At 48.2% G+C, this 49,516-nt stretch carries 42 protein-coding genes; 21 read left to right on the top strand and 21 right to left on the bottom strand.

Features of this window, described 5'->3' with window-relative positions:
- The first annotated feature begins 163 nt into the window (after window positions 1–163).
- Window positions 164–529, top strand: coding sequence for a hypothetical protein (locus ICN30_RS10035; protein WP_216275355.1), 366 nt, complete (start codon window positions 164–166; stop codon window positions 527–529).
- On the opposite strand, the gene dut is transcribed toward ICN30_RS10035, so the two are convergent.
- The 5 genes from dut to ICN30_RS10010 are packed head-to-tail and all read right to left on the bottom strand — an operon-like array spanning window position 530 to window position 6,579.
- Window positions 530–979, bottom strand: a complete 450-nt coding sequence (gene dut, locus ICN30_RS10030; protein ID WP_216275352.1) for a dUTP diphosphatase — start codon at window positions 977–979, stop codon at window positions 530–532.
- Window positions 980–1,029: 50 nt separating this feature from the next.
- On the bottom strand, window positions 1,030–2,241 hold the full coding sequence (coaBC, locus tag ICN30_RS10025; protein ID WP_216275350.1) for a bifunctional phosphopantothenoylcysteine decarboxylase/phosphopantothenate--cysteine ligase CoaBC: 1,212 nt from the start codon (window positions 2,239–2,241) through the stop codon (window positions 1,030–1,032).
- 9 nt (window positions 2,242–2,250) lie between these two features.
- Entirely contained in the window at window positions 2,251–2,745 is a 495-nt protein-coding gene (gene lspA, locus ICN30_RS10020) for a signal peptidase II (RefSeq protein ID WP_216275348.1), read from the bottom strand.
- 29 nt (window positions 2,746–2,774) lie between these two features.
- The gene (gene ileS, locus ICN30_RS10015) at window positions 2,775–5,654 is read right to left on the bottom strand and encodes an isoleucine--tRNA ligase (RefSeq protein ID WP_370626641.1); all 2,880 of its coding nucleotides are present in this window, start codon (window positions 5,652–5,654) and stop codon (window positions 2,775–2,777) included.
- On the bottom strand, window positions 5,629–6,579 hold the full coding sequence (locus ICN30_RS10010) for a bifunctional riboflavin kinase/FAD synthetase (protein WP_216275345.1): 951 nt from the start codon (window positions 6,577–6,579) through the stop codon (window positions 5,629–5,631). The genes ileS and ICN30_RS10010 overlap by 26 nt, the downstream gene beginning before the upstream one ends.
- 51 nt (window positions 6,580–6,630) lie before the next feature.
- On the opposite strand from ICN30_RS10010, the gene purN reads away from it, so the two are divergent.
- The 3 genes from purN to ICN30_RS09995 are packed head-to-tail and all read left to right on the top strand — an operon-like array spanning window position 6,631 to window position 10,068.
- Complete coding sequence (purN, locus tag ICN30_RS10005; protein ID WP_216225314.1) at window positions 6,631–7,260, top strand: phosphoribosylglycinamide formyltransferase; 630 nt, start codon at window positions 6,631–6,633, stop codon at window positions 7,258–7,260.
- Window positions 7,257–8,846 carry an RsmB/NOP family class I SAM-dependent RNA methyltransferase gene (locus ICN30_RS10000; protein WP_216275343.1) on the top strand — a complete coding sequence of 530 codons (1,590 nt, stop codon included), beginning with the start codon at window positions 7,257–7,259 and terminating at the stop codon, window positions 8,844–8,846. The genes purN and ICN30_RS10000 overlap by 4 nt, the downstream gene beginning before the upstream one ends.
- 28 nt (window positions 8,847–8,874) lie before the next feature.
- Window positions 8,875–10,068, top strand: a complete 1,194-nt coding sequence (locus ICN30_RS09995) for an acyl-CoA desaturase (protein ID WP_216275340.1) — start codon at window positions 8,875–8,877, stop codon at window positions 10,066–10,068.
- 78 nt (window positions 10,069–10,146) lie between these two features.
- Here the strand turns inward: ICN30_RS09995 and rpmG are convergent, their stop codons facing one another.
- The 3 genes from rpmG to radC all read right to left on the bottom strand — a co-directional run bounded on the left by rpmG (window position 10,147) and on the right by radC (window position 11,399).
- Window positions 10,147–10,314, bottom strand: coding sequence for a 50S ribosomal protein L33 (gene rpmG / locus ICN30_RS09990; RefSeq protein WP_015421876.1), 168 nt, complete (start codon window positions 10,312–10,314; stop codon window positions 10,147–10,149).
- A gap of 11 nt (window positions 10,315–10,325) precedes the next feature.
- Complete coding sequence (rpmB, locus tag ICN30_RS09985; protein ID WP_011903570.1) at window positions 10,326–10,559, bottom strand: 50S ribosomal protein L28; 234 nt, start codon at window positions 10,557–10,559, stop codon at window positions 10,326–10,328.
- Window positions 10,560–10,703: 144 nt separating this feature from the next.
- Entirely contained in the window at window positions 10,704–11,399 is a 696-nt protein-coding gene (radC, locus tag ICN30_RS09980; protein ID WP_370626638.1) for a DNA repair protein RadC, read from the bottom strand.
- Window positions 11,400–11,429: 30 nt separating this feature from the next.
- On the opposite strand from radC, the gene ICN30_RS09975 reads away from it, so the two are divergent.
- Both ICN30_RS09975 and ispH read left to right on the top strand, forming a co-directional pair.
- Window positions 11,430–11,876 (top strand): peptidylprolyl isomerase, encoded by a 447-nt coding sequence (locus tag ICN30_RS09975; RefSeq protein ID WP_041484945.1) that lies wholly within the window; start codon window positions 11,430–11,432, stop codon window positions 11,874–11,876.
- A gap of 3 nt (window positions 11,877–11,879) precedes the next feature.
- Window positions 11,880–12,821, top strand: coding sequence for a 4-hydroxy-3-methylbut-2-enyl diphosphate reductase (gene ispH / locus ICN30_RS09970; protein WP_216275338.1), 942 nt, complete (start codon window positions 11,880–11,882; stop codon window positions 12,819–12,821).
- Window positions 12,822–12,875: 54 nt separating this feature from the next.
- Here ispH and ICN30_RS09965 read toward each other — a convergent pair whose 3' ends face one another.
- Window positions 12,876–14,069 (bottom strand): acetylornithine transaminase, encoded by a 1,194-nt coding sequence (locus tag ICN30_RS09965; protein ID WP_216275336.1) that lies wholly within the window; start codon window positions 14,067–14,069, stop codon window positions 12,876–12,878.
- 51 nt (window positions 14,070–14,120) lie between these two features.
- The gene (locus ICN30_RS09960; protein WP_216275333.1) at window positions 14,121–15,161 is read right to left on the bottom strand and encodes a 2Fe-2S iron-sulfur cluster-binding protein; all 1,041 of its coding nucleotides are present in this window, start codon (window positions 15,159–15,161) and stop codon (window positions 14,121–14,123) included.
- 36 nt (window positions 15,162–15,197) lie between these two features.
- On the opposite strand from ICN30_RS09960, the gene ICN30_RS09955 reads away from it, so the two are divergent.
- Entirely contained in the window at window positions 15,198–16,085 is an 888-nt protein-coding gene (locus ICN30_RS09955; RefSeq protein WP_216275331.1) for an SDR family oxidoreductase, read from the top strand.
- Here the strand turns inward: ICN30_RS09955 and ICN30_RS09950 are convergent.
- The 3 genes from ICN30_RS09950 to ICN30_RS09940 all read right to left on the bottom strand — a co-directional run bounded on the left by ICN30_RS09950 (window position 16,066) and on the right by ICN30_RS09940 (window position 19,906).
- Window positions 16,066–17,838 carry a glutamine--tRNA ligase/YqeY domain fusion protein gene (locus ICN30_RS09950; protein ID WP_216275328.1) on the bottom strand — a complete coding sequence of 591 codons (1,773 nt, stop codon included), beginning with the start codon at window positions 17,836–17,838 and terminating at the stop codon, window positions 16,066–16,068. The genes ICN30_RS09955 and ICN30_RS09950 overlap by 20 nt on opposite strands.
- Window positions 17,839–17,922: 84 nt before the next feature.
- The gene (locus ICN30_RS09945; protein ID WP_216275326.1) at window positions 17,923–19,425 is read right to left on the bottom strand and encodes a tripartite tricarboxylate transporter permease; all 1,503 of its coding nucleotides are present in this window, start codon (window positions 19,423–19,425) and stop codon (window positions 17,923–17,925) included.
- Between the two features lie 19 nt (window positions 19,426–19,444).
- The gene (locus tag ICN30_RS09940) at window positions 19,445–19,906 is read right to left on the bottom strand and encodes a tripartite tricarboxylate transporter TctB family protein (protein ID WP_216275324.1); all 462 of its coding nucleotides are present in this window, start codon (window positions 19,904–19,906) and stop codon (window positions 19,445–19,447) included.
- A gap of 123 nt (window positions 19,907–20,029) precedes the next feature.
- Between ICN30_RS09940 and alaS the strand changes: the two genes are divergently transcribed.
- The gene (gene alaS, locus ICN30_RS09935; RefSeq protein WP_216275322.1) at window positions 20,030–22,654 is read left to right on the top strand and encodes an alanine--tRNA ligase; all 2,625 of its coding nucleotides are present in this window, start codon (window positions 20,030–20,032) and stop codon (window positions 22,652–22,654) included.
- An 8-nt stretch (window positions 22,655–22,662) separates the two neighbouring features.
- Window positions 22,663–22,890: a sulfurtransferase TusA family protein gene (locus tag ICN30_RS09930; protein ID WP_114692512.1), complete on the top strand. Its 228-nt coding sequence runs from the start codon at window positions 22,663–22,665 to the stop codon at window positions 22,888–22,890.
- A gap of 97 nt (window positions 22,891–22,987) precedes the next feature.
- Here the strand turns inward: ICN30_RS09930 and galU are convergent, their stop codons facing one another.
- Entirely contained in the window at window positions 22,988–23,872 is an 885-nt protein-coding gene (gene galU, locus ICN30_RS09925) for a UTP--glucose-1-phosphate uridylyltransferase GalU (RefSeq protein WP_216275320.1), read from the bottom strand.
- Between the two features lie 27 nt (window positions 23,873–23,899).
- Window positions 23,900–26,791 (bottom strand): valine--tRNA ligase, encoded by a 2,892-nt coding sequence (locus tag ICN30_RS09920; protein ID WP_216275318.1) that lies wholly within the window; start codon window positions 26,789–26,791, stop codon window positions 23,900–23,902.
- A 24-nt stretch (window positions 26,792–26,815) separates the two neighbouring features.
- Here ICN30_RS09920 and ICN30_RS09915 point away from each other — a divergent pair, with 24 nt between their 5' ends.
- Window positions 26,816–29,203 (top strand): UvrD-helicase domain-containing protein, encoded by a 2,388-nt coding sequence (locus ICN30_RS09915; protein ID WP_216275316.1) that lies wholly within the window; start codon window positions 26,816–26,818, stop codon window positions 29,201–29,203.
- Here ICN30_RS09915 and ICN30_RS09910 read toward each other — a convergent pair.
- Genes ICN30_RS09910 through ICN30_RS09900 form a run of 3 tightly spaced genes read right to left on the bottom strand, consistent with a single transcriptional unit; the run spans window position 29,200 to window position 31,373 of the window.
- Window positions 29,200–29,982 (bottom strand): BPSS1780 family membrane protein, encoded by a 783-nt coding sequence (locus ICN30_RS09910; protein ID WP_216275314.1) that lies wholly within the window; start codon window positions 29,980–29,982, stop codon window positions 29,200–29,202. The genes ICN30_RS09915 and ICN30_RS09910 overlap by 4 nt on opposite strands.
- Window positions 29,979–30,956: a homoserine kinase gene (locus ICN30_RS09905; protein WP_216275311.1), complete on the bottom strand. Its 978-nt coding sequence runs from the start codon at window positions 30,954–30,956 to the stop codon at window positions 29,979–29,981. The genes ICN30_RS09910 and ICN30_RS09905 overlap by 4 nt, the downstream gene beginning before the upstream one ends.
- A gap of 9 nt (window positions 30,957–30,965) precedes the next feature.
- Entirely contained in the window at window positions 30,966–31,373 is a 408-nt protein-coding gene (locus ICN30_RS09900; protein WP_255533212.1) for a hypothetical protein, read from the bottom strand.
- An 81-nt stretch (window positions 31,374–31,454) separates the two neighbouring features.
- Between ICN30_RS09900 and polA the strand changes: the two genes are divergently transcribed.
- Genes polA through ICN30_RS09885 form a run of 3 tightly spaced genes read left to right on the top strand, consistent with a single transcriptional unit; the run spans window position 31,455 to window position 35,974 of the window.
- Window positions 31,455–34,283: a DNA polymerase I gene (gene polA, locus ICN30_RS09895; RefSeq protein ID WP_216275309.1), complete on the top strand. Its 2,829-nt coding sequence runs from the start codon at window positions 31,455–31,457 to the stop codon at window positions 34,281–34,283.
- Between the two features lie 15 nt (window positions 34,284–34,298).
- Window positions 34,299–35,195 (top strand): dienelactone hydrolase family protein, encoded by an 897-nt coding sequence (locus tag ICN30_RS09890; RefSeq protein WP_370626634.1) that lies wholly within the window; start codon window positions 34,299–34,301, stop codon window positions 35,193–35,195.
- A 5-nt stretch (window positions 35,196–35,200) separates the two neighbouring features.
- On the top strand, window positions 35,201–35,974 hold the full coding sequence (locus ICN30_RS09885; RefSeq protein ID WP_216275307.1) for a ZIP family metal transporter: 774 nt from the start codon (window positions 35,201–35,203) through the stop codon (window positions 35,972–35,974).
- Here ICN30_RS09885 and ICN30_RS09880 read toward each other — a convergent pair.
- Complete coding sequence (locus tag ICN30_RS09880) at window positions 35,971–36,801, bottom strand: sulfurtransferase (RefSeq protein ID WP_216275305.1); 831 nt, start codon at window positions 36,799–36,801, stop codon at window positions 35,971–35,973. The two genes, ICN30_RS09885 and ICN30_RS09880, sit on opposite strands and share 4 nt — an antisense overlap.
- Window positions 36,802–36,837: 36 nt before the next feature.
- Window positions 36,838–37,944 (bottom strand): aromatic ring-hydroxylating dioxygenase subunit alpha, encoded by a 1,107-nt coding sequence (locus ICN30_RS09875; protein WP_216179758.1) that lies wholly within the window; start codon window positions 37,942–37,944, stop codon window positions 36,838–36,840.
- Window positions 37,945–38,106: 162 nt separating this feature from the next.
- Between ICN30_RS09875 and xseB the strand changes: the two genes are divergently transcribed.
- From xseB to folE2, 4 genes are read left to right on the top strand one after another with little or no spacing between them, the layout of a single operon-like run.
- Window positions 38,107–38,340: an exodeoxyribonuclease VII small subunit gene (gene xseB / locus ICN30_RS09870; RefSeq protein WP_015421852.1), complete on the top strand. Its 234-nt coding sequence runs from the start codon at window positions 38,107–38,109 to the stop codon at window positions 38,338–38,340.
- Between the two features lie 22 nt (window positions 38,341–38,362).
- Window positions 38,363–39,256 carry a polyprenyl synthetase family protein gene (locus tag ICN30_RS09865; RefSeq protein WP_216275303.1) on the top strand — a complete coding sequence of 298 codons (894 nt, stop codon included), beginning with the start codon at window positions 38,363–38,365 and terminating at the stop codon, window positions 39,254–39,256.
- 16 nt (window positions 39,257–39,272) lie between these two features.
- Entirely contained in the window at window positions 39,273–41,177 is a 1,905-nt protein-coding gene (gene dxs / locus ICN30_RS09860) for a 1-deoxy-D-xylulose-5-phosphate synthase (protein ID WP_216275301.1), read from the top strand.
- Window positions 41,178–41,202: 25 nt separating this feature from the next.
- Window positions 41,203–42,030 (top strand): GTP cyclohydrolase FolE2, encoded by an 828-nt coding sequence (gene folE2, locus ICN30_RS09855; RefSeq protein ID WP_216275299.1) that lies wholly within the window; start codon window positions 41,203–41,205, stop codon window positions 42,028–42,030.
- 22 nt (window positions 42,031–42,052) lie between these two features.
- Here the strand turns inward: folE2 and tsaD are convergent, their stop codons facing one another.
- A complete protein-coding gene (gene tsaD / locus ICN30_RS09850; RefSeq protein ID WP_216275297.1) occupies window positions 42,053–43,126 on the bottom strand; it encodes a tRNA (adenosine(37)-N6)-threonylcarbamoyltransferase complex transferase subunit TsaD in 1,074 nt (357 codons plus the stop codon).
- A 77-nt stretch (window positions 43,127–43,203) separates the two neighbouring features.
- On the opposite strand from tsaD, the gene rpsU reads away from it, so the two are divergent.
- The 4 genes from rpsU to rpoD all read left to right on the top strand — a co-directional run bounded on the left by rpsU (window position 43,204) and on the right by rpoD (window position 48,742).
- Window positions 43,204–43,416, top strand: coding sequence for a 30S ribosomal protein S21 (gene rpsU / locus ICN30_RS09845; RefSeq protein WP_011903537.1), 213 nt, complete (start codon window positions 43,204–43,206; stop codon window positions 43,414–43,416).
- 119 nt (window positions 43,417–43,535) lie between these two features.
- On the top strand, window positions 43,536–43,982 hold the full coding sequence (locus tag ICN30_RS09840; protein WP_216275294.1) for a GatB/YqeY domain-containing protein: 447 nt from the start codon (window positions 43,536–43,538) through the stop codon (window positions 43,980–43,982).
- 27 nt (window positions 43,983–44,009) lie between these two features.
- Complete coding sequence (gene dnaG / locus ICN30_RS09835; RefSeq protein ID WP_216275292.1) at window positions 44,010–45,959, top strand: DNA primase; 1,950 nt, start codon at window positions 44,010–44,012, stop codon at window positions 45,957–45,959.
- Window positions 45,960–46,183: 224 nt separating this feature from the next.
- Complete coding sequence (gene rpoD, locus ICN30_RS09830; protein WP_216275290.1) at window positions 46,184–48,742, top strand: RNA polymerase sigma factor RpoD; 2,559 nt, start codon at window positions 46,184–46,186, stop codon at window positions 48,740–48,742.
- Window positions 48,743–49,516 lie beyond the last annotated feature (774 nt).

Below are 49,516 nucleotides of genomic sequence, written 5' to 3'. Positions count from 1 at the left end.
CAATTGTTTTAGACCGCATTCATCGCTGGGGGATCTCCCACCAGCGATGTTTGCAAAGTCATTTTGTAGTTCAACCACACCGCCCGATTTTCTGGCTCAGAGCTGACCGGTTTGTGGGAGGAGGTCAGCATTTTCTCCGGCGAACCATCCTACTGCTCCATTTATGGGGTCTACCTCCATTGGGGGATCCGCAGTACTCTTTGGCTTTAGTGCCGGCTCATCCTGGGAGGCAACGGAATGCATGACTTTTGAGGCGGCAAGATCATTTGATCAGGCGGGTATGCATGAAGATGCTTTAGCGATTAAATGCACTAGCAAGTATTCTGCGGCAGCACCTAGTTGCATTAGGTTGCGCCAACAATATGAGAAGGAGTTACAAAAATCTCAATCTGCTCAATATGAAAAACCTCAGCAGCTTGTGTCGGCCAACCTATTGGGCGCCTATACGGAGACTATCGATCCAGTTACCGGGTATAAAACGATCATTGATACTCGAGGAACGCTTCCGCGCCCTATTGTCACGCGATGATTAGGCTCTACCAGTACTTCCAAACCCACCAGCTCCGCGACTACTCTCGGTGAATTCGTCAACCACCTTGAGTTCTACCTGTTGGACTGGCATGACTACTAGCTGAGCTAGACGTTCCATTGGTTCGAGTTTGAATGCTGTAGATCCGCGATTCCAAGTGCTGACCATCAGTTGGCCTTGGTAGTCGGAGTCAATTAATCCCACTAGATTTCCGAGGACGATTCCATGTTTATGGCCTAGGCCAGAACGTGGGAGTATGAATGCTGCATAGCGTGGGTCTTCCACATAAATCGCTAAACCTGTTGGCACGAGCACGGTTTGGCCGGGAGCAATTTCAATAGCATCATCAATGCAGGCGCGCAGATCTAATCCTGCGCTACCAGGTGTTCCATATGCGGGTAATTGGTCGCGCATACGCTCATCGAGAATTTTGACTTGAAGTTGTTGCATGGAATTTCCTAAAGCGGGATAAAAATAATTGGAATAAATGTTGGGTGAGACTAGATTTTTTTGGCGATCAGCTGAATTAGTTGACGTGCGAGCTGCAGCTTTTCAGCTTTGGCAATTTTCTTGCTACCACCCTCATCAATGATGAGGAGTTGGTTGAGATCGCTGCCAAAAGTATCTGGGCCAATATTGCCAACCACCATCGGGATGCCTTTGCGCTTACGTTTCTCTTCGGCATGCTTTTGGAGGTCAATGGATTCAGCTGCAAAGCCCACGCAATAAGGGTGTGCCTTGCCACCTTTGGTTTTGACCGTTTTAGCGACATCAGCAAGGATGTCTGGGTTGGCCACAAACTCTAAGCTTGGAGCTTGCTTACCCTGGCGTTTAATCTTTTCTTTCGCTGGCTTGGCAATACCCCAGTCAGCCACCGCAGCAACTGCAAAGAAAATATCACAGTCAGAAGATTGCATAGTGGCTGCATGCATTTCTTTAGCGTTGACTACGTTAGTGCGGGTAATTTTTCCGGTTGCGGCTAGTGGAGTATCTAAATCGCAAGGTCCTGCGACTAGATGAACCTCTGCTCCAGCCTCAACAGCTGCACGTGCGATCGCAAAGCCCATCTTTCCAGAGCTGCGATTTGTGATGCCGCGTACAGGATCAATCGCTTCAAAGGTAGGGCCCGCAGTAATGAGCACACGTTTTCCGGCTAATGGTTTCTTCTGAAAGAAGGCAATCAGTTGCTCGGTAATTTCAGCGGGCTCGAGCATACGTCCATAGCCTACTTCGCCACATGCCTGAAAGCCACTTGCTGGGCCGAGTAATGTGACTTTATCCGCAACGAGTCGCTCGGCGCTTCTTTGTGTCGCCGCATGTTCCCACATTTGTTTATTCATGGCGGGAGCCAGCAACAGCGGGCAATCTCTTGCTAGGCAAAGAGTGGAGAGTAAGTCATCTGCCAAGCCGAGAGAGAGCTTGGCCATCAGATCCGCGCTTGCTGGCGCAATCAAAATCGCGTCTGCCGCTCTAGAGAGCTCAATATGAGCCATGTTGTTAGCAATACTGCTATCCCATTGACTTGTGAAAACCGGATTACCTGTCAGTGCCTGCATGGTCACTGGCGTCACAAATTGCTGAGCAGCTTCAGTCATCACTACTTGGACACTGGCACCCTCTTGCATCAACTGGCGCGCTAGCTCAGCAGACTTATAGGCTGCAATGCCACCAGAGATGCCAAGAACGATTTTCTTATTTAAAAGTGATTGCATGGCGCCAGCTTAAAGGGATTGGGAAGTTTTGCCAAATGACTTGCGTAGCTCACCCCAAATGATGAGGGCCGCACCGATGCAAATAGCGCTATCAGCAATATTGAAGGCTGGCCAGTGCCAATTGGCGTAATGCAGGTCAATAAAGTCCACTACAGCGCCATACATGATGCGATCGAGGACGTTGCCCAGTGCGCCGCCCAGAATGAGGCTGAGAGCCCAGCAGAGCATTTTGTCGCCTAGGCTCTTGCGCAACAACCAAACGATATAAGCGGAGGCTGCCAAGCCAAGAGCTGTAAAGAACCAACGCTGCCAACCAGAGCCCTGCGCTAAAAATGAAAACGCAGCCCCTGGATTAAACAATAGGAGCCAATTCATAAATGGCAAAACAGGTTCAGGCACACCTAACTGCAAATTACTTAAGGCAGACCATTTGCTCAACTGGTCTAGCAATAGCGTAACAATTGCAATCGCTAGATAACGGAGAAATGATAAGTTTGCGTTCATAGGTCTTGATTGGTCTGCGTATATTTTATTTACGCAAACAAGCGTGATTCGCCATCACCAAAGAGATTGCTAATGCAGCGACCACATAACTCTGGATGTTCAACATTGGCGCCAACATCGGCAGTGTGATGCCAGCAACGACCGCACTTCTTATATTGGCTGCCACGAACAAGCACTTCAAGACCTGCATTGCTGAGTTCGAGATTAGCGCTGGAGGTGATGGTCACAAAGCGCAAGTCATCTTCCAGGGAATGCAGAATTGCGAAATCGACGTCACCAACTTTGATAGTGAGTTCGGCTTGTAAGGATGAGCCTACATTACCCGCTTCCCGTTCAATCTCAATTGCCTTAGTCACTTCGGAGCGAATTTCACGAACACGATTCCATTTGGCAAGTAGTTCAGTGGCTTGGGCAATTTCTGGGAAAGTGCCAAACTCTTCCATGAAGATGGATTCACTTAACTTCTCATCCGAACCATGCGGGAATGACAACCATGCTTCCTCAGCCGTAAAGGAGAGGAAAGGAGCAAGCCACTTGAGTAAGTTGCGGGTGATATGGAATAGGGCGTTCTGTGCTGCACGACGCTCTTTCGAATCTGGTGCGCTCGTGTAGAGGCGGTCTTTCAGAATATCTAAGTAGAAGCCACCCAAATCTTCTGAACAGAAAGTGAGCATGCGCGCTACAGCCGGCTGGAATTCATAAGCCTTGTAGTGAGCCTGAACATCTTGCTGCAACTGATTGGCCAGTGCAACAGCGTAGCGATCAATCTCCAGCCATTCACTTGGGGGCATCGCATGCTTGCTTGGATCAAAGTCGGAGAGGTTGGCTAGCAAGAAACGCAATGTATTGCGAATACGACGATAGCTTTCCACCACCCGTTTCAGAATCTCATCTGAGATGGTCATCTCACCGGAGTAATCGGTAGACGCAACCCAGAGGCGAATAATTTCAGCGCCCAACTTATCGGCAACTTGCTGTGGGGCAATCACGTTACCTACAGACTTACTCATCTTGCGGCCTTGACCATCAACGGTAAAGCCGTGGGTCAGGAGTGCCTTGTATGGTGGCTTGCCATCGAGCATAGCGCCCGTAAGCAGGGAGGAGTGGAACCACCCGCGATGTTGGTCTGAACCTTCGAGGTACAAGTCAGCTAAACGACCATCTGCATTTTCAGCTTCAGGGCGATAGAGTTCATTACGGTGTGATCCACGAATAACGTGCCAGTGTGTAGTGCCGGAATCAAACCAAACATCCAAGGTATCGCGATTCTTTTCGTATTGAGCAGCTTCTTCACCAAGCAATTCAGCTACCTCAAGTTTTTGCCAAGCCTCAATACCTTCTTTTTCAACACGCTTTGCAATTTCTTCAAGCAATTCAACTGTGCGTGGATGAGGCTCACCGCTTTCCTTGTGAACAAAGAAAGCCATTGGAACACCCCATTGGCGCTGACGTGACAAGGTCCAGTCTGGGCGGTTGGCAATCATGCTGTTGAGGCGCTGCTTACCCCAAGCTGGGAAGAACTCCGTGTTCTCGATGCCTGCCAATGCCGTCTCACGCAAACTTGCGCTGCCATCAGATGGTTTTTTGTCCATACTCGCAAACCACTGTGAGGTCGCGCGATAAATGATCGGCGACTTGTGGCGCCAGCAGTGCATGTAAGAGTGGGTGTAAGTTTTATCTCGCAAGAGGCTGCCTGCTTCACGCATGGCTTCAACAATCTTCGGATTGGCTTTCCAAATATATTCATTGGCAAAGAGTGGCAACCAGGATGCGTAGACGCCATTACCCATGACTGGGTTCAAGATATCTTTATCAGCCAGATGATTCGCCTTGCAAGACTTAAAGTCTTCCTCGCCATAGGCTGGAGCAGAGTGCACCACACCTGTGCCAGTATCTAGGGTGACATATTCAGCAGGGTAGATTGGTGAGAGGCGTTTGTATCCCTCATGCAATGGAGCAAGTGGATGCCAGAAAGAGATATTAGCTAACTGGCTGCCCAAGCAAGTGCCAATCACTTTGCCTTCGAGACCAAAATCTTCCAAGCAAGTTTCTACGCGGTCTTCTGCCAAGATGAGTAACTTGTCGCCAGTGTCCACCAAGGCGTAGCTGAGCTCAGGATGAACATTGACTGCTTGGTTTGATGGAATGGTCCAAGGTGTTGTAGTCCAAATCACAATCATTCCAGGCTTCGCTGGAATCTCAGGCAGACCAAATGCTTTTGCAAGCTGTGGGCGCTGCGCATCATCAAATGCAAAACCAACATCGACTGTTGGATCGGTTTTATCTTGATATTCCACTTCAGCTTCAGCTAATGCAGAGCCGCAATCAAAACACCAGTTCACAGGCTTTAGGCCACGGAAAACATACCCCTTTTCCCAGATCTTCCCAAGCGCACGAATTTCATCGGCTTCATTGCGGAAGTTCATGGTGAGGTAGGGGTTGTTCCAGTCGCCCAGAACACCTAAACGCTCAAAGTCTTTCTTCTGTTTATCTACTTGCACCTTAGCGTAAGCGCGCGCTTTTGATTGAACTTCAGCGGTCGGTAAATTTTTGCCAAATTCTTTTTCAATCTGAATCTCAATTGGCATGCCATGGCAATCCCAACCCGGGACATACGCAGAGTCAAAACCCATTAACCAGCGGGACTTCACAATCATGTCCTTGAGGATCTTATTTACCGCATGACCAATATGAATATCACCGTTTGCATATGGGGGGCCATCATGCAAGATGAACTTCGGTTGATTAGCATGCGCCGCACGAATCTTTTCGTAGAGTTTATTTTTCTGCCATTGAGCAACCCATTGAGGTTCGCGCTTTGGTAGGTCTCCCCGCATTGGGAACGACGTCTCTAGAAGATTGACGGGGTAAGAGTTTTCTTTTTCAGACATAAGCTTTTTTCTGGAAATAATTTCTGGCATGCGCTGCATCGGATGCAATCGCTTTGGTAAGAGTTTCGAGGTCAGAGTACTTCGCCTCGTCACGAATCTTTTCTAAGAGTTCTACGGTAATAATTTTTCCATAAACATCTGCGTTGTAATCAAAGATGTGCGTCTCCAGGAGAACGCGACCTTCATCTTCGACTGTTGGTCTTACGCCAAGACTAGCTACGGCGGGAAGTGGTTTATCGCCAAGCCCTAATACTTGCGCGGTGAAGATGCCGGAGCATGCAGGCTTACGATGATGCAGGTGATTGGCTACCGCCAAGTTCAGTGTTGGGAAGCCCAAGGTGCGCCCTAACTTTTGACCATGAATTACATGACCAGAGATGCCGTAAGGCCGACCTAATAATTTGGTGGCTTGATCCATATCCCCATTAGCTAAAGCATTGCGTAATGCTGAGCTAGAAATTCTTTCGCCATCTTCCTGCACCGTATGAATGCTGGAAACTTCAAAACCAAATTGCTCACCAGCAGCTTTAAGGCTTGCAAAGTTGCCGGCGCGTTTGGCACCATAGCAAAAATCATCTCCAATCAAAATCCATTTCGCATGAAGTTGTTTGACAATGATTTCAGAAACAAACTCTTCTGGAGTGAGGCGAGCAAATGCTGAATTGAAATGCTCCACCACGACGCGATCAATACCAATGTCCGCAAACGCAGCAAGCTTGTCACGTAAATTCAGAATCCGTGGGGGCGCTTGTTCTGGGGAAAAGAATTCCTTGGGGTGCGGCTCAAAAGTCATGACGCAACTCACCAAGCCACGCTCCTGGGCGCCGTCCTTCAGTTGTTTGAGCAGGGCGCGATGACCCCTGTGCACGCCATCGAAATTACCGATGGTTAAGGCACAAGCTGGTCCTGCAGAAAACTGGGTAGGGCCACGGAATACGTTCACTAAATCGCTTTCAGGGTCGCTTTCGGGGTAACCATCAATTATATTGTGGGCATGCCATCTATCGTTACCTTAATCTCAGGCCGCGGATCCAATTTCGAGGCCATTGTCAAAACAGCTCAAAAAGAGCAGTGGCCCGTCACTTTTGCAGGGGTGATTGCTAATCACTCTGCGGCTAAGGGCCTTGATTTTGCTCGCTCCCAGGGTATTCCTGCCTTTGCTATTGAGCACAAAGAGCATGCCACGCGTGAGTCCTTTGATGCTGCCCTAATCGAGAAAATCGATGAATTGGGTGCGGATTTGGTCGTTCTAGCCGGTTTTATGCGCATTCTGACCCCGGGCTTTATTCGTCATTTTGAGGGTCGACTCATCAATATTCACCCTGCCTTGCTACCAGCCTTCCCGGGTTTACATACCCACGAGCGGGCTTTGGAGGCCGGCGTAGCCGAACATGGAGCCAGCGTGCACTTTGTGACCGAAGGTGTGGATGAAGGCCCCATCATCTGCCAAGCCTCAGTTCCAGTGCTTCCAGGCGATGATGCGGATAGTTTGGCGGCACGAGTTTTGGCTGCTGAGCATCAGATTTACCCGCGGGCCGTAAAATGGTTCCTAGATGGACGATTGCGAATAGAAGGTAATCAAGTTCAGGTTCAACCACCGGAGTCGCAATTAATAAAATTATGAGTAAAGAACGTTCATCCCGCGGAGCTAGCGCTGGTAGTAAATCCGGGTCCAGATCTGGATCGCGCCTAGGCCCACAAAAAAGTTACGCCGCTAAATCCAAAGACCCATTGCGTCGCCCAGAGCGTCGTAATGCGAGCGGAAACATCATTGCGCCCGAAGGCCAAAAAAACTTTTCCAATGCAAAAGCATTGCCACAGCATGCGATTCATTTAGAGCGCTTGCTTCCAGAGTTATTGAATTTTGAGCAACCAGCAGATCGTGTTGTGAGTCGGTATTTCCGCTCTGAACCTCAGCTAGGTAATCGTGATCGAGCCTTAATTGCTGAGAGTGCTTTTGCTATCTTGCGTCGTAAAAATGAGTTCTCACAGTTCGCTTCCAGTGGCGAGGGTTCACAGGCTCGACGCTTAGCCCTATTGGGTTTGCTGTCTGCTTTGTCTGAAGGTGGATTAGGTTCCGCTAACCGTGCTGAGAGTGCGATTGCTGATTTAGCTCACGTATTAAAGACAGGCGAGTACGAGTGGTTACAACGTTTTGCTACGGTCGATCCATCAGCACTTAATCCCTTAGTTCGGAATAATTTGCCTGAATGGTTATGGGATGCTTTTGGAAAATATCCAGGCGAAGAATCTCGTGAAGAGTTGGCTAAATCACTCATGCATCCAGCACTTTTGGATTTGCGTGCGAACACCATGAAGACAACTCGCGAGCAACTGCTTGCGGAGATGAATGCTCTTGGTGGTCGCTATCAAGCAATTCCAACCCCTTACGCTCCTGATGGTGTGCGCATCATGGGTAAGCCCGCTTTGCAAAATACGGTTGGTTTTAAAGCGGGGATGTTTGAGGTTCAAGATGAAGGCAGCCAGCTATTGGCTTATTTGCTCGCCCCTAAACGCGGTGAGATGGTGGTGGACTTTTGTGCAGGTGCTGGCGGCAAGACTTTGGCGATTGGGGCAATCATGCGCTCTACAGGCCGTTTGTATGCCCTAGATACATCTGAGCGTCGCTTGGCCAATTTGAAGCCACGACAAGCCCGTAGCGGCCTCTCTAACGTGCATCCCGTATGGATTGATAGCGAGAACGACTCTAAGATCAAACGCTTGGCCGGCAAGATTGACCGCGTTTTGGTGGATGCTCCTTGTAGCGGTATGGGCACTCTGCGCCGCAACCCAGATCTCAAATGGCGTCAGACCCCAGAAGGCGTTCTGGAGCTCAATCAAAAGCAGATGAATATCTTGGCCTCCGCAAGCCGCTTGCTCAAGCCAGGTGGTCGCTTGGTTTATGCCACCTGCAGCCTATTGCCACAAGAAAACCAGCAAATTGCAGAAGATTTCTTGGCAAAGCACCCTAATTTTGAGGCTGTTCCTGCGGCTGAGGTTCTTAAGCCATTGTTTCCAAAGGATAAAATGCCTTTGGGATGCAGTCCTGATAACCCTTGGTGGCAGTTATGGCCCCATATTCACGGTACAGATGGCTTCTTTGGGGCTGTTTTTCAGAAAAAAGCGGCTGTTTCTGCGGTAACTGTCGATAAAGATGACGAAAAGTCGGTAAAAGTCAAAAGCAAGAAAGCCGTTAAAGAACTAAAATAAGGGTTTAGACCTCTCTGGGGATACCCTTTTGAATACAGTTTCAGGTTTTGATGCATTTCTCAGTTGGCTTGCTAATGGCTACTTAGATTGGGCATGGTGGCAGATCCTCGTTTTTACGCTGGTGGCTACCCACATTACTATTGCTAGCGTCACCATCTTTTTGCATCGCTGCCAGGCGCACCGCGCTTTGGAGTTGCATCCCATCATGTCGCATTTTTTCCGCTTTTGGCTCTGGCTGACAACGGGCATGGTCACTAAGGAGTGGGCAGCGATTCATCGCAAACACCACGCCAAGTGCGAGACTGTGGATGATCCACATAGCCCGCAAGTTCTCGGTATCAAGACCGTACTTTCTCGCGGTGCTGAGTTGTATAAAAAAGAATCACGCAATCAAGAGACCTTAGATAAGTTTGGTCATGGCACGCCGGATGATTGGCTTGAGCACAACATCTATTCCAAGTTTTCTTGGCAAGGTGTTGCCTTGATGTTGATCATCGATGTGTTCTTGTTCGGCGCAATAGGTTTAACAGTCTGGGCAGTGCAGATGTTGTGGATTCCAATTACTGCTGCCGGAATTATTAATGGCATTGGTCACTACTGGGGTTATCGTAATTACGACTTCGAGGATGCCTCAAGAAACATTTTCCCTTGGGGTATTTTGATTGGTGGTGAAGAGCTACATAACAACCATCACACCTTTGCTACAAGCGCTAAGCTCTCTAGTAAGTGGTACGAGTTTGATATTGGTTGGATGTACATCCAGATGATGAGTGCAGTAGGCTTAGCCAAGGTGAAGAAGACTTCTCCAAAGCCAGTGCTAAGCGACTTGCGTCCTGCCGATCAAGGCACGCTCGAAGCCATCATTGCTAACCGTTATGAAATCATGGCTCGCTATAGCAAGACCCTGAGCACATTCTTTAGTAATGAAGTTCAGCATATGCAGGTGTTGGCAGCCCACTTAAAGGACGCGCGCGCCTGGTTGGGCAAAGATGAGTCTCGTTTAACCGCGGATGAAAAAATCAAACTGGAAGAGCTGATGGCAACGAATGCGCAGCTACGAAAGATGATTGAGATGCGTCGTGATTTGCAAGCTATCTGGAGTCGTTCTAATGCCACGGGTGATCAATTGGTTTCTCAATTGCATACTTGGTGTCAGCGTGCAGAAGAGAGCGGGCTATCGAGTTTGCGCGACTTCTCATTGAGATTGCGTCGCTACGCTTAAGAGAAAAATCTAGGCAATAAAAAACCCGCTGATGTAGCGGGTTTTTTATTTGCTGCAAATAAATATCGAATCGATAAATTACTTGAGCTTTGTTTCTTTGTAAGCAACGTGCTTGCGAATGGTTGGATCGAACTTCATGATCTCCATTTTCTCAGGCTTTGTACGCTTGTTTTTTGAAGTTGTATAGAAGTGACCAGTACCAGCTGATGACTCTAATTTGATTTTTTCTCTGCCGCCTTTAGCCATTTGTGCGCTCCTTAAATTTCGCCACGTGCACGGAGATCAGACAACACAGCATCGATGCCGTTCTTGTCGATAACGCGCAAACCAGCATTGGTTAAGCGCAAGCTAATCCAACGGTTTTCAGATTCAACCCAGAAACGACGGTTTTGCAAATTCGGCAAAAAGCGACGCTTCGTTTTATTGTTTGCATGGGATACATTGTTGCCAACCATCGGCTTCTTCCCAGTGACTTGGCAAACTTTTGCCATGACATAACTCCATTAATTGCGAAAAAAGAAGATTGTATCAGTCTCCGAGCACTTTGATCTACCCCTAATTCGCTTTAGTTTTAAGGATTTAGCCCTCGAGCAGCTTTTATGGGTCAAAAATACCCGATAAGTTAGTGATTGCTTCTAATTAAAGTCTTTTTTCATAAGGCCTGAATCTGAAAAAGAGAAAAAACCACTCTCACTAACAATGCAATGGTCCAGGAGGGGAATATCCACCATTTGCAAGGCTTTAGACAGCATCTTGGTCAATTCCTGGTCGGCTAAGCTTGGAAGTGGGTTTCCGCTTGGGTGGTTATGGGCCACGATGAGGGCGCTGGCGTTCCTTGCAAGGGCTTCCTTGAGGATTTCTCGGGGATAGACGGCAGTATGGGTCAGGGAGCCTCTAAAGAGCTCCTGGCACTCAATCAGGTGCAGGCGGGAGTCAAGATGCAGGCAAAGGAAGACTTCATGTGGCAGGCGCCCAAATCGGGCTTGCAAGAACTCTTTGACATACCCGGGCGATGAAAAAACCGAGTCCTGGGAAAGAGATTCCTCGAGACTGCGCTTCACGAGCTCATAAGCAGCTTGAATTTGTGACCACTTGGAAATACCCATGCCATGAATCTGGGTTAATTCCTCTGGGGCGCACGACAGTAAGCGTGGCAAATTGCCGAAATGATGGAGTAGATCCTCGGCTAGTGCCACCGCAGATTTACCTTTGAAGCCAACTCGTAGAAAGATCGCAAGTAGCTCAGCATCGCTCAGTGCTGCTGCCCCAAGGGCGCGGAGCTTCTCCCGGGGCTGATCCATTTTTGGCCAGTCCGTGATGGGTGAGTGCACGCTGGGGTCAGGCCTAGATACAATTACCTTATGACTAAGCTTACGGTTTTGCCCAACTCCTTCCTGACTCTCAACTATCGGCTGACTTTGCCTAGCGGGGATGATTACATCAATACTTTTATCGATCGCCCTGCGACGGTGTTGATGGGTTCTGGACAATTTGCGCCTTGTTTTGAGAAGGTGTTAATCGGATTGGCTGTGGGTGAAAAGAAAAGCGCCTTGCTGCCGCCGGAAGAAAGTTTTGGAGAGCGCAAGGAAGAATTAATTCAGTGGGTTTCTTTGGGCGCGCTCAAAGAAGGTCGGGATGATGATGTGGAATTTAATCCTGGCGACGTGATTGAATTTAATGCTCCTGGTGGCGCGCAATATGCCGGTGTATTGCAATCGATTAATGAAGAGGGCGCTTGGTTTGATTTCAATCACCCGCTTGCTGGAAGGCCTGTCACCTTCGAAGCAGAAATCGTCGCGATTCTCTAACGAATGAGTAATCAAGCCCCAGCAGAAATTTTGATGGCGCAGCCCCGCGGCTTTTGTGCGGGCGTTGATCGTGCAATCAATATCGTCAATGAAGCGCTGACACGCTTTGGTGCGCCGATTTATGTACGTCATGAAATTGTTCACAACGCCTATGTCGTAAACGGTCTGCGTGAAAAAGGTGCCGTGTTTGTAGATGAGTTGCATGAAGTGCCCAAAGGCGGCATCGTCGTGTTTAGCGCTCATGGTGTTTCTCAAGAGGTGCGTAAGGATGCTGAGGCACGCGGACTGCAGGTGTATGACGCTACTTGCCCCTTGGTTACTAAGGTTCATCTTGAGGTCGTCAAGATGTGCAAGGATGGTTTCACGGTCTTGATGATTGGCCATGCTGGGCATCCGGAAGTTGAAGGTACGATGGGGCAGGTGAAAGAAGGTGTGCATCTGATTGAAAAAGTAGCTGATGTTGCTAAGCTGCCTTTTTCTGAGAATGAAAAAATTGCTTTTGTAACGCAAACCACACTCTCCGTAGATGAGACGAAAGAAATCGTCGATGCTTTAACTCAAAAATTCCCAAATATTGTTCAGCCACGTAAGCAAGATATTTGTTACGCCACTCAAAACCGCCAAGATGCTGTGAAATTTATGGCGCCCCAAGTTGAGGTGGTTATTGTGGTGGGAAGCAAAGCAAGTTCGAACTCGAATCGCTTGCGTGAATTAGCTGAAAAACTGGGCGTACCGGCTTACATGGTCGATGCACCAGAGCAACTTGAAGCCCAATGGTTTGAGGGTAAGAAGCGAGTGGGGCTCACTGCTGGTGCATCAGCCCCTGAAAGTCTAGCGCTCGCAATTGTGGAAAAGATTCAAGAATTCGGCCCTCGTAGTATTCGTAATCTAGAGGGTGTTGTCGAAGACGTTACATTCTCGTTGCCAAAGAATTTAGTTGGCTAGCTATAAAAAATAAAGGGGCTCAAAGCCCCTTTATTACATTGCACCCATTTGTTTCTAGGCAACCTGCTTGAGCAACTCTCTCAAGATGTTACACATCTGGCGGATTTCATCATCAGATACATTCAGTGCTGGCATGAAGCGCAACAGATTAGGTCTTGGTGAGTTAATTAGCAATCCCTCCGGACCTCTATCGCGAGCTAGTTCAACCAGCTTGCCGCCAATATCACCGCTCAACATCAGTGCACGCAATAGTCCTTCGCCACGCTCGCCATTCAGATTAAATTCTGCTGAGATAGAAAGTAATTCTTTGCTGAGCAATTCACCCTTTGCGCATACTGCATCCAAAAATCCTGGCGCCAGTAATTGTTCGATCACGCTGATACCAACTGCAGTCATGAGCGGATTGCCGTTATAGGTACCACCTTGGTCGCCGGGCACGAAACAAGCGACAGCATCAGTAGCCATCAGTGCTGCCAATGGAACACCGCCACCAATACCTTTACCTAGGGTCATGATGTCTGGTTCGATACCGTAATGTTGATAAGCGAACAGTTTTCCAGTGCGACCACAGCCAGCCTGCACTTCATCCACGATCAACAAAATATTATTTTCTTTGGTGAACTTACGCAGACTTTGCATAAATTCTTTAGTGACAGGGATTACGCCACCTTCACCTTGCACTGGCTCAAGCATTACTGCAACCGTTTTATCAGTCACCAGTTTTTTAACGGAGTCCAAATCATTTAAATCCGCCTTCGGAAAGCCTGGAACTTGTGGAGCAAACATCGTGTCCCAGCCCGGCTTACCAGATGCACTCATCGTCGCTAAAGTGCGACCATGAAAGCTGTGATCAAAGGTGATAATTTCAAAGGCGCCAGACTTATTGAGTTGACCCCATTTGCGTGCCAGCTTGATAGCGCCTTCATTTGCCTCGGCGCCGCTATTGGCAAAAAACACTTTGTTAAAGCAGCTGTTATCAGTCAATAGATTGGATAAGCGAATCATCGGCTCGTTATAAAAAGCCGGACTCGGATTAATGAGTTTCTTAGCCTGTGCATTGAGCGCTTCAATCATGCCGGGATTGCTATGACCCAGACAGTTCACTGCCCAACCTTGCAAGAAGTCTAAGTAACGCTTGCCATTGTTATCGGTGAGCCATGAGCCTTTACCCTCAACCATCACTACTTCTGGTCGTGGGGTAATAAACATCACTGAATGGGCATCTACGGATTGGGCTGGCTTATTCATATCGTATGCAAAGTGAGATCAAATGAGGTTTCTATTATCACGCTTAGTAAGTTAGTTTGTAGCGAGATCTGCTGCGCTGGTAAAGGAGTCTGCAAAGAATTCGTCCTCAGGCAGCTTGCATTGAGATGCAAAGTCCTGGCGGGCTGCATTGACCATGACGGGTGCGCCGCAGGCATAGACCTGGTAATGGCTCATATCAGGATGGTCGGCGATTACAGCTTGATGGACAAAGCCTGTACGTCCAGTCCATTGATCCTCTGGAAGGGCATCAGAAATAACCGGGACGTACTTAAAGTCAGGGATTTCTTTAGCCCATGACTGGCAGAGCTCATTGAGGTAGAGATCGCTCGGGCGACGGCCACCCCAATACAGGTGAATAGGGCGATGAATCTTTTTGAGCTGCATTTGCTCAGCGATAGACTTGATGGGTGCAAAACCAGTGCCTGCAGCAACAAAAATAATGGGCTTCTTGGAATCTTCTCTGAGGAAGAAGCTGCCTAAAGGCCCTTCAAAACGCAGGATATCTTTCTCTTTTAGTGCTGGATCTTTTGCACCAAAAACAAAATCGGTAAAGAGTCCGCCTGGTAAGTGGCGAATATGTAGCTCGAGAGGACCTTCTTGATCTGGGGCATTCGCAATCGAATAAGCGCGACGTTGTCCATCCTTGAGAAGGAACTCTAAATATTGCCCGGCCAGAAATTGAAAGCGCTCAGCAGCTGGCAATTGCAATTTTAGAATCGCTACATCGGTACTCGGTTTTGTAATGGTGTTCACGCGACAGGGAACCTTGCGGATAGCAATATCGCCAGCACCTTGAACTTCGCGAGCCTCAATGAGGAGGTCTGATTTAGGGTGGGCACAGCAAAACAAGGTACCCCCAGCGGCTTCATCAGTAGGGCTTAAGGCGGCAGCGCTATGTTGGCCATGCTCTACCTGACCCTCTAGTACCTTACCCTTGCAAGAACCGCAGGCACCGTTTTTACAGCCATAGGGAAGGGTGATGCCCTGTTGTAGCGCTGCTTCAAGTAGGGTTTCATCCTTCTGGACAGTAAATTGTTTGCCGCTCGCCTTGAGCGTGACTTGGTAAGACACTCTCATTCCTTTCAATAAATCGTTACGATGTGATCTATGCAATCTTTTGGTAAATCTCGAATCCTGATCGTCGGCTGCGGCGACATTGGCCTACGTGTTGCCAAGCAGCTTGCCCGAAGTCATCGCGTATACGCCCTAACTTCCCAGAAAGCACGTTTTCAGGAGTTGAGAGCGGTTGGCGCGATTCCGATTTTGGGGGATCTGGATAAGCCCGATAGCTTGTGGCGCTTAGGTAGATTGGCACAAACCGTAATCCACTTGGCACCACCCCAAAATACAGGTCATCGTGATTGCCGAACTCGCAATCTCTTACGAATTTTATCCCAAGGCTCCGATACTGTTGGGCGCTTGATTTATGTGAGCACTACCGGTGTGTATGGGGATCATGCGGGCGGGAGGGTGAGTGAAGTGACGCCCGTGAATCCCCAAAGTGAACGCGCCAAGCGACGGGTAGATGCGGAAAATTGCCTACGGCTTTGGGCGCCGGCTCACGGTGTTGCCCTGACCATTTTGCGTGTGCCTGGGATTTATGCTGCCGACCGATTGCCGGTTGAGCGCATTCAGTCGGGAACACCTGCCTTAATTGCAGCTCAGGATGCCTACTCAAACCATATTCAAAGTGATGACTTGGCGAGATTAGTTTGTGCCGCTGTGTATCACGGTAAACCACAGCGAGTCATTAACGCCTGTGACGGTGGTGAGACCAAGATGGGTGATTACTTTGATCAAGTGGCTGATGCGTTTGGTTTAGATCGACCACCAAGATTGCCAGCTGAGCAGTTGGAGAAAATCGTATCCCCGATGTTGTGGTCGTTTATGCGGGAGTCACGACGCGTAACGAATACGCGACTAGCAGAATTAAAAACTCCGCTACGCTATCCGAGCGTGGCAGAGTTTCTAAAAACTATTTCCAAGAATCCTTAAGTCCGACCGTGCGATTGAAGACTGGTTGACCTGGTTTAGAGTCGCTTTGGTCTGCAACAAAGTAGCCATGACGCTCAAACTGAAAACGATCTTCTGCTTTAGCATCTTTCATGCAAGGCTCTAAGTACGCAGTAATCGTTTGCTTAGAGTTTGGATTGATCGCATCAAGGAAATTTTTATCGCCACTATCCGGATGCGGGTCATTAAACAGATGGTCATAGAGACGCACTTGTGCCGGCACAGCTTCTGCTGCGCTAACCCAATGAATGTTGCCCTTCACTTTGTAATTATTTGAGCCGGGAGTACCGCTCTTACTATCAGGGAAGTGAGTGGCGTTCACTTGAATGACATTGCCGTTGCCATCTACTTCAAATCCAGTGCACTCAATGACAAAGCCGTGACGAAGACGCACGCGTCCACCGGCTTGATCACCAATCGGTGGATAAAGCCGGAAGAATCCTTTAACAGGCTCCTTCATAAAGTCATCTTCTTCGATCCACAATTCTTTTGTGAAATGAAACTCGCGGTTACCCCACTCAGGATGTTGTGGATGACGCGGAGCAGAGCAAGACTCACTTGCTGAAGCATCAAAGTTTTCAATCACGAGTTTGAGTGGCTTGAGAACTGCTGTGGCCCGTGGGGCCTTGGCTTCAAGATCATCGCGTAAGGCTTGATCCAGAGTGCTCATATCAATCCAGCTATCTGCTTTAGAAACGCCAATGCGCTCACAGAACAAACGAATACTCTCGGGCGTGTAACCCCTGCGTCGGATACCTACGATGGTTGGCATCCGCGGATCATCCCAGCCATCAACATGTTTTTCTTCTACCAATTGCAGTAACTTGCGCTTGCTGGTGATGGTGTAAGTGAGGTTGAGGCGGGCGAATTCATACTGATGTGGAACGGGATTTTTGAATATCCCTAGCTCTGCCAGTGAGGCTACGATCCAGTCGTAGAGCGGGCGATTATTTTCAAACTCCAATGTGCAGATAGAGTGTGAAACATTTTCCAGCGCATCAGAAATGCAGTGTGTGAAATCATACAAAGGATAGATGCACCACTTACTACCGGTACGGTGGTGATCGGTATGGCGAATGCGATAAACCACCGGGTCACGCATCACAATATTCGGATGCGCCATATCAATCTTCAAGCGCAGAACATGTTCGCCATCTTTGAATTTGCCATCACGCATCTCGCGGAATAGAGTTAGATTTTCATCGGGCGTGCGATCGCGGTAAGGACTATTTTTTCCAACTTGGCCAAAGTTGCCGCGATTGGTATGAATGTCATCCGCGCTTTGACTATCCACATACGCTTTGCCATTCTGAATCAGGATTTCCGCAAACTCATAGAGTTGGTCAAAGTAATCGCTTGCGTGATAGAGGTGCGTGCCCCAATCGAATCCCAACCATTTAACGGCATCCAAAATACTGTCAGCGTACTCAATATCTTCTTTAACTGGATTGGTGTCGTCCAGGCGCATATTGCAACGTGCACCACCCGCTTGATTGTTGTAATCGGCAGCTAAGCCAAAGTTCAGACAGATACTTTTGGCGTGACCAATATGAAGGTAGCCATTAGGCTCTGGTGGAAAACGCGTAATGATGGAAGGGATAGCTTGACCGCTACGATCGCTACGGTTCTGGTAGGCGCCACTCGCCAGGTCATGGTCGATGATCTGGCGCAAAAAGTTAGAGGGCTCAGCAACAGTGCCGGCAGGCGATTTGGAGGGTTTGCTATCTTGGGACATGCGCCCATTGTAGAGAAAAGCCCTGCCTATAAAGAAAAAAGCCCGCAAACTGCTGCGGGCTCGTTTCTGGGAAGCGTTCGAGAATTAATCTTCTACGAAAGCCTCTTCACGGGTTTTCTTAACCGCAGGCAGAGCCACGATCACAACCAAGAGGGCTGCTGCGATGAGCAGGCCTAGAGATAGTGGGCGGGTTACGAATGTTGAGAAATCACCGCGTGACAACAATAGAGCGCGACGGAAGTTCTCTTCCATCATTGGTCCGAGCACGAAGCCGAGTAGCAATGGAGGAGGTTCGCAGCCGAGTTTGAAGAATAAGTAACCAATCAAGCCAAAGCCTGCAGTTACGTAAACATCAAATACCGTATTGTTTACTGTGTAAACACCGATACAGCAGAACACCAGAATCGCTGGATAGAGGAAGCGATAAGGAATCTTCAAGAGCTTTACCCAAATACCAATGAGTGGCAAGTTCAAGAGAATCAACATGACGTTACCAATCCACATGGATGCGATCAGGCCCCAGAACAAAGCTGGGTTGCTGGTCATCACTTGTGGACCTGGCTGGATGTTATGAATCGTCATTGCGCCAACCATCAAAGCCATCACGGCGTTTGGTGGGATACCCAAAGTGAGTAATGGAATGAAGGAGGTTTGAGCTGCAGCATTGTTAGCTGCTTCTGGACCTGCTACACCTTCAATCGCGCCCTTACCAAACTCATGGCTGTACTTAGAGGATTTCTTCTCAACTGAGTAGGCACCAAAGGCTGCCAAAGCTGCGCCGCCACCTGGCAGAATTCCCAAGATTGAGCCGATAGTAGTACCGCGCAAGATTGAAGGAATCATGCGCTTAACGTCTTGTTTGGTAGGAACCATGCTAGTGAGCTTATTGAGGAAGCCCTCGTCGTCACCGGTCTTTTCAAGGTTGCCCATGATTTCTGCAAAACCAAACACGCCCATTGCAACGGCTACGAAGCCAATACCATCACTTAATTCAGGGATGTCAAATGCATAGCGGGATACACCGGAGTTCACGTCCGTACCAATCAAGCCCATCAAGAGACCCAAGATGATCATGCCGATCGCCTTGATCAAAGAGCCTGAGGCCAGAACCACCGCACCAATTAACCCTAAAACCATTAGGGAGAAGTATTCGGCAGGACCAAACTTAAAGGCTAGCTGAGAGAGAGGGGCGGCAAAAGCAGCCAAAACCAATGTAGCTACGCAACCAGCAAAGAAGGAGCCCATACCTGCAGTAAAGAGCGCTACGCCCGCTCGACCATTTCTGGCCATTTGGTAGCCATCAATCGCCGTCACCACCGAGGACGTTTCCCCTGGGATATTGAGCAAAATTGCAGTTGTAGAGCCGCCGTATTGGGAGCCGTAGTAAATACCAGCCAACATGATCAGAGCGGCAATTGGAGGCAATGCATAGGTAGCTGGCAATAGCATCGCAATTGTTGCGATTGGGCCAAGGCCTGGCAAAACACCAATCAATGTACCCAAAATACAGCCAATAAGGCAGTACATGAGGTTTTGTAAAGTAAATGCGGTATCAAAACCGAGGGCTAAGTTAGCAAATAAATCCATTTTTCAGAGTCCCGGTTCGTTATTGTTGTAGGAATACAGGCAGGAGTGGGAACTGAAGCTTGAGGCCCACAACAAACACTGAATAAGTAAAGATCACCAGGAAGCCTGCATTGAGCAAGGAACCTTTCCAGGTGAATTCTTTGCTAGCGCTGGCAGAAACAAGTACCAAGACCACCACGGCCACCAGGAAGCCCATACGTGGGAGAAGCAGGCCGTAGAGCACCACAGAGCCTGTGATTTGAGCCATGACCTTCCAGTTGAATTTAGGAATAGTTTCAATAGCCGCCTTTGCGCCTAGCGACTTAATTAGAACTAGTAGTCCTAAAAGTGTCATGAGGATGCCAAGGAAGAATGGGAAGTAGCCTGGGCCCATTTTGGCTGCCGTACCCATTGGGTACTGGGTAGCTACTAGGGTAAAGAATAGGCCGATCACCATGTACATGATTCCAGCGCCAAAATCCCGTTGATTGCGAATTTTCAAGTTGAGCTCCTTATATCGACTTAAATGCCGATCTATTTATTGATGTTACGGGATTGTAAGGCAGGATTGAGGAGCTTTGCCTAGGGTTTGCCCCCGACTAGTGCCAATGCGATAATTATTCGCATGAAAGTCTCCCAAATTCGCCAGGCGTACCTGGACTACTTCGCCCAAAAAGGCCACCAAATTGTTCCTTCCAGCCCAGTGGTGCCTGGAGACGATCCAACCCTGTTGTTTACCAATGCGGGGATGAATCAGTTTAAGGACGTCTTTTTAGGCTTTGATAAGCGCCCCTATAACCGCGCAACAACCGCCCAGAAATGCATTCGTGCCGGCGGCAAACACAATGACTTGGATAACGTCGGCTATACAGCCCGTCATCACACCTTCTTTGAAATGCTAGGCAACTTCTCTTTTGGGGATTACTTTAAAAAAGATGCCATTCAGTTTGCCTGGGGCTTGCTAACAGAAGTATTTAAGCTGCCAGAAGAAAAGCTGCTCGTCACTGTCTATGCGGAAGACGATGAGGCTTATGAAATTTGGAACAAGCAAATCGGTGTTCCAGCAGAGCGCATTATTCGCATCGGCGATAACAAGGGTGCTCGTTACGCTTCAGATAATTTCTGGATGATGGGTGACACGGGCCCATGTGGTCCTTGTACTGAAATCTTCTATGACCATGGCCCTCATATTGCCGGCGGTCCTCCGGGAAGCCCTGACGAAGATGGTGATCGCTATATCGAGATCTGGAATAACGTATTCATGCAGTTCAATCGCGATGAAGCGGGCAATATGCATCCATTGCCTAAGCCTAGCGTAGATACCGGCATGGGTCTTGAGCGTATTGCCGCAGTTCTGCAGCACGTGCACTCTAACTATGAGATCGATCTCTTTGTGAATTTGCTCAAAGCGGCTAAGGAAGCTGTTGATGCGGCCGGTGGTGAGAATTGCGATCCAACGAGCCCATCACTGAAAGTCATCGCAGACCATATTCGTGCATGTAGTTTTATTGTGGTGGACGGCGTGATTCCTGGTAATGCTGGTCGTGGCTATGTTCTACGTCGCATCACACGCCGTGCAATTCGTCACGGCTACAAATTGGGTGCACGTAAACCGTTCTTCTATCAACTCGTTCCTGCTCTTGTAAAAGAGATGGGTCAGGCTTATCCAGAGTTGCAGGCAGCAAAAGATAAAGTAAGCGAAGTAATTAAGCAGGAAGAAGAGCGCTTCTTTCAGACGATCGCTAACGGCATGGAAATTTTGGAGGGCGCGCTTGCTGGTGGCGCCAAGACGGTTGATGGCGAAACTGCTTTCCGTTTGCACGACACCTTTGGTTTCCCATTGGATTTAACTGCGGACGTTTGCCGCGAGCGAGATGTCACGGTGGATGCTGAAGGCTTTGATTTGGCAATGCAAAAGCAGCGCGATCAAGCAAGAGCAGCCGGTAAGTTCAAGGTAGCTCAAGGCTTAGAGTATTCCGGTAAGCCAACTCAGTTCCACGGCTACGACACCTTGAAACATGACGGCGCTAAAGTAACTGCGCTTTATGTTGATGGCTCTGCTGTGCAGTCTGTCAAAGCTGGCGATGCGGCAGTGATCGTTTTAGACAACACCCCTTTCTATGCTGAGTCTGGTGGACAGGTTGGCGATAAGGGTGAGTTGCGCAATGAAGCAGTGCGCTTTGCAGTTGAAGACACTTTCAAGATCCAAGCCGATGTCTTTGGGCATCAAGGTGAAGTACAAGAAGGCGAACTCAAGGTAGGTGATGTAATCAATGCCTTGGTAGATATTGAACAAAGAACTGAAACGATGCGTAACCATAGCGCTACGCATATTTTGCATAAAGCATTGCGTGAAGTATTGGGTGACCATGTGCAGCAAAAAGGATCTTTGGTTGATGCTAGCAAAACCCGTTTTGACTTTACTCACAACGCACCTATTACCGCACAAGAAATTCGTCGGATAGAAGATATTGTGAATGCCGAGATCCTCGCTAATACTGCGACCTCTGGAAAAGTAATGTCTTTGGATGATGCACAAAAGACTGGCGCCATGATGCTCTTCGGTGAGAAGTATGGTGACGAGGTACGCGTTCTAGAAATCGGTAGTTCTAAAGAGTTATGTGGTGGAACCCACGTTGGCCGTACCGGCGATATTGGTAGCTTAAAGATTGTTTCTGAAGGTGGTGTTGCAGCAGGCATCCGTCGCGTTGAGGCTGTCACTGGTAGAAATGCATTGAACTTCCTGCAAGGCTTAGAAGATAAGATTAACGAGGCAGCGACGATCCTCAAAACCCATCCGGGTGATTTGGTGAATCGTGTTGCTCAGTTGCAAGAAAGCCTGCGTCAGGCTGAGCGCGAGTTGGATAAAGTGAATTCCAAGCTCGCTGCTAGCCAAGGTGATGAATTGGCGACACAAGCAATCGATGTCAATGGTTTGAAAGTATTAGCAGCGCGCTTGGATGGTGCGGATGCGCAAGTTCTACGTGAGACTATGGACGCCTTGAAGGCGAAACTTAAAACAGCCGCCATTGTCTTGGCTTCTGTGCAGGGCGATAAGGTGAGTTTGATTGCTGGCGTAACTGCGGACTCGATTGCAAAAGTAAAGGCGGGTGACTTGGTGAACTTTGTGGCTCAGCAGGTGGGTGGTAAAGGCGGCGGCAAGCCAGAGATGGCGATGGCTGGCGGTACCGATCCTAGTAAGTTGGGCGCGGCTTTAGCTGGTGTGAAAGATTGGGTGGCTTCTAAGTGAGTGATGCTATCCAATTCAATCTCGAGGTAGATGCGATTGGCATGAACTGCCCGCTCCCAATTTTGCGTACCAAGAAAGCTTTAGCCACAATGCAGTCTGGAGAAGTGCTCAAAGTAAAGGCAACGGATTCTGGTGCAGCCCATGACTTTCCTGCGTTTGCTAAACAGACTGGTAATGAGCTCTTGTCCAGCACGACTGAAGGGGATGTACTGGTTTTCTTCCTCAAGAGAAGATAAAGGGTTTTAAGTGCTGAATAATTTCAGCGCAAAAGAAAAAGGCAGAAAGTGATTTCTGCCTTTTTTATTTTTATCTCAGGGGAGATGGCTGTGAGAACTAAGTTAAAGAGCGACTCTTCAAATACGCTGCAAACTCAGTGCTCACCTCAGGGTGGCGTAAAGCAAATTCCACGGAAGCTTTGAGATAACCTAGCTTGCTGCCGCAGTCATAACGCACGCCATCGTATTCATAGGCGAATACTGGCTCTTCTTTAAGTAATGAAGCAATGGCGTCAGTCAGCTGAATTTCGCCACCAGCACCTGGCTTGAGATTGCGAATATGTTTAAAGATATCCGAGGACAGGACATAGCGACCGACTACCGCCAAGTTAGATGGCGCATCTTTAGGCTGCGGTTTTTCTACGATGCCATTCAGGTGATAAATACCTTGGGATACTTCCGTCCCATCAATAATTCCGTATAAACTGCTTTTGGATGGATCAATTTTTTCTACCGCCAAGACTGAACCATTCTGCTCATCAAATACTTTGAGCATCTGCTTGAGTACTGGCGGTTGACCATCTAGTAAGTCATCCGCCAGGATGATGGCGAAGGGCTCGTCACGAACAAGTTTTTCTGCACATAAAACCGCGTGACCTAAACCTAAGGCCTCGGGTTGGCGTACATACACACAATCAACATGGCTTGGTTTCACGCTACGCACAATCTCTAAAAGAGCCTGCTTATTTTTTGCTTCGAGCTCAGCTTCTAATTCATAGGCCTTATCAAAGTGATCTTCGATAGCGCGCTTGCTGCGACCGGTCACGAAAATCATTTCAGTGATACCGGCAGCAATCGCTTCCTCAACCGCATACTGAATGAGGGGTTTATCCACTACATTGAGCATTTCTTTCGGACTAGCCTTAGTGGCTGGCAAGAAACGGGTTCCTAGTCCAGCAACAGGGAAGACGGCTTTGGTAACGGCTTTAGTACTTAATGGCATGGCAATTCCGATCGTTTTATTGCTGCTTTATTTCAGTCGCTCTAATTGTGCAACAAGCTTCTCATGATTTTGCTCAAAGCCAGCAAGGCGTTGTTTTTCTTGTGCAACAACCTCTTCTGGGGCGCGAGCCACAAAGCTTTCATTACCAAGCTTGCTGCGTGCTTTAGTGATTTCATTGGCCAGGCGCTCAATTTCTTTGCCTAGACGAATTCTTTCAGCTGCCACGTCAACTTCAATCTTTAAGAGCAGCTTGAGGTTGCCAACTAAGGCCATCGGTGCGCCTGGAGCATCTTTTTCTAAAGCCGACTCGTCATCGTAGATTTTGACTTCAGACAGCTTTGCTAATGCAGTTAAGTAAGGGCTCGCCTGCTTTAAGAAATCTTTCGGCCCATTAATCCAGAGGGGTACTTTGAGTGCGGGTGAGACCTGCATCTCGCCACGTAGATTACGGCAAGCATCCACAATCGATTTAATTTGGGCAACCCAAGCTTCGCTTTGCTCATCAATCTTATCGAGTTGAGCAATAGGGTAGGGCTGCAAGGCAATCGTTTGCTTATCTTGCTTGGCCAACTCTTTACCAACCTTAGGCCCTACGGTTTGCCAGAGGGTTTCAGTGATAAACGGAATCAATGGATGCGCCATGCGCAAGATCGTTTCTAAAACGCGTAGTAGGGTACGGCGAGTCGCCCGTTGTTGTGCGGGTGTACCAGTCTGTAATTGAACCTTTGCTAATTCCAAGTACCAATCGCAATACTCATCCCAAACAAATTGATAAATGCTGGTGGCGATATTGTCAAAGCGATAGTTTTGGAAGCCCTTAGCAACATCAGCTTCCGTTCTTTGCAGTAAAGAAACAATCCATTTATCTGCTTCTGAAAAATCGAGATAACCTTCTGGGCCGCATTGGTTGTCACACGGCGCAAAGCCATTCTCCTCATCATTGCCAGGGCAGTTCATGAGAACGAAGCGGGTAGCGTTCCACAGCTTGTTGCAGAAGTTGCGATAACCCTCACAGCGTTTTTGGTCAAAGTTAATGTTGCGACCCAGTGATGCGAGTGAGGCAAAGGTAAAGCGCAGGGCATCCGTACCAAATGCAGGGATACCCTCTGGAAATTCTTTTTTGGTTTTCTTGCCAATGCTTTCGGCTTGCTTTGGGTTCATCAAGCCGGTAGTGCGCTTGGCAACTAAGTCTTCAATCTTGATGCCATCAATCAAATCAATTGGGTCCAAAGTATTTCCTTTGGACTTACTCATCTTCTGACCTTCCGCATCACGAACTAAGCCGTGTACGTAAACAGTATTGAACGGAACCTTGCCAGTAAAGTGGCAAGTCATCATGACCATTCTGGCTACCCAGAAGAAGATGATGTCAAAGCCGGTTACCAGTACCGAGGATGGCAGGAAGTGATTGAGCGCAGGCGTTTCTTCTGGCCAGCCTAATGAGCTAAATGGCACAAGTGCTGAGCTAAACCAGGTATCCAAAACGTCAGGATCGCGATTTAGTTGCCCGTGATAACCGGCAGCAGCAGCCTTAGCTTTAGCTTCCTCTTCAGAGCGGGCTACAAAGATCTGACCATCCTCGCCATACCAGGCGGGGATTTGATGGCCCCACCAGAGTTGACGGGAGATACACCAGTCTTGAATGTTCTCTAACCACTGGGTATAAGTGCTAATCCAATTTTCTGGAACAAGTTTGATGTCGCCTTTGGTAACGGCATCTAGTGCAGCACCAGCGATGGATGAGCCTGGTTGATATTTGTTATCAGGGCTTGGCTTGGATACTGCAACAAACCATTGGTCAGTGAGCATTGGCTCAATGATAGTTTGAGTGCGATCGCCGCGTGGGACCATCAATTTATGTGGCTGTACTTTTTCTAGTAAACCGGCAGCATCTAGATCGGCAACGATTTGTTTGCGTGCAGCAAAACGCTCAAGGCCTTGATAAACAGCAGGTGCGTTTTCATTAATCTTGGCATCGAGTGTCAAAATATTAATGAGAGGCAATTGGTGGCGTTGTCCGACGGCATAGTCGTTGAAGTCGTGCGCAGGCGTCACTTTCACTACGCCAGTACCAAAGGCTAAATCAACATAGTCGTCCGCAATAATCGGAATCTCACGATTGCACAGCGGGAGTTGTACTGACTTACCAATGAGGTGTTTGTAGCGTTCGTCCTCTGGGTTGACCATGACGGCAACGTCACCCAATAAGGTCTCCGGGCGAGTGGTAGCAACGGTCAGGTGTCCAGAGCCATCTGCCAATGGATAGCGGATGTGCCACATCGAGCCATCTTCTTCTTCGCTCACCACTTCTAAATCTGAGACTGCGGTTCCCAAAACGGGATCCCAGTTCACTAAACGTTTGCCGCGGTAAATTAAGCCTTGCTCATGTAAACGAACGAATACCTCGACAACCGCTTTGGACATCTTGCTGTCCATTGTGAAATATTCTTTACCCCAATCAATCGAAGCGCCTAAGCGACGAATCTGACGTGTGATGGTGTTGCCGGAAGTTTCTTTCCACTCCCAGACTTTTTCTAAGAATTTCTCGCGACCTAAATCATGACGAGAAACTTTCTGTGCATCGAGTTGGCGCTCAACAACAATTTGTGTGGCGATGCCAGCATGGTCTGTACCTGGAACCCACAAGGTATTTTTGCCAGACATACGGGCATGACGCACCAAGCCATCCATGATGGTTTGATTAAAGGCATGACCCATGTGAAGGGTTCCCGTCACATTCGGTGGTGGCAACTGAATCGAGAAATCTCCCTTGCCCTCATCTAGGGTGGCGTCGGCAATGCCTCGGCGTTCCCATTCCGGACCCCAATAAGCTTCAATTGGAGCAGGTTCGTAGGATTTGGCTAGTTCGTCTAAGGAGCTGGCCGCTGGTGAATTAGGGGTATTCGAAGCATTTGGCATAAGAGGCAAATTATAATTGGGGCGATGTACTCAGACCTACTCGCAAACCTTAATCCAGAACAACGCGAGGCAGTGACCCTCCCGCCAGTAAATGAAAATGGCCAGGCCCAGTCAGCCCTGATTTTGGCTGGTGCTGGTAGCGGAAAGACCCGCGTCCTCACGACCCGTATAGCTTGGTTGATCCAAACAGGTCAGGTTTCACCCATTGGCGTCCTGGCGGTGACCTTCACCAATAAGGCTGCTAAGGAGATGATGTTGCGCTTAAGCGCCATGTTGCCCATCAATACTCGGGGTATGTGGATTGGCACTTTCCACGGTCTTTGTAACCGTTTATTGCGTGCGCATCATAAAGAAGCAGGTTTGCCATCCACTTTCCAGATTTTGGACACCCAAGATCAACTTTCCGCCATTAAGCGTCTTTTGAAGGGCTTAAAGGTTGATGATGAGAAATACCCCCCTAAGCAGTTGCAGTATTTCATTGCGCATGCCAAAGAGCGTGGTCAGCGTGCCAAAGAGCTATCCGTAGGCGATGACTTTCAAGCCAAGATGGCCCAGTTATACGCAGCTTACGATGAGCAGTGTCAACGTGAGGGCGTAGTCGACTTTGCCGAACTCTTATTACGTAGCTATGAATTACTTAAACACAACGAAGCGATTCGGACGCATTACCAAGAGCGCTTCCGTCATATTTTGATTGACGAGTTTCAGGATACCAATGCCTTGCAATACGCCTGGCTCAAATTACTCTCCGGTCACGATGCTAGTCGCGTCAATGTCAGTGGTATGGGAAGTAGTGCGGTATTCGCAGTGGGCGATGATGATCAAAGTATTTACGCTTTCCGTGGTGCAGACGTTGAGAACATGCGTCTGTATGAAAAGCAATATCGCCCGATGATGGTTAAGCTTGAGCAGAACTACCGTTCGCATGGCCACATCTTGGATACGGCCAATTACCTTATCTCTAACAATACGGATCGTCTTGGCAAAAACCTACGCACCGATGCTGGTCATGGCGAGCCAGTCCGCATCTATGATGCGCCGAGCGATCACGCAGAAGCTGCTTGGCTCGTAGATGAAATCAAAGCTTTAGTGAATAGCGGTATCAAGCGTACTGAAATTGCTTTGCTCTATCGCAGTAATGCCCAGTCACGCATCATCGAGCACGCCTTGTTTTCTGCGGCGATTCCATATCGTGTGTACGGTGGGCTCCGATTCTTCGAGCGCGCTGAGATTAAACACGCTTTGGCCTATCTCCGACTTTTGGAAAATCCAAATGACGATACTTCTTTCTCGCGTGTCGTGAATTTCCCGACACGCGGCATTGGTGCAAGATCGATTGAGGCTGTGCAAGATGCAGCACGTGCGCAAAATAGTTCTTTGTATTTGGCGGCATCGACATTGGATGGTAAGGCGGGCGCAGCTTTAGGTGGCTTTGTACGTTTGGTAGATCACATGCGTGAAGCTACTCGTCACAATACTTTGCCCGAGACAGTGGAGTTCGTCATTCAACATAGTGGTCTGATTCAACACTATCTTTCGGAGCGCGAAGGTCAAGATCGCGTAGAAAACTTACAAGAGTTAATTAATGCTGCGACCGCATTTATTGCTGAAGAGGGTTATGGTCAAGATGCCACTGCTGCCACACTACCGGGTGAGAACACACCTGGCGTAGTGGAGGTTTTACCATTAGCAGCATTCCTCTCACACGCATCGCTCGAGGCTGGTGATAATCAAGCCCAAGCAGGCCAAGATGCTGTTCAGCTCATGACGGTGCACTCTGCCAAAGGTCTGGAATTCACCTCCGTATTTATTACTGGGTTAGAAGAAGGTTTGTTCCCGCATGAGAACAGCATCAATGAACAGAATGGCTTAGAAGAAGAGCGACGCTTGATGTATGTTGCGATTACCCGCGCCAAGGAGCGTCTCTACCTCTCTCATACGCAGTCGCGGATGCTGCATGGCCAAGTGCGTTACAACATGCCTTCTCGTTTCTTGGAGGAGTTGCCATCCGATTCACTGAAGTGGCTTACGCCAAAAGTAAAAGATGCGCGCTGGGGCGGTGCTACCGGTGGAAATGGTGGTCGCTCAGGATCAACTTGGCAAGATGGCTACACTCGTCAACGCGAGTTTGGATCGAATGACTTCTTTGATTCTGGTAATGAGCGTGAGCGACCCGCTAGACAAATTGGGCGCGTAGGCTCAGCTTCTACTTCCGTTACGAGAATGGCTTCGCCACCACGTGGCAATTACCCATTTACGATTGGGCAGAATGTTTTCCACACCAAGTTTGGTGAAGGACGTGTGACCGGCTTAGAGGGTAATGATGCGGATGCGCGTGCTCAAGTGAACTTCAAGCGCCATGGTGTGAAATGGTTGCAGCTCAGTATTGCTAAGCTAGCAGCGATAGACTAAGCAATTAAGGTTGCTGATTCTTTTTCAGCAAAGCACGCTTTCCAAGTAGCAAAGAAAGAGCAATGCATCACCGTCAATCCGGCCATGGAAATGGGGGCGATGATGAATGAGGCCACTTGACCTAAATCCAGCGCATCAAAGATAGAGCCGATCGTTAGGGGGATGGCAATTAAGATTGCACCCCAAATAGCGATATACAAAAAGAATGCACCACGATTTGCCCAGCAAGCGATAGCGCTAGAAAAGAGCGCCTGCGCTACTGGCATATCAGCCCAAGCAACGAGTACCGGAGAGAACCACATCAACATCGCTACTGGTATGTAAAGCAGGCCGCCAAAAAAGAGAATCAGATAAATCTGACGAACTACTTCTGGGGTAATAGGCTTATCGTTCGTCATTAGAGGGATAAGCAATTCAAAATCCACCAACATGCTTAAGATAAAACTCAGAGCCAGAATGAGTGCAGCGTAAACCAAGCCTAATTGCAGAATGCGTTTACGAATTAATGGCGAAGATTGCAGGGCAATGACATAGACCGATGGGCGAATGCGTTCTTTTTGAATCGCTTGGCGACAGGCAGTCATAAAGCCAACCGATAAAGTAGGTGTGAGTAATAAAACGGCAAAAATACCAATCACCGGTACGAGTACTGCTAACTGCGCCACAAACACATACATGAATACCAACATTAAAAAACCTAAAGGGTTTTGTTTGAACAGCCAAATGCCCTGACGTATCCAGGTGTAACCCTCTTTTGGGGCGACGGAGTTTAGTTTCATATTGCTTTGCGACTTAAGAGGATATTTTCAAAATGACGGGGGTCATGTGGCGTGAGCATTTGCGCATCACGTGGCAAATAAAAATCCCACAGACGTGAAATCCAGAAGCGTAGAGCTGCAGCACGAATCATCAGTGGCCAGCTCGTTTGTTCTTCCTTGCTTAAGGGGCGAACAGACTGATAAGCATCCATCAATGCTTTGAACCGCGCAGGATCTAAATCTTGTTTGTTTTCAGCAAGACACCAATCATTCGCAGTCACCGCCAAATCAAACAACCATTTATCTGTTCCGGCAAAATAAAAGTCGAAGAAGCCGCCAAGCTGGTCTTGAGAACTATCGCTTGCGCCCTGAGGATCAAACAGCACGTTATCTCTAAACAGGTCGCAATGGCTTGCTCCTTGCGGCAGTGATGCATAGGCAGCAGAGGCAAAGAATTGTTCCTGAGTGGCAAGCTCAGTCGTGAGCAATTCTTTTTGCACATCACTTAAATGTGATAAGACTTGTGGAACTGTTTTTTGCCACCAAGACAGGCTACGTAGGTTTTCTTGAGTGTGTTTGAAATCGCTGCTGGCCAAATGCATCTTTGCCAAGTTCTCACCGACCATGGCGCAATGCTTTGGTTCAGGAGTCAGTCTAGAGAGGCCTGGAAGCTTGCTCACAATCGCTGCAGGCTTGCCTTTAAGGGTAAATAGAATTTGCCCCTGTTTATTTTCAAGAGGCTTAGGCACTGCAATGCCCTTGTCAGCCAAGTGGCGCATTAACTCTAAATAGTACGGAAGTTGCTCTGCTGACAGTCTTTCAAAAATAGTTAGAACGCATTCTTGTTTCTTGCCATCCTTTTCAGTGTCGAGAAAAAAATTGGAGTTCTCGATGCCACCATGAATTCCACGAATGTCAGTGGCCTGCCCAATATCAAATTCATTTGAGATCCAAGCGGAGATATCGCTTAATTCAATGGGGGTGAAGACGGCCATGACTAGAAATTAAAAAGGGATGCTGATGCTCGGTACGCTGATCAGATCAGTTTCTTTTGGTACGCCAGGCATCACCGTTGCCGGAGGCGCCATTTCATAGCTGGTGTAGCGCGTCTTCACATCCACTTGCGTGGGTGAATTGGCATCCTTGTATTCAGTAACTTCGGTGCCGGTGACTTCTTTGTGCTGAAAGCTCGGTTTACGAGTCTCAGGCGCGTTTGTCACCTGTGATGCGTTGACTGCGGGCGCCAAAGGCTGATTATTAATGCGCTGTAGCTCGGATGGGCTCAGCGCTTGAGAATTATTTTGGGCGTGCGCTGAATTCAGGCCAAAAGAGGCAAAAGCCACAAAAAAGCTTGTCAGAACAAGGGTTTGGCTCAAAGAAGAGTGGAGTAAGTTAGTTAGAGCGTGCATCATTTTTCACCTTTTTAGGCCTCTTTTCAGGGGGATTTGAACCTGATCTGTAGGCAGTTAGCAACTAGATTGTACGATTGCGGTATGACTAAACATAGACTCTTGTTGGTAGACGGCTCTAGCTACCTCTATCGCGCCTTTCATGCCATGCCAGACCTCAGAAATGGGGCGGGCGACCCAACCGGGGCAATCTATGGGATGGTCAATATGATGCGTCGGGCTCGCTCAGAACTCAAGGCTGACCATATTGCCTGTGTTTTCGATGCCAAGGGCAAGACTTTCCGGGATGAAATGTACTCTGAGTACAAGGCGCACCGCTCCCCTATGCCGGAGGATTTGGTCAAACAGATTGAGCCAATTCATGCCATGGTGAAGGCCTTGGGCTGGCCAGTGTTGATGGTGTCCGGGGTTGAGGCTGATGACGTGATTGGCACCTTGGCTTGCCAAGCCACTCAAGCTGGCTGGGAAACCATTATTTCTACTGGCGATAAAGATTTGGCTCAGCTGGTGAATTCATCCGTCACTTTGATTAATACGATGACTGATGAAAAGCTGAACATTGATGGTGTCATTGCAAAATTCGGCGTGCCACCCGAGCGCATCGTAGATTACCTTTCGATTATTGGTGATACGGTCGATAACGTACCGGGCGTTCCTAAGGCAGGCCCTAAAACGGCTAATAAATGGTTGGCTGAGTTTGGTGATTTAGATAATTTGATGGCGAATGCCGATCAAGTCAAAGGGGTTGTTGGCGAGAACTTGCGCAATAGTTTGGAGTGGCTCCCAAAGGCACGTCAACTCATTACCGTCAAAACGGATTGTGATTTATCCCCTCATCTTCCAGGCTTGGATGATCTGCATGCAAAACCAGAAGATGCACCACTCTTGCGAGAGTTATTTGAGCGCTACGCATTTAAAACTTGGCTGCGTGATGTGGAGAAGCAATTGGGTGGAGCAGCTCCTGAAGCCGCTAGTGGTTTTGATTTGGCTGGTAGCCCCATCAAAAATACTGCTGAAGAAAATGTAAAGGCCGCGACCAAAAAGTTTGGCCCCACCGCTACAGAGGCGACAACCGCTTTATCCCAAGAAACGACTGATCTGCAAGGTGCGATTGAAAAACACTATGAATGTGTTGTCGATGAAGCAGTATTAGATCGCTGGATTAAAAAAATTGAAGGCGCTGATCTTACGGCTGTGGATACTGAGACTACGAGCTTAGATGCGCTTGCTGCTGAGCTCGTGGGTATCTCGCTTTGCGTCACTCCTGGAGAGGCCTGCTACATCCCCGTGGCGCACCGTAATGGAGAAACTCAACTCAGTCGCGAATTAGTTTTAGCGCGCATGAAGCCTTGGTTAGAAAGCACTTCGCATTTGAAAGTGGGTCAAAACCTCAAGTACGACAGCCACATCTTTGCGAACTATGGGATTACTTTGCAAGGCATTGCGTTTGACACCATGCTGGAGTCTTACGTGCTGGAATCGCATATGCCGCACAACATGGATAACTTAGCCGAGCGACATCTTGGCATGAAGACCATTAAGTATGAAGAGGTATGTGGCAAGGGTGTGCATCAGATTGGCTTTGATCAAGTCGACCTGAAGATAGCTACAGACTACGCAGCAGAAGATGCGGACATTACCTTGCGCTTACATTTAGCTTTGTGGCCCCAAATTCAGGAGAGTCCAGGCCTTCTTTATGTTTATGAAAATATTGAGATGCCAGCAATGCGTGTCCTTGGCATCATGGAGCGCAATGGGATTCGGATTGATTCAGTGTTGTTGTCTAAGCAGGGTCAAGAGGTTGGCAAACGTTTGTTAGCTTTGGAGGGTGAGATTCATCAGCTTGCAGGGCAACCTTTCAATATTCAATCACCCAAACAGATCGCAGAAATTTTGTTTGGTCAGTTAGAGCTCCCAGTAATTAAAAAGACGCCATCGGGCGCGCCATCAACCGATGAAGAGGTTTTGCAAAAACTGGCTGAAGACTATCCGCTGCCTGCACGTATTTTGGATTACCGCAGTCTCGCTAAATTGATGTCGACTTATATTGAGAAGCTGCCACGCATGGCCGACCCTAAGACGGGACGAGTGCACACGAGCTTTTCTCAAGCGACAGCAGTGACGGGGCGTTTGGCTTCCAGCGATCCGAACTTGCAAAATATTCCCGTACGTACAGAAGAGGGCCGCCGTATTCGGGAGGCGTTCATTCCGGCTGAAGGTTGCAAGTTACTCTCAGCCGACTACTCTCAAATTGAATTGCGCATCATGGCGCACATTGCAGAAGATGAAAATTTACTAGCTGCATTTGCTGCCGGTAAAGATGTGCACCAAGCCACCGCCGCTGAGATTTTTGGTGTGCCACTGGAAAGCGTTACTTCAGAGCAGCGTCGTTATGCCAAGGTGATTAACTTTGGTTTGATCTATGGCATGAGTGCTTTTGGCCTGGCAGGTAACTTGGGTATTGAGCGTTCAGCAGCCCAAAATTACATTGCCAAGTACTTTGATCGCTATCCAGGAGTTGCTCAATACATGGAGCGTACTCGCTTGGAGGCCAGAGAGAATGGCTATGTTGAGACGGTGTTTGGCAGACGTCTATGGCTCCCTGAGATTAAGGGTTCAAACGGCCCTCGCCGCCAGGGTGCGGAGCGGGCTGCGATTAATGCGCCAATGCAAGGAACGGCAGCTGACCTTATTAAGCTAGCCATGGTTGCTGTCGAGAACTGGCTGGAAAAAGAGCAGCTCAAGACCCGTATGCTGCTTCAGGTGCATGATGAATTGGTATTTGACGTACCCTTTGATGAACTGGAGCTCTTGCAGGCAAAGCTACCAGACTTGATGTGTAAAGTGGCTGATCTAAAGGTTCCTTTGGTGGTTGGTATTGGGATTGGCGATAATTGGGAAGAAGCGCACTAAATCAGGAGACTAAAAATGACAATGAAAAAAGATCAAGATTCAAAAATAGTGTCTAGCAATAGAAGGGGTTTTATGAAAGCCTCTGCTATTACTGCAACAACTATGGGTATTGGCTTTGTTGCTGCCTCTGAACCAGTCTTAGCTGCGGCGATTGAGACAGACTTTACCGGCATTAAGGCTGGCGAACAAATGATCCCAGTCGGAAGCTTTCAGTTGCCTGCTTATGTTTCTCGTCCAGAGAAAGCTAAAGGCAATTTGCCAATCGTGATTGTGGTTAGTGAAATCTTTGGTGTGCACGAGTACATTGCTGACGTCACACGTCGTTTTGCGAAATTAGGTTATCTGGCGATTGCCCCAGAATTCTTTACACGTGCCGGCGATCCAAATACTTACGGCACGATTGCCGAGATTCAGAAAAATATTGTTGCCCCAACTACGGATACGCAAGTTCTGAATGACTTGCAAGCAGCTTTGGTCTGGGCTGGCAAGAATGGTGGCGATTTGAAAAAGGTGGGCGTCACTGGATTTTGTTGGGGCGGCCGCATTACTTGGCTCTCAGCCACGCTGCCTCAGGTTAAGGCTGGTGTAGCTTGGTATGGTCGCGTCATTGGTGAGAAAACAGAAGGCAATCCGCGCCATCCAGTAGATATCGCTGCCGATCTGAAAGCGCCGGTGCTGGGCTTGTATGGCGGTGCTGATACTGGCATCTCTTTAGAGAGTGTTGAGCAAATGCGTGAAGCGCTTGCAAAAGCAGCTCCAAAAAATCCAGCCGCGAAAGCTTGTCGTTTTGAAATCTACCCTGACGCACCGCACGCCTTCCATGCTGACTACCGAGCTACTTATCGCGAAGGTCCCGCTAAAGATGGTTGGGAAAAGTGCATTGCTTGGTTTAAACAAAACGGGGTTGCGTAATTTTCATGTCAGTACTGCAAAGCATCTTGTTGGTAACGGCGCTAGCTGGAACTGTTAGCGTTCTTGTTGCCGCGAGCTTCTCTTTGTCATTGTTGTCGAAGATGGTTCACAGCATGGTTAGTGTGTCAGTTGGTATTTTGCTGGCCACTGCTTTACTGCATTCTCTGCCTGAGGCATTTACGATGGCGGGGGTGAATCCCCAGTTGTTATTCGCAACCTTGCTGGCAGGACTCCTAGGCTTTTTCTTGCTTGAGAAAATTGCATTACTACGCCACAGCCATCACCATGAAGGCGATGGTCATGGTCATCATCACGGTCATGATGCTGAAGTAGCGGGTCGAAGTGGTTGGATGATTTTGGTCGGTGATGGATTGCACAACTTTGTTGATGGTGTTTTGATTGCTGCTGCATTCATGGCTGATTATCAAGTTGGCATCTTTACTGCGATTGCCATCATTGCTCACGAGATCCCGCAGGAGATTGGGGATTTCATCGTATTGCTCAATGCAGGATTTACTCGCACTCGTGCATTGATGTACAACCTCATTTGTGGCTTATCTGCAGTAGTGGGTGGCGTATTGGCTTACTTCTTTTTAGAGAGGGCGCATGCAGCAATGCCTTACTTGCTCGTGATTGCTGCAAGTAGTTTTATCTACATTGCAGTGAGCGATCTCATTCCACAAATGCATCGCCGCCCACATTGGGCCGAGTCTTTACGTCAAACGATTTTGATTGCCTGCGGCGTTTGCTTTGTAATCTTACTTTCGCTACTGCATTAAAGAGCAACTGGCCGACTTGGGTCGGCACACCATTCACTCCAGCTACCTGCATATAGACGTGAACCCTTGAGGCCAGCGATTTCCATGGCGAGCAAGTTATGACATGCTGTTACTCCAGAGCCACATTGGTGAATTACTTCGGAGGGTTTGGTGGCTCCTAAAAGACCATGAAAATCTTTGAATAACTGCTCCGCAGATTTGAATGATTTGCCAGTGAGATTTTCTCTAAAAAAATAATTGATCGCGTTAGGAATGTGTCCACCAACTGGATCTAATGTTTCATTCTGACCATGAAAGCGATCATTTGCACGAGCGTCAACAACGACATTGATTTTGGCTTGAAGATTGTGAACAACCTCTTCTACCGTCACCAAGCCAACATAAGGCATAGCCGCGACAGGAGCGCTTGTGGCTTGTGGCTGGCGTGGCAGAGTGCCGATTGGGCCATTCCAAGCATCTAGGCCACCATCCAATACCTGAACATTGGCATGACCAGTGGCCTTGAGCATCCACCACAAGCGACTGGCATATACAGAGCCTTGATTGTCGTAGGCGATTACCAAAGTTTTTGAATCCATTCCTAAACGGGATTTTGTTTGTGCCCAGGCCTCAGGTGTTGGTAGTGGGTGCCGACCGTTTTTACCAGTCTTAGTGCCAGATAAATCGTGATCTAGATCGACGTAGAGTGCGCCTGGAATATGGCCCTCTAAATAAGACTTTCTGCCTGCTAGTGGGTCGACTAAATCAAAGCGGCAATCGCATAGCAAAACATTCTCGCCACTATTGAGGATTTCTTCTAACTGGTTTGCAGTAATGAGAGGCGTCATGATGGCTTCCTAATGTTGGCGATGGGTGTTACTGAATTATGCGCCCTGATAGTTCATGGCACGACGGTACCATTCATGGAAATGCTGCATGCCGTCTTCCATCGGGCTTTGATATGGCCCGACTTCATTTTGACCACGTGCTAACAGGGCGGCGCGACCAGCATCCATACGTTCCGCAATCTCATCATCCTCGATGCAAGTTTCCATGTAGGCTGCACGCTCTGCCTCTACAAACTCACGCTCAAAAAGAGCAATCTCTTCTGGGTAATAAAACTCGACGATGTTGCGTGTCTTGTTTGGACCCATTGGGTGCAGGGTAGAGACGCATAAAACGCCTGGGTACCACTCCACCATCACATTGGGGTAGTAGGTCAGCCAGATAGCACCATGGCGCGGTGTCTTACCCTCATGGTGGCGCAATACCGCTTCATGCCACTTTTGATAAACCGGTGATCCTGGCTTCTCTAAGTTTTTGTGAATGCCCACAGTTTGTACGCTGTGCCAGTCTCCGAATTCCCAACGCAAGTCTTCGCAAGAAACAAACTTACCTAAACCAGGATGAAACGGAACGACGTGATAGTCCTCAAGGTAGACCTCGATAAAAGTCTTCCAGTTGTAATTGCATTCATGGACTTCAACGTGATCCAGAACATAACCTTCAAAATTAAGATCATCAGCTACGCCGAGTTTGGCTAGATCAGTGCGTACATCACGCGGACCTTCAAATAAGAGTCCTTGCCAATTCTGTAAGGGCGATTTGCCTAAATTGAGGCAAGGCTTATCTTCAAAATGGGGCGCACCCATGAGTTGACCATTTAAATCGTAGGTCCAGCGATGCAAAGGGCAAACGATGTTGTCCGCCTTACCTTTGCCATTGAGCATGAGTGCTTGGCGATGACGGCAGACATTGGAAAGAAGTTCAACGCCTTGGGCATTGCGAACCAGCAGGCGACCCTCATTTTCTGAGGTCAAGGTTTGATAAGAGCCAAGCTCAGGAACCATGAGTTCGTGACCAACATAGCCTGGGCCCTGCTTAAAAAGCAGTTCAATTTCACGCTGATAGAGATCAACGTCAAAATAGGCCGAAACCGGCAGTTGTAAATTGGACGGCGCAAGCTGCTGCGCGGTAGCCAGATTAGTCATTCTCCCCACCCCCGAAAACGTCAGCCGAAGCTAAGCGGAATAACCAATCCAACCATCGACGGATCGATATTGGAAAGGAAGGAGGGGATTATACCCATCTGACCCCCGTCTCGCTTTAATATGTAGGGCTACACAGGTAAGAAATTTGAAGGAAATAAGCCAATGCCAGCGAAGAAATCTGAGGGTCAGAAACCCGGTCTTGAGGTTCAAATCGACCCCAACTTGCGTTACGAGCAGGCTGTAAAGGAGCTAGAAAAGCTGATTTCTGACATGGAGTCAGGCAAATTCTCCTTGGAAGAGACGCTTTTGGCTTACCAACGAGGCGCGGCACTCTTGAAGCATTGCCAAGCCATGCTTGCTCAAGTCGAGCAGCAAGTTCGGGTATTTGAAGCATAAGTCACGCGTAAATTAATTCTTTATGAACAGCACGTTTTCATTCGAGGATTGGGTTCGCGCTCACGGGCAGCGAACTGAATTGGCTTTAGACAATTTGCTTGATGCCGCCAATACCAATCCTGCGCGTTTGCATGAAGCTATGCGTTACGCTGCTCAAGGTGGTGGTAAACGCATTCGTCCTCTCTTAGTTTATGCGGCTGGTGCATTGAGTGATGACACAAATCAAGGCGCACTAGATGCTGCTGCTGTGGCAATCGAATGTATCCACGCCTATTCCTTGGTGCATGATGATTTGCCTTGTATGGATGATGATGACTTACGTCGTGGTCGACCTACGGTACACAAGGCTTATGACGAGGCAACTGCTTTACTAGTAGGTGATGCCTTGCAGACTCGCGCATTTGAAGTATTGGCAAGCGCACAGTGTGATGCAGATACACGCTTGGCCATGATCAGCGCCTTAGCTAGTGCATCTGGTTCGCGTGGAATGGCAGGTGGCCAGGCAATTGACCTTGATAGCGTTGGTAAAAAATTAGACCTCGCCGGCTTAAAGCAAATGCATGCCATGAAAACCGGTGCTCTGCTTTCTTGTTCGGTCCAGATGGGCGGTATTGCTGCCAAATTGAATCCTATCCAAATGCAGCATCTCCAAAATTACTCCGAAGCTTTGGGTTTAGCCTTTCAAATTGTGGATGATGTTCTTGATGCCACAGCAGATAGTCAAACCTTGGGTAAAACCGCTGGGAAAGATGCCGCTAATGACAAGCCAACCTATGTCACCTTGATGGGTTTAGACTATGCACAGAAGGCAGCAAAAGATTTGCAAGAAACTGCAATTGCTAGCTTAGAGAGTTTTGGTCCTAAGGCCCAAGCCCTGAAAGATTTGGCTCTATTCGTAGTTAATAGAGGCAAATAAGATTACTGAAGATTTGATGACTTTAAATTCCATTCACTCTCCTGCAGATTTAAAAAAACTTCCTCGTGAGCAACTGCCTGCACTCGCAGACGAGTTGCGTCAGTTTGTATTGGATTCTGTTTCTAAAACGGGCGGACACCTTTCATCTAATTTAGGAACGGTTGAGTTATCGATTGCGCTGCACTATGTCTTCGATACCCCGCAGGATCGAATTGTCTGGGATGTGGGTCATCAAAGCTATCCACACAAAATTTTGACTGGTCGTCGTGAGCGCATGAATACCTTGCGTCAGTTTGAAGGCCTATCTGGTTTTCCACGACGCGCTGAAAGTGAATACGATGCCTTCGGCACTGGACACTCCTCAACGAGTATTTCTGCGGCAATGGGTATGGCGCGCGCCTTTCAAACCAAAGGCGAAAAGCAAGTTGCGGTTGCGGTGATTGGCGATAGCGCGATGACTGGTGGCATGGCATTTGAAGCTATGAATAATGCTGGTGTGTATGACGATTTGCCATTGGTAGTGATTTTGAATGACAACGATATGTCGATCTCGCCAGCAGTGGGTGCGCTCAATCGACATTTGGCTAGATTATTGAGTGGCAATATTTACTCTGCAACGAAGAAGGGTATTGATAGCGTCTTATCGATAGCCCCTCCATTGCGTGAGTTTGCAAAACGATTGGAAGATCATGCCAAGGGTATGGTTTCACCATCTACGATTTTTCAAGAATTTGGTTTTAACTATTTCGGCCCAATCGATGGTCATGATTTAGATGCGCTCATTCCGATGTTGCAAAACGTACGCCGCTTGGCGCTTGAGGGGCGTGGCCCGCAGTTCTTGCATGTCGTGACTCGCAAAGGTCAGGGCTATGAGTTAGCTGAAGCTGATCCTGTGCTGTATCACGGCCCAAGCAAATTTAATCCAGAAGAGGGTGTGAAGAAGTCTGCTACCCCTTCTCAAAAAACCTTTACTCAAGTATTTGGTGAGTGGCTCTGCGATATGGCGCATGCCGATCCATTATTAATTGGCATCACGCCAGCAATGCGTGAAGGTTCTGGTCTCGTAGAGTTTGAGCAGAATTTCCCGAAGCGTTATTACGACGTCGGTATTGCTGAACAGCATGCAGTGACTTTTGCCGCTGGTATGGCATGCGAAGGTATGAAGCCCGTGGTGGCGATTTATTCAACCTTCTTGCAACGTGCCTACGATCAACTGATTCATGATGTGGCGATTCAGGATCTTCCGGTGTTATTTGCATTGGATCGTGCTGGTTTAGTTGGTGCGGATGGTGCAACGCATGCTGGCGCATATGACATTCCGTTCTTGCGTTGCATTCCAAATATGTTGGTATTGACGCCTGCTGACGAAGCAGAGTGTCGTGATTTATTGACTACGGCATTCCATCAGCCACATCCAAGCGCAGTTCGCTACCCGCGTGGCTCTGGCGTTGGAACTATTCCTTCAATAGAATTGCGAACCGTGCCACTGGGCAAGGGTGAATTACGCCGCAAGTCCAATGCACCTGCAGGCCAGCGCATAGCAATTTTGGCTTTCGGAACTTTACTTTACCCGGCACTTGAAGTGGCCGAACAAATTGATGCCTCAGTTGCCAATATGCGCTTTGTAAAACCATTGGATCTGGAACTTCTTAAATCTTTGACGCAAGACCATGATTATTTTGTGACGATCGAAGATGGTGCAATTCAGGGTGGTGCTGGTAGTGCTTGCTTAGAAGCGCTCTCTGCTATGGGTATCAATATGCCCCTATTGCAACTAGGTCTTCCAGATGAATTCGTGGAGCATGGCGATTACAAACTCTTGATGAGTAAGTGCGGCCTGGACTCTGAGGGGATTGCAAAGGCTATTTCTCTGCGTTTCCCCATGAAAACTGCTACAAATCCTGTGGCCGCAGGCAAATAAGTCATTTTTGCCTGAAAATAGAGCTATGAACGACATCAATACCGCTTTTCTCAAACCGCAAGCTATGCCGGATATTCAATCCTCGCATGATGAGCGTGCTTTGCCAATTGAGCAGGTGGGGATTCGGGGATTGCGTCATCCATTAACTATTCGCACTCAGACGGGCGTCATGCCTGCTGTTGGTAATTTTGAAATGGATGTGGCTTTGCCTGCGCATGTAAAGGGCACCCATATGTCCCGTTTCATTGCGCTCTTACAAAAACATAATGAGCCTATTGATAGCGCATCTGTAGTTGCAATGGTGCGTGAGATGTTGCCGCTACTCAATGCAACAGAAGGTCGCATTCAATTTACTTATACCCACTTCGTCAAAAAAGCTGCACCAGTATCTGGTGTTGAAAGCTTGATGGATTACGAGGTAACTTGGACTGCCAAAGCCAAACAAAATGCGTCTGGCGCAATCGACGTTGAGTTAAACCTCCGCGCCTTAGTTCCAGTGATGAGTTTGTGCCCTTGCTCAAAAGAGATTTCTGAATATGGCGCACACAATCAACGCTCACATGTAACGATGTCTGTTGAGCTTGATCCACAGACTAAGATGACAGTAGAAGATTTAGTTGCAGCCGCTGAGAGCCAAGCCTCTAGCGAGTTGTGGGGCTTGCTCAAGCGCCCTGATGAGAAGTGGGTTACTGAGCGTGCGTATGACAATCCAAAGTTTGTAGAAGACTTAGTGCGCGATGTTGCCGGCCAACTTAAAGGCGATGATCGTATTTTGTCTTTAGTGGTTGAGGCTGAGAATTTTGAGTCGATTCACAATCACAGCGCCTACGCCAAAATTAGTCTGACTAAGTAAGCAGCACTAAAGCGAGATTTACTTAAGCGAGATTATTGCTCGCCAAATCCCAACGGGGTTTGATATCAAAAGCACCCGAAGTAGTTGAGCCATTATTTTCTGCCAACATGCGCAGTGCTCCAGCAAATGCAATCATCACCCCGTTATCGGTACAGAGATCGACTGGTGGATAGTGCACTTCAAATCGATTCTTCTTGGCGCTGGCATTGAGAGCTGCGCGTAATTGCAAATTGGCGCCCACACCACCAGCAAGCACTAAATGTTTGCAGCCAGTTTGCTTGAGCGCCTTCTCTGATTTGCTAACCAGCACCGCCACCAATGAGTCGACAAAACTTCGTGCGAGGTCTGCATGAAATTTTGCAATTTCTTCAGAATCAGTAATGCCCAATGCCTCAAATTTTTTCACCTGGTTCAGAACAGCTGTTTTGAGTCCAGAGAAAGAAAAGTCTAAATCTCCTGAATGCAACATTGGCTTAGGCAGATCGAATCGTCCAGATTGCCCTTTTTCTGCCAATTTAGAGATGGCGGCACCACCCGGGTAGTCCAAACCCAATAACTTGGCCGTTTTATCGAAGGCCTCGCCAGCGGCATCATCCAAGGTTTCTCCTAGAAGCTGGTATTTGCCAACCTCACTGACCAGCATTAACTGGGTATGTCCACCCGAGACTAAAAGGGCAATAAAGGGGAATTCCGGTACTGAAACCCCTAAAAGCGGAGAAAGCAGGTGTCCTTCAAGGTGATGCACCCCAATGGATGGCAAATTGAGTCCTTGGGCCAAGGATTTAGCAAAAGCGCTTCCTACAAGCAGTGCGCCAGCCAAGCCGGGGCCCTGGGTATAGGCAACAGCATCAATATCCTTTAATTTGAGCCCAGCCTCATGCAAAGCATCGTCCAAGAGGGGTAAAACCCGTCGTATATGGTCTCTAGAGGCCAATTCTGGGACAACGCCCCCGTAATCCCGGTGCATTGCTATTTGGGAGTGCAAAGCCTGTCCTAGGATGCCCTGATGGGCTGGGGCGTGGTTTTCCCAGGGGGAGGTGTTGTATACGGCCACCCCGGTCTCATCGCAAGAAGTTTCTATGCCTAAAACAATCATTTTTTTGCTTGGTCGTGCTAGAATCGCTGTTCAGTTAATTTTTCGATATTTTTCGAGCATATACGAGTTAAACAAGTATGACTACAGTCCGCCTCCGTGAGAACGAACCTTTTGAAGTGGCATTGCGCCGTTTCAAGCGCACCATTGAAAAAAATGGTCTTTTGACAGACTTGCGTGCCCGCGAGTTCTACGAGAAGCCAACGGCTGAACGTAAGCGTAAAAAGGCCGCTGCTGCTAAACGCCATTACAAGCGTATTCGCAGCCAGATGTTGCCTAAAAAGCTTTACTAATCGAATTTAAAAGCTCTCCTCACCGAGAGGCTTTGAAACCCGCTGACGGTGAAACGCAGCGGGTTTTTGCTTTTGAATCGCCAGCAATTTATTAGATACTGAATACCGGGAAAAATGCCATGAGTCTGAAAGATCAAATCACCGAAGATATGAAAAACGCAATGCGTGCAAAAGAAGTAGCGCGCCTTGGAACTATTCGTCTTTTGCTGGCAGCTATCAAACAGCGTGAAGTAGATGATCGCATTGTGATGGATGATGCGAGTGTGATCGCTACCGTTGAGAAGATGATTAAGCAGCGCAAAGACTCCATCTCTCAATTTGAAAAAGCTAATCGTGATGATTTAGTCGCAATTGAAGCAGCTGAGATGGTCATTCTGCAAGATTACTTACCCGCACAGTTATCCGATGCTGAAGTGGAAGCGGCCGTGGCTGCAGCAGTTGCATCTACTGGTGCGGCTGGCCCACAAGACATGGGTAAAGTAATTGGTGTTCTTAAAGGTCCATTAGCTGGTAAAGCTGATATGGGCAAAGTTTCTGGTTTAGTAAAAGCTGCGCTCGCCAAGTAAAGCAAAAGTAAGCCTCACCTACTACTGATGGCTCTCATACCCCAATCCTTCATTGCCGATTTATTAAATCGGGTTGACATCGTGGATGTGGTTGGGCAGCACGTGAAGTTAAAAAAAGCGGGCGCAAACTATCAAGGTTTGTGCCCCTTCCATTCTGAGAAGTCCCCTTCATTTTCGGTATCACCTACTAAGCAGTTCTATCACTGCTTTGGTTGTGGTGCTCATGGTTCTGCCATTAGTTTTCTCATGGAGTATTCTGGTCTTGGTTATGTAGATGCCATTGAAGACTTGGCACGCTCTGCGGGATTAGATGTACCGCGTGAAGAGCGAACTGCGAATGACGTTGCGCGCCAGCAGCAGACTGTGGCCTTAAGTGAGGTCATGAGTTCAGCTGCAGATTGGTATCGCCAACAACTCAAAGTAGCGCCTCGTGCAGTTGAATACCTCAAGGGGCGTGGCCTTACTGGTGAGATCGCTAAACGCTACGCCTTGGGTTATGCGCCTGATGGTTGGCAAGGGCTTGAAGCGGTTTTTGGCACCTATGCCAATGATGAAGTTGCGAAGACTTTGCTTGAGGGGGGCTTACTCATTCAGAGTGAGCAAGGCGATAACAACCAAACAGCGCGTCGCTACGATCGCTTTCGTGATCGCATCATGTTCCCGATTCGTAATCCCAAAGGTCAGACGATTGGCTTTGGTGGGCGCATTCTCGATCAAGGTGAACCTAAGTATTTAAATTCTCCAGAGACGCCGCTGTTCTCTAAAGGTAATACGTTGTACGGATTGTTTGAGGCAAGACAAGCAATTCGTTCTCAAGAATATGTTCTTGTATGTGAGGGCTATATGGATGTCGTAGCACTCGCACAATTGGGTTTCCCCAATGCCGTAGCCACATTGGGTACAGCCTGTACCGCAAATCACGTGCGTATGTTGTTGCGTCAAACTGATCGCATCGTATTTTCATTTGATGGTGACTCTGCTGGTCAGCGTGCCGCTCAGCGCGCATTGGAAGCATGCCTACCCTTAATGTCTGATGACAAGGAGATTCGCTTCTTGTTCTTGCCAACAGAGCATGATCCAGATAGTTATGTCCGTGCTTATGGCGCACCTGCCTTTGAAAAAGTCATCAAAGAAGCCATGTCGATCTCGAGCTTCTTCTTCAAGATTGCCAGCCAAGAACACGAGCTCACAACACCTGAAGGTCGAGCTCAAACGCATCACGCAGCAAAACCTTTATTGCTATCAATGCCGCCAATCGCATTGCGTACACAAATCTTGCGTGAGCTTGCTATTCGAACAAATTCAACGCCTGCAGAGTTAGAGTCTTTCTGTGGGTTGACGGTAGCGCCTGCACCAGTGCCACAGGGCTCTTATGCAACAACGAATCAGCGCGCACCCAACTTCGTGCAGGCTAATAGCGGCAATCGGACGCAAGGCGCACCTTGGCAAGCATCTAAAGGCTCGGCTAAAAGAGCGCCCGTACAAAATATTCCACCACCTCAAGCCCCTACGGATTTAGCGGAGCAGATGTTGCGTGTCTTGATTCAGTTTCCACATTTAGGAAAAGCTTTGGATGCCAATAAGAGAGCGCTTGCTCTGCAGGCCTCCGAATTGCGCTCAGAAAAAGCCTTGGAGCTCATGAAGGATTTGTTAGCTCAATGTGATCAGGTTGAATTGATTCCTGGTGAGAATGGCAAGCCACCATCAGTAGGCGCTGGCGCATTCGCTTTATTTCAAGAACAGCTATCTCGCAGTGAGCTTGCTCCACTCTATGAAGTATTGAGAAAACGGGTCATGGGATCTGATCTGGACCTTGATGGTGCGGTTGCCGATCTTGAGGGGGCATTCAAAAAGCTGGAGCTGACCCATCTCAAGATGGAAATGACGGAAATCGCCCAAAAGATCTCTGGAAGCACTGCTACAGAGCAAGACCGGGCTCGATATCGCGAGTTGGGCGAAAGATTGAAATTCTCCTAAGAATTTTCTGATTTAACCCTAGAAAAACCCGAAATTTACCCCATATTTTGAGTGTGGAAGGGGGTAAAAAAGTCGCAATCGACTATAATCCTCTATTCCCAGAAAAAAACCGATTTAATTCAGCCACTTGCGCTTTATTTTGAAGAAATTTGGGGCAAGTGGACAAAGTAGCTGCGCCTTAGCAGTCGAGAACAATCATCAGTAACGTGAGTAAGTGCTAATAAATGCCAAATATTAAGAAAAAACCAGCAGCTAAATCAGCCAAGCCAGTAGCTAAAGCGAAGGCACCCGCAAAGCCAGTGGCAAAAGCGAAAGCACCAGCTAAACCAGTTGCTAAGGCAAAAGCTCCAGCTAAGCCAGTAAAGGCAGCGGCTAAACCAGCTAAGGCGCCAGCAAAACCAGCACCGAAAGCAAAAGCTCCAGCTAAACCTGTAGCAAAAGCGAAAGCACCAGCTAAACCAGTTAAGGCTCCGGCTAAAGCGGCTAAGCCAGTTGCGAAGGTAAAGACACCGGCTAAGCCGGTTGCGAAAGCACCAGCTAAACCAGTAAAGGCAGCGGCTAAACCAGCTAAGGCACCAGCAAAACCTGTAGCAAAAGCTCCAGCCAAACCAGTAAAGGCTCCTGCAAAGGCGCCGACTAAAGTTGAAAAGCTTGAGCCTGCTAAAAAAGGCAAAGTTGAAGCGGCGAAGGAAGCTAAGCCGGCTAAAGAAGTTAAAGAGGCTAAGGGTAAAAAGGCCAAGGAAGTTCAAGTAGAGACCGTGGCCACTGAGGAAGTTAAAAAAGGCCGCAAGCCAAAGGCGGATGCCCCTGCAGAAGGTGCTGAGCCAGTATTAACTGATCGTCAAAAAGCACGTGAGCGCAAAGCAAAAGAAAAAGCACTCTTAAAAGAATTCGCAGCACAACAGCTGGGTTCTGAAGAGCAACAAGAATTACGTCGTACCCGCTTGAAGACATTGATCAAGATGGGTAAGTCCAAGGGTTATTTAACTCATGGCGAAATGAATGACGTCATGTCAGATGAATTGTCTGATGCGGATGCATTAGAAACACTCATCAGTCTTTTAAATGACATCAACATTACTGTTTACGAGCAGGCTCCAGATGCCGAGACACTTCTCTTAAATGAGAATGCCTCAGCAACCACTTCTGAAGAAGAGGCTGAAGAAGAGGCTGAAGCCGCTTTAGCTACTGTTGATTCAGAGTTTGGTCGCACAACTGATCCAGTGCGTATGTATATGCGCGAGATGGGTACTGTTGATCTCTTGACTCGTGAAGGCGAGATCGTCATTGCGAAGAAGATTGAAGCAGGCCTCAAAGACATGGTGATGGCTTTGGCCGCTTGCCCTGTCACGATTGGCGAGATCTTGGCTAACGTAGACAAGATTGCCAGTGGTGAGATGGAGATTGATCAGTTCGTAGACGGATTGGTTGACCCTAATGCGGAAGATATTAAGCTTGGACCAGAAGAGCCAGAAGTTGACCCAGATTCTGAAGAGGGTGGCGAAGAGGGTGAAGACGAAGGCGGCGGTGGCGGCGGTGGCGCAGCTACAGCTAACGCTAAGCAATTAGAAGAGTTGAAGCAAATCTCTTTAGAAAAGTTTGCGATTGTTCGCACTCAAGCTGACAAGATGCGTCGTGCATTTGATAAAGAGGGTTACAACTGCCCAGCTTATATCAAGGCACAAGAAGCTATTCGTGGTGAGTTGCTTGGTTTCCGTTTGACCGCAAAGAGTGTTGAGAAGTTATGCGACACCATGCGTTCACAAGTGGACCAAGTTTGGAAACTCGAGCGCGGCATTGTGAGCTTGTTGGTGGATAAGGTTGGCGTCAATCGTGGTGAAGTATTAAAAGACTTCCCTAAGATGTCAATGAACCTTGAGTGGACTGCTAAGTTACTTAAAGAAAACAAGCCATACACAGCACTGTTGCAACGTAATGTTCCAGCGATTCAAGAACTTCAACAGAAGTTAATTGATATTCAAACTCGTGTTGTATTGCCACTTCCAGAATTAAAAGAAGTGAACAAGCAAATGATCGCGGGCGAGAAGCGTGCGCGTGAAGCGAAGCGTGAAATGACTGTTGCCAACTTACGTTTGGTAATCTCGATTGCTAAGAAATACACCAACCGCGGTTTGCAGTTCTTGGATTTGATCCAAGAGGGCAATATCGGTTTGATGAAGGCGGTAGATAAGTTTGAATACCGTCGTGGTTATAAGTTCTCTACTTATGCAACTTGGTGGATCCGTCAGGCGATTACCCGTTCTATCGCTGACCAAGCACGTACGATCCGTATCCCAGTTCATATGATTGAGACGATCAATAAGATGAACCGTATTAGCCGTCAGATCTTGCAAGAAACTGGTCATGAGCCAGATGCTGCAACCTTGGCACTCAAGATGGAAATTCCTGAGGACAAGATTCGTAAGATTATGAAGATCGCTAAAGAGCCAATCTCCATGGAAACACCAATTGGTGACGATGAAGATTCTCATTTGGGTGACTTCATTGAGGATGGCAATACTTTGGCTCCAGCTGAAGCTGCACTGCATGACTCTATGCGCGATGTGGTTAAGGATGTATTGGATTCATTGACACCACGTGAAGCAAAAGTATTGCGTATGCGCTTTGGTGTTGAGATGAGCACAGACCACACTCTCGAAGAAGTGGGTAAGCAGTTTGACGTTACTCGTGAGCGTATTCGTCAGATCGAAGCTAAAGCCTTGAGAAAAATGCGTCATCCAAGCCGCAGCGACAAACTCAAGACCTTCCTCGAAGAAGATTGAACCAAAGACTAACGGGCCTATAGCTCAGTTGGTTAGAGCAGAGGACTCATAAGAAAGAAGCCCTAGGGGTCTTGTGACAAAGACCTCAATAGATTCAAGAGGTTAGTGGTGAATTAGGTGGTCAAAATTGCTTACACACCGCTTACACACCGGAGCAAAAACCGAGGTGTGTAGTAAATGCGGTTTTAGTGTGGTTTTGAAGTGGTAAGCACCAGCAGTAAGGTGTGTAGTAAAAACAGTTTTAGGGCCCATAGCTCAGTTGGTTAGAGCAGAGGACTCATAGCGAAAGTTGTGCCTTATGCGTGGAAACTGCATAAGGGATGGTGTCAAATTCGGAGAAAGCTAAATGCAGCCAAAAGCTGCACAAGCTAACGCCGAGCGAAGCTTAGTAGAAATACTTTGAACGTGTAGAGACTAGACGGCACCCATCTAAGTGCGCGAGCATATGATGAAGGCATAGTCCAGGGAGTAGTGAAAGCTACACAAACCGGAATCCTTTGGTCCCAGGTTCAAGTCCTGGTGGGCCCACCAGAAAAGCAAACCCTCATCAGAAATGGTGGGGGTTTTGTCTTTTGAGCGTTACTTAAAGTAACGCTTGCGGGTCTGCTATCGGCCTTGATTTCAACCCGTCGATGCAACACACTACTAACTGCGTAAGCGCAAGGAGTGTTGCTCATGAAACAACGACCTCGAATCTATTACACAGCTACCCAGAAGGCTTTAATGTGGGAGCGCTGGAAAAAGGGAGATTCTCTCCAGCAGATTGCCCAGTTA

Source organism: Polynucleobacter sp. 31A-FELB (genome assembly GCF_018882405.1).
Lineage (GTDB): Bacteria > Pseudomonadota > Gammaproteobacteria > Burkholderiales > Burkholderiaceae > Polynucleobacter.
Note: the sequence above shows the minus strand (reverse complement) of the source record. Positions and strands in the feature narration are given on the sequence as shown.

What these genes read in the sequence shown, in the direction of transcription:
- ICN30_RS10035 (WP_216275355.1), top strand. Translation starts at nt 164, where the DNA reads ATGGGGTCTACCTCCATTGGGGGATCCGCAGTACTCTTTGGCTTTAGT.
- dut (WP_216275352.1), bottom strand. Translation starts at nt 979, where the DNA reads ATGCAACAACTTCAAGTCAAAATTCTCGATGAGCGTATGCGCGACCAA.
- coaBC (WP_216275350.1), bottom strand. Translation starts at nt 2,241, where the DNA reads ATGCAATCACTTTTAAATAAGAAAATCGTTCTTGGCATCTCTGGTGGC.
- lspA (WP_216275348.1), bottom strand. Translation starts at nt 2,745, where the DNA reads ATGAACGCAAACTTATCATTTCTCCGTTATCTAGCGATTGCAATTGTT.
- purN (WP_216225314.1), top strand. Translation starts at nt 6,631, where the DNA reads ATGCCATCTATCGTTACCTTAATCTCAGGCCGCGGATCCAATTTCGAG.
- ICN30_RS10000 (WP_216275343.1), top strand. Translation starts at nt 7,257, where the DNA reads ATGAGTAAAGAACGTTCATCCCGCGGAGCTAGCGCTGGTAGTAAATCC.
- rpmG (WP_015421876.1), bottom strand. Translation starts at nt 10,314, where the DNA reads ATGGCTAAAGGCGGCAGAGAAAAAATCAAATTAGAGTCATCAGCTGGT.
- rpmB (WP_011903570.1), bottom strand. Translation starts at nt 10,559, where the DNA reads ATGGCAAAAGTTTGCCAAGTCACTGGGAAGAAGCCGATGGTTGGCAAC.
- ICN30_RS09975 (WP_041484945.1), top strand. Translation starts at nt 11,430, where the DNA reads ATGACTAAGCTTACGGTTTTGCCCAACTCCTTCCTGACTCTCAACTAT.
- ispH (WP_216275338.1), top strand. Translation starts at nt 11,880, where the DNA reads ATGAGTAATCAAGCCCCAGCAGAAATTTTGATGGCGCAGCCCCGCGGC.
- ICN30_RS09965 (WP_216275336.1), bottom strand. Translation starts at nt 14,069, where the DNA reads ATGAATAAGCCAGCCCAATCCGTAGATGCCCATTCAGTGATGTTTATT.
- ICN30_RS09955 (WP_216275331.1), top strand. Translation starts at nt 15,198, where the DNA reads ATGCAATCTTTTGGTAAATCTCGAATCCTGATCGTCGGCTGCGGCGAC.
- ICN30_RS09950 (WP_216275328.1), bottom strand. Translation starts at nt 17,838, where the DNA reads ATGTCCCAAGATAGCAAACCCTCCAAATCGCCTGCCGGCACTGTTGCT.
- ICN30_RS09945 (WP_216275326.1), bottom strand. Translation starts at nt 19,425, where the DNA reads ATGGATTTATTTGCTAACTTAGCCCTCGGTTTTGATACCGCATTTACT.
- alaS (WP_216275322.1), top strand. Translation starts at nt 20,030, where the DNA reads ATGAAAGTCTCCCAAATTCGCCAGGCGTACCTGGACTACTTCGCCCAA.
- galU (WP_216275320.1), bottom strand. Translation starts at nt 23,872, where the DNA reads ATGCCATTAAGTACTAAAGCCGTTACCAAAGCCGTCTTCCCTGTTGCT.
- ICN30_RS09920 (WP_216275318.1), bottom strand. Translation starts at nt 26,791, where the DNA reads ATGCCAAATGCTTCGAATACCCCTAATTCACCAGCGGCCAGCTCCTTA.
- ICN30_RS09915 (WP_216275316.1), top strand. Translation starts at nt 26,816, where the DNA reads ATGTACTCAGACCTACTCGCAAACCTTAATCCAGAACAACGCGAGGCA.
- ICN30_RS09910 (WP_216275314.1), bottom strand. Translation starts at nt 29,982, where the DNA reads ATGAAACTAAACTCCGTCGCCCCAAAAGAGGGTTACACCTGGATACGT.
- ICN30_RS09905 (WP_216275311.1), bottom strand. Translation starts at nt 30,956, where the DNA reads ATGGCCGTCTTCACCCCCATTGAATTAAGCGATATCTCCGCTTGGATC.
- ICN30_RS09900 (WP_255533212.1), bottom strand. Translation starts at nt 31,373, where the DNA reads ATGATGCACGCTCTAACTAACTTACTCCACTCTTCTTTGAGCCAAACC.
- polA (WP_216275309.1), top strand. Translation starts at nt 31,455, where the DNA reads ATGACTAAACATAGACTCTTGTTGGTAGACGGCTCTAGCTACCTCTAT.
- ICN30_RS09890 (WP_370626634.1), top strand. Translation starts at nt 34,299, where the DNA reads ATGACAATGAAAAAAGATCAAGATTCAAAAATAGTGTCTAGCAATAGA.
- ICN30_RS09885 (WP_216275307.1), top strand. Translation starts at nt 35,201, where the DNA reads ATGTCAGTACTGCAAAGCATCTTGTTGGTAACGGCGCTAGCTGGAACT.
- ICN30_RS09880 (WP_216275305.1), bottom strand. Translation starts at nt 36,801, where the DNA reads ATGACGCCTCTCATTACTGCAAACCAGTTAGAAGAAATCCTCAATAGT.
- ICN30_RS09875 (WP_216179758.1), bottom strand. Translation starts at nt 37,944, where the DNA reads ATGACTAATCTGGCTACCGCGCAGCAGCTTGCGCCGTCCAATTTACAA.
- xseB (WP_015421852.1), top strand. Translation starts at nt 38,107, where the DNA reads ATGCCAGCGAAGAAATCTGAGGGTCAGAAACCCGGTCTTGAGGTTCAA.
- ICN30_RS09865 (WP_216275303.1), top strand. Translation starts at nt 38,363, where the DNA reads ATGAACAGCACGTTTTCATTCGAGGATTGGGTTCGCGCTCACGGGCAG.
- dxs (WP_216275301.1), top strand. Translation starts at nt 39,273, where the DNA reads ATGACTTTAAATTCCATTCACTCTCCTGCAGATTTAAAAAAACTTCCT.
- folE2 (WP_216275299.1), top strand. Translation starts at nt 41,203, where the DNA reads ATGAACGACATCAATACCGCTTTTCTCAAACCGCAAGCTATGCCGGAT.
- tsaD (WP_216275297.1), bottom strand. Translation starts at nt 43,126, where the DNA reads ATGATTGTTTTAGGCATAGAAACTTCTTGCGATGAGACCGGGGTGGCC.
- rpsU (WP_011903537.1), top strand. Translation starts at nt 43,204, where the DNA reads ATGACTACAGTCCGCCTCCGTGAGAACGAACCTTTTGAAGTGGCATTG.
- ICN30_RS09840 (WP_216275294.1), top strand. Translation starts at nt 43,536, where the DNA reads ATGAGTCTGAAAGATCAAATCACCGAAGATATGAAAAACGCAATGCGT.
- dnaG (WP_216275292.1), top strand. Translation starts at nt 44,010, where the DNA reads ATGGCTCTCATACCCCAATCCTTCATTGCCGATTTATTAAATCGGGTT.
- rpoD (WP_216275290.1), top strand. Translation starts at nt 46,184, where the DNA reads ATGCCAAATATTAAGAAAAAACCAGCAGCTAAATCAGCCAAGCCAGTA.